Origin of the sequence: Bacillus cereus group sp. BfR-BA-01309, assembly GCF_022664315.1 — a bacterium.
Classification (GTDB): domain Bacteria; phylum Bacillota; class Bacilli; order Bacillales; family Bacillaceae_G; genus Bacillus_A; species Bacillus_A mobilis.
This window is the reverse complement of sequence record NZ_JAKUHE010000019.1, coordinates 1-57671: the sequence shown is the minus strand read 5'-3', so window position 1 is coordinate 57671 and position 57671 is coordinate 1. Positions and strand designations below refer to the sequence as shown.

Below are 57671 nucleotides of genomic sequence, written 5' to 3'. Positions count from 1 at the left end.
CACATAAAGTCTTTCAGTTTTGTTTGGAAAGATAAATCTCCTTTTGAACTTAATATAGCTTTCATAAAATCACTATTTTCATTTAAAAATTCAAGAATAGAAGTGATAAGTATAAACGGCATTGTTGGGGAAGGATTGGAACCAAGATCAGCAATAACTTCAGGCAATCTCTGTTTGGCGATGCTAGAAACCTCATACATAATTTCTTCTTGGCATTTCGTCATTAAATCAAATTTATCTTGATAATGCGCATAGAAAGTACCGCGATTTATGTTTGCTGTCGTTGTAATATCTTTCACCGTAATGGCGTCAAAACCTTTTTCTTCAATTAGTTCCACCAATGCATTTCGTATGGCAGTTTTCGTGCGAACAACACGTAAATCTAAATTACTATCACGCAAAGCACGTCCCTCCTTCATTTTAGCCAACACATTTCAAAGATGTGTCTTATAACCGACACATTCACGATTTTTGATTATTGTATAAGGTTCAACTCGAACATATAATTCAAATATAAATAAACAACACGTTGTTGGTTATTATAAATCAAATGATAGGAGGAGAAAAGAAAATGTTTAAAAATAAACTGTTATATGTATCACCAGTTATTGCACTACTTGTTGTTTTTATTTTTTCATTAACGTTATTTCCAACTGTTCAACCTCAGCCGAAAAACTTGCCAATCGCAATTGTAAATGAGGATCAAGGAGTAGAAATTCCGAATCAACCGAAAATGAATATGGGACAAACGATTATTGATAATATGAAAAAGACATCAAAATCAGAGGAAGAACCTGCGGTGAAGTGGGTAGAAGTGAAAAATAAAGAAGCAGTTCAAAAAGGCTTAAATAATCAAGAGTATTACGCAGCATTAGTTATTCCGAAAGACTTTAGTACAAAGCAGGCATCATTACGAACACCACAGCCATCTTCGCCAGAGGTAGAAATATTCATCAATCAAGGAATGAATACAGCGGCTTCAACTATGGCAGGACAAATGTTAAATGGTGTAGTTGATAATATGAACAATACTGTTCGCGCGCAACTATTAGAAGGATTGAAAGCAAAAGGAGCTACAGTAACAGCAGATCAAGTTTCAAATGTAGTAACACCGATTGCAAAGAAAGTGACAAATGTGAATGAAACCGGCAAAAATAGTGCGAACGGTAACTCGCCGATGTCTTTATTCCAGCCGTTATGGATTGCAAGTTTAGCGAGCGCAGCAATTATATTTATTGCGATAAGTAAAATGCCAGTAGGTACAAGAAAAGAAAACTTCGTATTAAAACTAAAACAAATCGTAACAGGAGCAGTTGCGACACTTGTAATTGGATTTGGCCTTACATGGATCGCGGATGGTATGGTAGGGTTAAATATTTCGAACTTCACAGATACGGCACTGTTTTTATCTATTACATCCTTTAGTTTCTTCTTAATGATATCGGCGGTACTTTCATTAGTTGGACTAAAAGGAATTGGTGTATTCGCTCTTTTACTATTCTTCGGGGCACCATTATTATCACTAGCACCGGAAATGTTGTCGCCATTTTACCAAGACTGGGTGTACGCATGGTTGCCAATGCGATTTATGATTGAAGGGCTTAGAGAAATATTCTTCTTCGGAAAAGGGTTAAGCTGGAGTACACCTCTTACTGTACTCGTTTGGATTGGTGGAGTAAGTATGGTTATTATTTTAGCGACTGCTCTTAAACGTAGTGTAATAAAGGAACAAAAAACGGGATTAAACGCATAAAAGATAAAAACGTTTCACTAGGAGTGAAGCGTTTTTTGATTTGTATTAACTTATCGGGAAAGCAAGCAGGATAGATTTTTCTATATTTTAAAGGGAATAGAAAATGCGGTATCATTTTATATACATGCTCCTGCTATTTCAAATTGCATAAAATGTTATGCGAAATAATGGAGGGGATACGATGGATAATTCGAATTATTATGATTGGTATAGGCAAAATGATAAGTTGATTCGTGATATTGAGAAAGCAATTAATGGAGAGTTTAGTGCAATAAGTTGCTATGCGAAATTAGCTAACATGGCTCCGAATGAAGCGGAACGAAATCAAATTCTTGAAATTCGTAATGATGAAATAAAGCATTTTCATCAGTTTGTACAAATCTATACAAATTTAACAGGTCAGCAGCCAAAACCACAAATTACGGAAGAATGTCCAAATACGTACTTACAAGGATTAGAATTTGCGATACAAGATGAACAGAAGACAGTAGATTTTTACTTGGAAATTTCAGATGAAACATCGGATGCACATCTGAAAGAGTTGTTGCGCAGAATAGCTGCAGATGAACAAAATCATGCGGTGTGGTTTTTATATTATTTTGTGAAGACGAAGTGAATGTTGAAGGAATTAAAACCGTTTCACGAGTAGTGAGCGGTTTTTTTGATGAAATACAGGTTAGATATCTTTGAAGGTGTAGTGGTTAATTTTGGTGTATAATGTATAAAACGAAAATGAATAAAGGGAGAAGTAAGCATAAGAAAGGGGAACGGCAATATGGAGAGAAGCACAGTTAAAGAATATATAATTCGAATTGCTACTGAAGAGGAAAGCGATAGCATTATTACTCTATTAAAAGAAGTAGCAGAGTGGCTACAATATAAAGAAGTGGATCAGTGGCAGTATTTGTTAGGCGGAGAAGCTACGGCTGAAATACTAAAATGTATAAGAGAGAAGTATACATATGTGGTTATGAAAGAAAATGAAATTGTCGGTACAGTTGCAGTATCTCCTAAACAAAATGAATGGGATGAGCGTATTTTTGGTAAGGCGGAAGTTGCTGATTCTTTATATATTCATAGATTTGCGGTGAAACGGAAATATAAGGGGAATGGAATCGGAGAGTGGATTTTACAATGGATAGACGAGAATGTACAATGTGATAAAGAATACTTGAAGTTAGATTGCGTGGGGCATAATCGTACGTTGAATGACTTTTATAAGAGTAGTGGTTTTGATTATATTGGAAGTACGGATGGACTTAGTAAGTTTCAAAAGAAAAGGAGAAAGTGAATGACTCAAATACATAAAGATTTAGCTAAAAGGTTGATAGGGGAACAGTTTCCTGAATGGGCACATTTAGAAGTGAAGCCTGTAAAGTTTAGTGGGCATGATAATAGAACGTTTCATCTAGGGGATGAGATGAGTGTAAGAATGCCAAGTGATGCGGCATATGCGCCACAAGTAGAGAAAGAAAATAAGTGGCTACCTATATTAAGTAAGGAGCTTTCTTTACCGATTTCTGCACCAGTTGCGAAAGGAAATCCATCTGAAGAGTATCCATTGCCTTGGTCTATTAATAAGTGGATAGAAGGAGATACTGTTACGAAACAAAATGTCCGTGACCTAAATGAATTTGCGGCGGACTTAGGATCATTTTTAGTGGAATTGCAAGCTATTGATGCGAGTAACGGCCCAATAGCTGGAGCACATAATTTTTACCGAGGCGGGTTTATATCTATATACGATGAAGAAGCGAGAGATGCGATCGAAAATAATAAGGACGTTTTTGATGAAACAGTATTAAAGCATCTTTGGAATTTAGCCCTTCAGTCAACGTGGGAGCGTAAACCAGTTTGGGTTCATGGAGATGTTGCACCAGGAAACTTACTCGTTAAGGACGGAAAGCTTTGTGCCGTAATTGATTTTGGTATTTTAGGAGTAGGCGATCCGGCTTGTGATGTAGCGATGGCATGGACATTTTTTGATAAGAATAGCAGAACCGTATTTAAAGAAGTATTGCGCATAGATGAAGAAACATGGAATAGAGCAAGAGGATGGGCGCTTTGGAAAGCGTTAATTACATATGATGCGAATAAGACTAGTAATAAAATAGTGGCAGACGAATCGTATCGTGTGATTCAAGTGATTGTGGATGATTATGAGAAGTAGTAGAAAAAGCCTATTTTAAAATAGGCTTTTTTATATGCTGAAATATTAGAAACTGAAAGAAGGAATCTAACATGATTATACAGAATATTTAGATAATAGGAGGTGTCGAATTTTGAGTGAAATTGAATTAAAAAGGAATGTAATTAAGACTGGGAGTGAGAAGGGGGTTATTCTCCGGTTTATACTCGCTAGTCTAGTTGGGGTGTTTATGTTTTTCGTACCAGTTACGATAAATGGTGCTTCGTCCATTATGATTGATCATATCGTATCATGGATTCGGACTTCGGTTCCGAGCGTAGTACCTTATTACGCTCTACTCGTTATGATAATGGGTGCAATCTATCCGTTTTATACGAAAAAGTGGAATGCATCTATCGTAGATATTTGTTTTTCTATTTTAAAAGTAGTTGGCGTCGTTTTTGGTGTATTATATTGTTTGAAAGTAGGGCCGGCTTGGTTCTTTGCACCAGATGTAGGGCCGTTTTTGTATGAGAAACTAGTCATATCGGTAAGTTTACTCGTGCCAATTGGCTCAGCCTTTTTAGCGTTATTAGTCGGGTACGGATTACTTGAGTTTATCGGTACGTTTTGCCGTCCCATTATGAGACCGTTATGGAAAACACCAGGACGATCAGCAATTGATGCAGTTGCCTCTTTTGTAGGGAGTTATTCTTTGGCTTTATTAATTACGAACCGCGTATATAAAGAAGGAAAGTATACGACAAAAGAAGCAGCTATTATCGCTACAGGTTTTTCTACAGTATCCGCAACATTTATGATCATCATCGCAAAAACATTAGACATTATGCATTTATGGAATGTTTATTTTTGGACTACTCTCGTTGTAACATTCATCGTAACTGCTATCACTGTAAGAATCCCACCACTTAGTAGAAAACCAGATACATATGTAACGAAAGAAGGGTTCCCAGAGCCTGTTTATAAAGAAAAAATGTTAGAACGCGCTTGGGAAGATGCGCTAGAAGTATCGAAATCTGCACCGAGTATTATGAAAAATATCGCAGTGAATTTAAAAGACGGTTTTATTATGACGATGGGAATTTTGCCATCTATTATGTCAGTAGGATTAATTGGTATCGTCTTAGCGAAATTCACGCCAATATTTGATTGGATCAGCTATATTTTCTATCCATTTACGTGGGCTTTACAATTACCAGAAGCAGAACTAGCTGCTAAAGCCGCATCTGTTGGTATTGCGGAAATGTTTTTACCTTCTCTTTTAGTTGTAAGTGCGCCACTTGTGACAAAGTTTGTCATTGCGGTTGTTTCGGTATCATCCATATTATTTTTCTCAGCTTCCATTCCTTGTATTTTATCAACAGACATTCCGTTAAAAGTATCGGAACTTATTATTCTCTATGTACAAAGAACGATATTAACGTTACTTATCATTACACCGATTGCTTATTTGTTGCTGTAAATTTTTAAAAGATAAAGTTATAACAAAAGAAGCCTTCTGTAAAAGGAAGGCTTCTTTTGTTTAAAAGCGGGGTATTCCCACATCACTATCAAGCTAAGAAAATCAAATATCCTAAAACGTGAAAATGTACTATTTTCTGTTTTTGTGATGTTTTTATTTATTTTTTGAATATGACGTCATGCTTCTTAAGAAGATTCCTAGTCCTGCAAAAAAGAAACCTAAGCATAATAAGCTGCCTGGCGTGCCCCAAGTAATTTGATCTAGCATTTTTATCCCCTCCCGTTTATCATTATATAGTATTTATTGGAAATTATCCAAATTTTCTTTTTCAGAGGTGCAATATTAACGATTATTGATGAGCCTTCCTACCATATAACGGAAGAGTATATTCGAAAAGTGATTCTATCAATTATATTCTTTTATTCTGATAATCTGTTTTTGTTTCGTATGATATAGTAACAACAAAGGGGGCTTACAAATGGAAATGATTCATGAAAGAGTAAAGTTACGGTTAATAGATAGTGATGATGTCGAAACTTTGTTTTCGATTGTAGAAGGAAATCGGGATATTTGGGCGTATTTAATCTCTAAAATGGATACTGCGCAAGATATGCAGCAATATGTGCAAAAAGCGATACAGGGTTATGGAAAGGGTACTCAAATACCTTTCGTTGTAGTGGATCAACAGACGAATACGATTGTAGGAAGTACACGTCTATATAATATTTCAGTAGAAGATAAAACAGTCGAATTAGGACAAACGTGGTATCATCCAAGTGTGCAACGTACGAGTATCAATACAGAGTGTAAGTATATGCTTCTCCAGTATGCTTTTGAAAAACTGCATATGCTGAGAGTACAAATTAAGACGGATGCAAGAAACGAAAAGGCACAACGAGCAATTGAAAGGTTAGGTGCAGTAAAAGAGGGTGTGCTTAGAAATGAAAGAAAATTGCCAAACGGTCATGTGAGAGATGCGGTTGTGTATAGTATTATCGCAAGTGAATGGCCAGTTGTGAAAGCTCGTTTATTGGAAAAATTAGAATTGTATAAAGAAAAGTTATAATTCGTGTTTTGAAAGGTATATTGTTCGTGATGTAAGAAAAATATACCTTTTTTCTTACAAAATGCTACTTTATTTTAATTCCTTTTGTTTCATCGTTCCCTTCTGAGAAAAAATTCGTTACAATGTAGTTGTATGGTAATAAACTTATGAATTTAAAACATGTAATGAAAACCGCAAATAAAAATGAATTGATAATCCTCAATTTTAAATGAAAACCCTTTTATACATAAATAACAAGTAAAGTTCCTTCTTTTAAATAAACTCAAATAAAACGATTTGATATAAATGTTTTTTATAGAAGTATGGATGATGTACGGAGGCAATTACAAATGGAAGAAAATAAGAAGAGTAAGAAAAGACGAATCTTTCAAGTATTTTTACTAATGATTTGTTCTGCTATTTTATATGTAAGTTATGCAGCTTACGATATTTGGAGTTATCGTTTTAAAACAAATGATGGCGTGAAAACGGATGCTGGTATCGTACTAGGAGCGGCTTCTTGGAACGGAAAACCATCTCCTGTATTTAAAGAAAGAATTAATCATGCGATTTCTTTATATAAAAACGGAAATATTAAAAAGATTATTTTTACAGGTGGTACAAAGTTCGAGGCAGAACTTGAGGAAGCGCGTACTGCAAGAGTATATGCAATGAAACAAGGTGTAAAAGACGAAGATATTTTAATTGAAACAAAATCCCTTTTCACTGAAGAAAACTTAAAGAATGCGAAGGAAGTTGGAATAGAGAACGGAATACGCACATACACGATTGTAAGTGATCCACTTCATATGAAACGCGCAATGAGAATCGCAAAACATATTAATATTGAAGCGTATGCTTCACCAACGCCGACATCAGCATATAAAACGTTAGACACAGAAATACCATTCTTCTTTAAAGAATTATTCTCGTACATTGGATATGTAACCTCTTTGCCATTAAAGGCATTGAAGGGTGACTAACATAAGAAAAGAACCTATCTTAAAATAGGAACTTTTCTTATTGGTCAAAAACATTGTATTTTTATCGGAATAGTGAAACAATAGAGAGGTAGCTTCATATAATCATAATGAAAAAATGAGCGGTTGATGAATCGAACATAAAGGAGATTATAGTATGGCACTCTCATTTGTTGAAACAGAAGAACAATCTTTCATTATTGCACAAATAAATAAATTGATTCCGAAGTTCATGGAAAGGGAGCATCAACTAAGTGAATTAGGATCATTTCCGTATGAAAATATAAGTGATTTGAAAGATATCGGATATACGAAATTAACGTTACCGAAAGACTTTGGTGGTAGTGCGATTTCTTTATATGACTTCGTTTTATTTCAAGAAAAAATTGCAGAAGGCTGCGGAGCTACTGCATTATCGATTGGCTGGCATCTTGGTATTGTGAAAGAGTTAGCGGAAAATCGTTCTTGGAATGATGAGATGTTCAAATGGTTTTGCGAAGAAGTGCGTAACGGTGCGCTCTTTAACCGGGCAGCAACAGAGCCGAAAACAGGGAGTCCGACGCGTGGCGGTAAGCCAGAAACAATAGCGGTTCAACAAGGCGAGAAGTGGGTTATAAATGGAAGAAAAACTTTTACAACGATGGCGCCAATACTTGATTATTTTATTATTTCAGCAAGTATCGAAGGCCGAGAAGAAGTTGGTGAGTTTGTCATTCCAAGAAATACGCTCGGTGTATCCATTGAAGAAACGTGGGATAGCGTTGCGATGCGAGGGACTGCTAGTCATGACCTCGTCTTACAAAATGTAGAGATAGAAAGTCGCTTTTTTACGAATGTATTGGGCGGGAAAGTAAAACAAAAGGGTATTGGCTGGTTGCTACATATACCAGCATGTTATTTAGGAATTGCACAAGCAGCAAGAAATTATGCAGTTCAGTTTGCGGGATCATACAAGCCAAATAGTTTAAATCATTCTATTAGTTTATTGCCGAATGTTAGAAGATTAGTTGGAGAATTAGAACTTGAGCTTATGCAAGCTCGCGTCTTTTTATATCAAATTGCGAAAAAGTACGATGAGGCAGAGGATAAACTATCATTACAAGCCGAACTAGCAGCAGTGAAATATGCTGTAACGAATGCGGCAATATCTATTGTAGATAAAGCAATGCGCATCGTAGGAGCAAAAAGTTTATCAGAAAAAAATCCGCTTCATCGCTACTATTTAAACGTCAGAGCAGGATTGCACAATCCGCCGATGGATGATGCCACACTGTCTATATTAGCGGATGCGGCGTTTCGGTCGTAGTTTTTTTAACTTACATTTTATTATTTATGGACAATATAGTTGTTTTGAAAGCACGTGTTTGATTATTAATCAAACACGTGCTTTTTATGTGTACGACGTACCAAATTGAGATGTAGATTTTTGATATAAATGATTATCATGATTCTGTAATTGTTCCTTGATGGAAAAACATTTGCCACCTTCCATCTATCAGTTTCCAAATGGAGCTTCGCAAAGTATTCTGCATTCTAGTTTCATCTCTTACAAGATATGTCGCCAACACAGTATCCGTCGATAAAGGATATATTTCAAAATTAGAAAGAGTCATTTCTCTCACACTAAGTCCGTCTCCACCAACGGAATCCTTTTTATACCAAATGTCTCCCGAACTTCCAAACTCAAAAAAGTTGTCTGCAAGTAGCTTGTCCAGTTCTACGGGATTTGTACGAGTTTTAGGTTCTAATAATTTTTTCTCTAGTTCACATAAATGCTTTTTTAATTCAGAGTGCTTTTTCACGTGATCATCCCCATATATTAATTATCGTACAACAACGAAACTGCTCTTTTTAACTAACGAAAATATTTTTGACTAGTTAGATAATTTGTTGCGTATTATTATAATCCCAGTATAGAAGCGTTGTAAACATTTGTCGTATTTAATCCCAAATTAAAGGTCTTTCCAAGTTTATCATACGTAAATATTGTAAAAATTGACCTGCATGAACTGCATCATGATAGGCAATTCGTAATAGCATGTCGCCTAAATATCTTTGATAGCCAACATCACTTCGATCAATAAGGGTTGAATCTAGCTCAGCGATGCTTATGGATTCAACGTATTCTATGAAGTCAGTAAAGTATAGTTGTGCCAATTCAATTTCTTTTTTTACACAAGTAATTGGCTCGTTATCATACGGGATATGCATGTCATTTATTGAGCCGTTGTTTTTTAAAATCATATGATAGTAAAAAGTTGAGGTCCAAACATGACGAATCATCTCACCAAAGGACATAGCCTCATGATCAGGCTTCCAATTAAGAAAATTATCGGGAAGAGAATTCCATAATTTTTCTGAGCGCCTTCTCGTTTCTTTCAAATTTAATATACTAAGATCAATTGCATTCATAATACATTCTCCTTTACTATTAAACTTAAAATAATTGTATCAATTTAACAGTTAGGGTATCATCGAAATATGAATGTATATCCGAATATCTCATATATAGCTAAACTAATTGCTGAACCTACAAGAGCAATTATCTTAGATTGTTTAATGAACAATCAGGCACTACCTGCTAGCGAATTGGCTTATAAGGCAAAAGTGTCACATCCAACGATTAGTTCTCACCTTTCTAAATTAGTAGAGGGGAATCTACTTACAGTTGAACAACATGGTAGACATCGGTATTATCGACTTGCTAATCAAGAGGTAGCAGAAGTTCTTGAAAAGTTAGGAACAATTGCACCAATAGTCCAAGTTCGGTCTTTAAAACAATCGGATCAACTAAAACGAATTCGTTATGCTCGAACTTGCTATGATCATCTTGCAGGCAGACTCGGTGTAGAGATAACTGAAAAATTACTACATAGGGAATTTATAATTTTAAAGGAAGGAGAATACATTGTAACGGAACAAGGTAAACGATGGTTTCTAAATTTTGGGATAAATATTGAAACGGCAAATATAAAGAGAAGGATATTTGCAAAACCTTGTCTTGATTGGAGTGAACGACGCTACCATATTTCTGGTTGGTTAGGATCTGCAATAGCAAAACTATTTTTTGAACAGGAATGGATTACAAAAACGGATAAAAATCGGGCTGTTCATCTTACCCAAAAAGGTATGAAGTTATTGAAAGACCAATTAGGCATTGACATGGAAGATAAAAAAGGCCATCAAAATACAGTGCCTCCTATCGAGTAAACAGTATTAAATAACCTGAGTTCTATATTTATATAGACTCAGGTTATTTAATTTTTTAAAAAATCCTTGATAATATTTGCGCACGGCAACTTTAACCTCATTTGCCTTACGGAAAGAGGTTAAATGAAAACATAGTAGTTGAGGCAATTCTATTAAATTAGTAATCATATTACTTAAAAATTATGCGTAAGAATATAGTAAATGAAGGGAGATATAAAATGAATAAAATTAAACTGAAAGTATTAAATGTAAGATATGTAGTGATATGTATTTTATTCACTATTATATGTATCCTCACTTCATTCTTCATTTCTAGTAATTCCAGCGTATTTAAATCATTTTATATGAATCAATTATTGGGAACGAATTCTACTAAAGGTCTTATGTATATGATAGGAAGTGAAAATCGTTATTTTGCTGAAGAATTTCATAAAGAAAAAGGACGAGCGTCTTTGGAATCTTTTTTACTGTCACTTTCTACAAACATTAATGTAAATGATCTTCGAAGTTTATTAACTCGAGAACTTCCTAATATGAATCAATTTTATTCGGAAATATTAATTGCTGGGGAAGGAACAGATTATACGAACATTCCGGAAGAATCCAGTGTTCCTTTAGATAACATTAAAGATAAAGGTACTGCTATTGAACACCCAAAGAGTGGGAAAGAAAACAATTCTACTGGTGAAAATTCAAATACACAAAATAACGGTGAAAATAAAGTTTTTATTTATCATACACATAGTTGGGAAGCGTTTATTCCTCTCATTCCAGGTGCTTCGATACCTGATGATGCTTCCAGTACAAATAATGAAGTGAATATTACGTTTGTTGGAAACTATTTAAAACAAAAATTAGAAGAAAAAGGAATAGGTGTTTCACATGATACGACAAATATGAGGGATTTTCTGCGAAATAAAAATTTAAATTGGGCCCAATCCTACAAAGGTTCCCGTCAAATATTACAAGATAAATTGGCACAGGATAAAAATATTATGTTTCCAATGGACCTTCATAGAGATGATGCACGAAAAAATATTACAACAAAAAATATTAACGGAAAGAATTATGCTCGGCTTTATTTTATTTTAGGACGAGAAAATCCTAACTATGAAAAAAATAAAAAAATAGTAACGGCAATAAATTCATATTTAGACGAGAAGTATTACGGTTTAAGCCGAGGGATTTTTATTAAAGATCGTAAAAGCGGGAACGGAGTATATAATCAAGATCTTTCTCCAAATGCATTACTTATTGAAATGGGAGGGGTAGATAATACACCAGAAGAATTGTATGCGTCAGTTGATGCATTAGTAGAAGCATTTAGCCACTATTATAATGGAGTAACGAAGAATAATAATTAAAAAAAAAGGAGTGATACCTAGTCAGAAGTGCTAGGTGTTACTCTTTTTTTGTAGAATATAAAATCACCAATAAACGTCATCGAATGAAAAAAATCTTTCTTTTCATTCTTATTTTTACAGATTTATAGGAGAATGCTAGGTTTCTTATTTTTACTAATGTTATAATAAGAAAAAAGCACGAAAAGAGGTCATCTCATGCTAGAGGTTATTGCAACATGTTTAGAAGATGTGAAACGAATTGAACGAGCTGGCGGGAAGCGAATTGAATTAATTTCATCTTATACAGAAGGCGGTTTAACGCCGAGTTATGCATTTATTAAAAAAGCGGTAGAAGCAGTACATATACCGATTCACGTTATGATTCGTCCGCATGCGAAGTCTTTTACATATACGGAAGAAGAAATTGAAATGATGAAGGAAGATATCATTATCGCGCAGAAATTAGGTGCAGCTGGTGTTGTATTAGGTGTACTAAACGAACGAAATGAAGTGGATGAAGAGAAATTAGCGGATTTACTATCTGTTGTAGATGGAATAAATGTAACGTACCACCGTGCGATAGATGATATAGAAAATCCAGTAGAAGCGATCAGAATTTTAAAGAAGTTTCATAAAGTGACTCACGTGTTAACTTCAGGTGGACAAGGAAATATAGTAGAGAATATTCCGGTGCTTGCAGATATGCAAAAGGTAAGCGAAGGTCAAATTCAACTTGTTGCTGGAGCTGGTGTGACGAAAGAAAATATAAAGCGATTGCTAGATGAAACTGGAATTACGCAAGCGCATGTCGGTACAGCGGTAAGAGAAGGGAAATCATGTTTTTCTGAAATTGATCTTAATTTAGTACAAGAATTAGTTCAAATCATACAATAAACACGTAAGAAAGAGGAGAAACGATGAAGGAAAATACGAAGAAAGAATTATTCTCATGGGCTAAAACGATAGGATTTACACTAGTATTAATCGCTATTATTCGCGGTGTTTTATTTACACCTTCATTAGTACAAGGCGAATCGATGATGCCTACTTTAGAAAATAACGAACGAGTGCTCGTGAATAAGATTGGTTATAGTATAAGTGGATTAGAGCGCTTTGATATTATCGTCTTCCACGGTAAAGAAGGGTACGATTTAGTAAAACGAGTAATTGGTTTACCAGGCGATACAGTTGAGTATAAAAACGATGTGTTATATGTAAACGGAGAAGCGATGGAAGAACCATATTTAAAAGAGTTTAAAGAAAAAGCGGCAGGCCGTGTATTAACTCCAGACTTTACGTTAGAACAAATTACAGGAAAAACGAAAGTGCCAGAAGGCCAAGTGTTTGTTTTAGGAGATAATCGTGAAGTTTCGAAAGACGGTCGTATGTTCGGATTTATTTCAGAAGATGAGATTGTCGGAAAAGGACAAGCTGTTTTCTGGCCGTTGAAACAAGTAAGAGCGTTATAAAGCATGTATGGGAGAAATATTCTTCCGGTGGATTTAAATCACATTTTTTGTAAAACTGAATGTTCATTTAAGAAAGACAGAGGTCATTTTGATTATTATTTTTCAAAATGGCCTCTGTTTATTTGAAGATAGTATTGCAAGGAGGGAATTTAAATGATAATGAAAGAAACAGAAGTTATCTTAAACAGGAAAGGAGCCAGGAAAGTAAACGAAATTCCTAAAGAGGTCTTACAATTACTACAGCAAGGGAAAGTAGAAAGTGTAAATCTAACAGAATGGCTAGCTATAAATCATATTGAACTACTTAAAAATGTCTTACCTTCAATAGGACTCAAGGATAGTTTGGAATGTATAGAAGCTGAATTAGAAAAACAGAACGTTGAAACAGGAATGAAAGTCATACGAATAGCAGGAACTTTATTGGATGAAATTATACTCAAAGAGTATGAAGGAAACAAGGAAGACATACTGTTAAAATTATCTAATCATATTTCAGATAGTGTACGATGTTGGGCAGCATTTATGAATAAAAAATCAAATAACACATTAAAAGATACATTAACGTACATTCGACCTTTTGCGGCGGATCATCATTTTGGTGTTCGAGAAATTGCTTGGATGTCTATTAGAGAAGATCTTTCACAAAATATAGAAGAAAGTGTGGAATTGTTAGTAGAATGGGCAAAAAGTGAGGATGAGAATATTCGTAGGTTCTCTGTAGAATCTATTCGTCCTCGAGGTGTATGGAGTAAACATATTGAAGTATTAAAACAAGAACCTGAAAAAGCACTTCCTATTCTTAATTTACTTAAATCAGATCCATCAAAATATGTACAAGATTCGGTTGGAAACTGGTTAAATGATGCAAGTAAAACGAAACCAGATTGGGTATTGAAGCTGTGTGAAGAATGGGCAAAGGATACTGACATAAAATCAACGAGTAGAATTATTAAAAAGGCTAAAAGAACGATTTTGAAAAATAAGTAATATGTAACTAATAGACTTGTTAGTTGTAAGAAGGAACAATCAATCATGTTAAAAAAGAATATTTCGAATAAGTAGGAGAAGAGCATGTATTAATCAATACATGCTCTTTATATTTTCTTTTATATTAGTGTTATGAATGAAAGTTGATCAAATTTCATTTCAAATCTAAACTTCCGTACTTTTTATTGAAACTTTTATTCTAATAGTTTTGTGGAAACATGCACTTTGGAAAGTGAACCGTCTCTATTTCTAAAAAAAATTTTATATTCACCGTCAGGAAGCCAATCGGTCCAGTGAATATCGAATTCACTTATTGCTTGTTCCCCAGGTTTTAAAGTTCCGTCAATCATCCAAGCACCTTTAGCATTATATAAAGTATAGCTAAAAGGAGAATCACCTGTATTTCGGACAAGAACGCTTAAGTTATCTCCATTAAAATAGTTGAAATTATAAGTGGTTAATCCGAAAAATACAACATCTTCGTTAGTTATGGCACGTTGTTCAATTTGAGAGTTTAGCTTCGTATCCTCATTTGTCGCAAATGTTACATTATAACCTATACAAAAAGATAACATAATAGCAGGAATCACTAGTAGCTTTTTCAAAAGAAACACTCCTTACATTTCGTTTTACATATATTATGATAAATGAAATGCATTGGGAATGTAATAATTTGATGTAAAAATTTAAAAATGCATATAATTATTTACGTTTTTTAAATTACTGACAAATATATCGGATCATGAGCTTGAAAAAAATATTGATAGAATTGAAAGAATATTTTATAATTTTAAATTATATATTTGTTTCGAAATACGGAATTAATGTTCCGGAATTCGGAACAAGAGGGAGATAGAATGAGTATAAATAAAACGGCAGTTAAGACAATGGATATTTTAGAGTTGTTTTATGAGCATGAAGAGCTAAGTTTAACAGAGATGGTCCAGCTTACGAGTATGCCGAAAACATCTGTTTATCGTTTAATTGGCTCGTTGGAAGAAATGGAGTTTTTACAAAAAAACGAGAAGGGGAAATATCGTCTCGGAGTCGTTTTTTTACGATTCGGACAACTTGTTTCACAAAGATTATCCGTAAGAAATATCGCAATTCCTTATATGAAAGAGCTTAGAGATAGTTTAGGGCAGGCAGTTAATTTAATTATTCAAGATGGTAATGATGCGATTTATGTGGAAAAGATGGAAGGTGCTCAGCCTGTACGCGTGTATACAGCGGTTGGAAGAAGAGCGCCACTTTATGCGGGTGCATGTCCGAGAATTTTACTATCGTATTTCTCTGAGGAAGAGAAGCAGAAATACATAGAGGAAACGGATTTAAAACAGTTTGCGGATGGAACCATTGTGGATAAGGAACAATTGATAGAAGTGTTACAAATGGCGAAAAAGGAAGGACACACAATTAGCTACTCTGAGTTAGAAAATCATACAGCCGCTATAGCAGCGCCCGTTTTTTCAAGTGATGGAACGGTTGTAGCGGGGATTAGTATTTCCGGATTAGCAATTGAGTACAGCGAAAGTAACATTTCATATTTTATTGCGAAGGTGAAAGAAACAGCACATCGCATTTCGAAAGAACTCGGCTTTTTGGCATAGAAAGAGGGAGTGGGATGAAATTTTCTGCGTTAGGGGATCAAGCAATTCTTGTTACATTTGGTGAAGAAATTGAGATGGAGACATACGAAAAAGTGCAGCGATTATTTCAAGCGCTGAGACGGCACCCGTTTACAGGAATGGTTGAGTGTGTGCCGTCTTTCACTTCATTAGCGGTCTACTACAATGTATACGAAGTATGGAAGCGAAATGGGAGAAGTGAAGGGCCGTATCATTACGTTTGTCAATATATACAAGAGTTGTGTGATTCATATAAAGAAGAAGTGAATCAAGATGTGAAACATATTTCCATACCTGTTTGCTACGGGGGAGAATATGGACCTGATTTAGAAGAGGTCGCGCATTATAGAGGATTACAGGTAGAAGATGTCATTCGTATACATAGTGAAACAACATATTTTGTGTATATGTTAGGTTTTACACCAGGATTTCCGTATTTAGGAGGGCTATCAAAAGAACTAGAAACACCTAGAAAAGAAACGCCACGGTTGCAAATATCTCCTGGTTCGGTAGGTATTGGCGGAAATCAAACAGGTATCTATCCGCTTGAAACACCAGGAGGATGGAATATTATTGGCCGAACTCCAATATCCTTATTTAATCCAGAAGAAGAAACACCAACATATATTCAAAGCGGAATGTATTTACGATTTATCCCAATAACGAAGGAAGAGTACATATCACTTGAGGGGGCTAAAGAATGGATGTAGAGGTTTTACATGCAGGGATGTTTACAACAGTCCAAGATTTAGGGCGATCTCATTATCAACAATACGGTGTACCAGTTGGCGGGGCCATGGATCAAAATGCACTTCGGATGATCAATATGTTGGTCGGTAATGAAGAGAATGAAGCAGGACTCGAAATGACAATTATGGGACCTAAATTGTTAATTAAAAAAACGACTTTACTTGCGATTGGCGGAGCGGATATGGAACCTTTACTGAATGGGAAGCGTATTCCATTATGGCGTCCCATTTTAGCAGAAGAAGGTAGCATGCTTTGCTTCGGAAAAGTGAAAAGTGGTTGCAGAGCGTATGTGACTTTTGCAGGTGGTATACAAATTGATCGTACGATGGGCAGCAAAAGTACTTACATACGTGCTGCGATTGGTGGTATAGAAGGAAGGATGCTGAAAAAAGGAGATTATTTTCAAATGGGTACGCACTCAGAATTAGCGAGTCGTTTCATTCAAGACTTACAAAAAGATGAGCGAATCAAAACAAAATGGGTAATTAGCAACAGTGTACTGCCAAAGTATATGAAATATCCTAAGCTGCGTGTCATAACTGGTTTTGAATATGATCAATTTACAGAAGAAAGTATAAGGGCATTTTTTACGAAAGAGTATAAAGTATCTAATTACGCTGACCGAATGGGTTATAGAGTTGAGGGAGAAGTTTTAAATAGAGTGGAAGAAAAAGAGATTTTATCGAGTCCCGTTACATTTGGGACCATTCAAGTTCCAAATGGTGGACAGCCAATTATATTAATGGCAGATAGGCAAACGACAGGTGGCTATCCGAGAATGGGCAATATTAGTTCAGTAGATTTACCACTTCTTGCTCAGTTAAAACCGGGGGACTATGTTTCTTTTGAGAAAATTACGCTTGAAGAAGCGGAACAATTGTACATAGAACAAGAAGTAAATATGAATCTATTAAAGAAATTCATCGCTTTACGAGGCTGACATTAGGAGGGAAATATCGTGACGACAATCGATTTAAACTGTGATTTAGGAGAGAGTTTTGGAGCTTATAAAATGGGGAATGATGATGAAATTCTTCCGTTCGTTTCCTCTATAAACGTTGCTTGTGGTTTTCATGCGGGTGATCCGACTGTAATGAGGAAAACGGTCGAAAAGGCACTGCAGCATAACGTAGCAATTGGCGCGCATCCTGGTTTTCCTGATTTAATTGGATTTGGAAGAAGAAATATGAACGTTTCACCAAATGAAGTATACGACTATGTATTGTATCAAATCGGTGCATTAGCCGCTTTTGTGAAAGCAGAAGGCGGGAAAATGCATCATGTAAAACCGCACGGTGCTTTATATAATATGGCAGCGAATAATCCGGAAATTGCAGATGCAATCGTAAAGGCAATTAATCATAGTAATCCAAATCTATTGCTTTACGGATTAGCAAATAGTGAGGCGTTTATACAGGCGGCAGAAAAATACAATGTAACCCTCGTACAAGAAGCTTTTGCTGATCGGACGTATAAGCAAGATGGGACTTTAACGAGCCGGACAGAAGAAAATGCACTTATAAAAAATGAAGACGAAGCGATAAAGCAAGTGCTTCAAATGGTGAAAGAAGGCTTTGTAAGAGCGGTGAACGGAGAGAAAGTGACAGTTCAAGCGCAAACGATTTGTTTACACGGCGATGGAGAGAAAGCGGTTCAATTTGCGGGAAAAATATACAGAACATTCGAACTTAATGGTATTTCAATTTGTGCACCGAAATAAAGTGAAACTTTAATCAGTGGGGAGGTTCATCCCCCGCTGATTATTAGTTGAACCAATCGGGCATTTACGGGCAGTTGACTTCCCATCTAAATTTTTTTGACTTAGTCGAATTTTGAGGTGGGAGTTTTACTGCCCGTTAAAGCGGGATAAAGAATAGGGGGAAGTGCTGGAATGATTAAATTAATCGGGATATTACTTGTTGCAGTGGGCTTTTTATTTAGATTAAATACATTATTAGTAGTTATGGTCGCAGGTATTGTTACTGGTATGGTTTCAGGATTAAGCTTTTATGATGTGATTAGCATGTTCGGTAAATTTTTCATAGAAAATAGATATATGTCTATGCCGATTATATTAACTTTACCGGTAATCGGCATTTTAGAGCGTTACGGTTTAAAAGAAAGAGCAGAAGCACTTATAACGAAATCAAAAGGAGCAACAACTGGAAGAGTATTAATGTCATATTTTACGATAAGAGAATCATCAGCAGCACTTGGACTGAACATTGGTGGTCATGCACAAACAGTAAGACCGCTCGTAGCACCGATGGCAGAAGGGGCTGCGCAAGGTAAATATGGTAAGCTCCCTGAAAAGTTAAGAGAAAAGATTAAAGCAAACGCAGCAGCTGCGGAAAATACAGCTTGGTTTTTCGGAGAGGATATATTTATCGCGACTGGTGCGATTTTATTAATGAAAGGATTCTTCGATTCAGTAGGTATGCATGTCGGTGTGTGGGATATGGCGCTTTGGGGCATTCCAACTGCAATATCAGCGCTTATTGTGAGCTGGATCAGATTTAGAAGGTTTGATAAATATATAGAGAAAACGATGAAATCAAAAGAAAAAGAAGAGAAGGAGGCAATATAAAATGAACATTATCACAATGGATACAATTTATTATGTATTAGGTATAATCGTTGCCTTTATCGCTGTTCGTATTGCATTTGATCGTGAACATCCAAATCGATTTGGTTCTAGCTTATTTTGGGCGTTATTTGCAGTTACATTTTTATTCGGAAATGTAATCCCTTCGTTTTACGTTGGTTGTATTGTGCTCGCTATGGTCGTGTTAGCTTCACTAAACAAAGTAACAAAGTCAGAGGAGAAAGAAGTACCAGTACAAGAACGTGTGAAACATGCTGAGAAATTAAAAAATAAAGTTTTCATGCCTGCACTATTAATTCCTATTTTTACAATTATCGGTACGTTAACATTAGGGAAAATCAAATGGGGAAATGTTTCCCTTGTTGATCCAGATAAAGTAACGCTAGTAGCATTAGCACTAGGGGCATTACTTGCATTCGTTGCAGCGATGCGTATTACAAAATCGAAAATAACAACGCCTGTACAAGAAGGAAGCAGATTATTACAAGCTGTCGGCTGGGCTGTCATTTTACCACAAATGTTAGCAGCACTTGGCGGTATTTTCGCGAAATCTGGCGTTGGACAAGTCGTTTCTGATTTAGTCGGTCAAGTATTACCGACAGAGTATCCATTCGTTGCTGTTATGGCATATTGTTTAGGAATGATGCTCTTTACAGTCGTAATGGGAAATGCATTCGCAGCGTTTGCCGTAATTACTGGCGGAATTGGTTTACCTTTAATTGTACAAATGCACGGAGGAAATCCGGCAATTATGGCAGCACTCGGTATGTTTGCTGGATATTGCGGAACGCTACTTACTCCAATGGCAGCAAACTTTAATATCGTTCCGGCAATGCTTTTAGAGCTAAAAGATAAAAATGCAGTTATTAAAGCGCAAGTACCAATTGCTCTTTCAATCTTTATTATCAACATGTTTATTATGTACGGACTTGTATATCGTTTCTAATTAGGAGGGAAAATTATGAAAACAGTATTATTAACAGGATTCGACCCGTTCGGCGGAGAAAGCATCAATCCAGCTTGGGAAGTCGCAAAAAGTTTGCATGAAAAAACAATCGGAGAATACAAGATTATTAGTAAACAAGTACCAACTGTATTTCATAAATCAATACAAGTTTTAAAAGAATATATAGAAGAACTAAACCCTGAAATGATTATATGTATCGGACAAGCTGGAGGCAGACCAGATATTACGATAGAGCGTGTCGCAATTAACGTTGATGATGCAAGAATTGCTGACAATGAAGGGAATCAACCGGTAGATGTACCGGTTGTAGAAGAAGGACCGGCTGCTTATTGGTCTACGCTTCCGATGAAAGCAATTGTAAAAAGACTGCAAGAAGAAGGTATACCAGCTTCCGTTTCACAATCAGCGGGAACGTTTGTTTGTAATCATATATTTTATGGGCTTATGCATGAACTAGAGAAGCGTGATAAGAAAATAAAAGGCGGATTTATTCATATTCCGTTCTTGCCAGAACAAGCGAGTAACTACCCAGGCCAACCGAGTATGTCACTTTCTACTATTCGTAAAGGGATAGAATTGGCAGTTGAGGTAACGACGACAGTTGAGGTGGATATTGTGGAAGTTGGGGGAACTACGCATTAAGTAAGATGTTGGGGTAGTACCGAAGTGCGTATGTAGTTGTTATTTTTGTTTGGAGGAAAGATGTATCGTTAGCTTGATAATGATAGGATAAATTGCACATTTTAAACTCTCTCATTTTCACGTATAATTATTATAAGAATCTGAATTTTAAAAATCGAGGTGGATATCTTGAAAAGTTTTGGTATGTTAGTAATCTCTACCGTGCTTTCGGCGGGCCTATTATATTATAATGCTCAATCCTTTTATAATAGGTTTGCCTCTGGAAATATATATTACTGGGTAAACGGTATCCTAGCAGTTATCTTCTTTGTATTCCTTTACAAAAATGCAAAAGATATCATCAAGAAAAACTATATAAAATAAGGAAGTTTAAAGAGTTCTTTATACAAAGACAACACCTCCTGTAAACAACTGGTATAATAATTATAGGAAAATACATAGAGGTGATTTTTGTGCAATTTGAAGAAGTACGTTCAATTTTAGAAAAAGCGAAGAAAATTACAGTGTTAACAGGTGCTGGTGCAAGTACGGAAAGTGGTATACCAGATTTTCGTTCAGCAAATGGATTGTATGCTGATGCAAATGTGGAGATGTATTTATCAAGGGGATATTATAATAGAAGCCCGAAAGAATTTTGGAAGCATTATAAAGAAATATTTCAAATTAATACGTTTCATCAATATAAACCAAATCGTGGCCATCGCTTTTTAGCTGAATTAGAAGAACAAGGGAAAGACATTACGATTTTAACGCAAAATATTGACGGTTTACATCAACTAGGCGGTAGTAAGCATGTCTTTGATTTACATGGAACACTTCAAACAGCACATTGTCCAAAGTGTAAAGCGGGATATGATTTGCAGTATATGATTGATCATGAAGTGCCTCGCTGCGAGAAGTGTAATTTCATTTTAAATCCAGACGTTGTTTTATATGGAGATACATTGCCGCAATATCAAAATGCGATAACACGTTTATATGAAACAGATGTGCTTATCGTTATGGGAACGTCATTAAAAGTACAACCCGTCGCTTCATTCCCGCAAATCGCAAAGAGGGAAATAGGAGCAACGACCATTTTAGTAAATGAAGAGTTAACAGGGCAAGAATATAACTTTGATTTTGTTTTTCAAAATAAGATTGGTGAATTTGTTGACGGGTTATCTTCAATGAAATAAGTTATCGGAAAAACTGAGGTATTCACCTCAGTTTTTTATTTGGGGAATCACAGTTTAAAGCATTTCGATAATGTAGTAACCACATCTCTATAATTTATAAAAAAGTGTTTCGTAGGTAAAACAGCAGAGTAAGAAGTAATATTATCTTTAGTAAATACACAATCGTCATAAAGTAAGCTGATATGTAGCTGTTGTAAAGGTTCTATTTCATTTTTCTTTAAGTATAAAACTAAGTCATTATAAAGTTGCGTGCTATACTCACTTACAGACCATTCTAATGAAAGCTGACCTGCTATGCTAGTCCACCATACTTTAAAACTACATACTAATTCTTGAAAGGAGTCTTCACTACATAATTGAGTGTCAAAAAGCTTTTCATAAAAGATATGGTTTTCCTCATAAAAAATTTGTAAATCATATCGGTCGTTAGCAATTTGTTTACGAAGTGTATACCATAATTCTTTGAAATTTGCTTCAAAATCAGTGGAGAAATTTACTTGTTTTGCTATGTAAGGAAACCTTAAATTTTCTTTATTCTCTTTTTGGTTGAGATAAATATTTTGAATATAAATCATAAAGTTTAAACAATATGACGTATTAGTAAGTATTGTAAATGAATCTGTCATTTCATTTTCTCCTTAGTAGTGTCTTTTATTATTAGTATACAAATAAATGTAAATGAATGGTGTGAAAAAACAATTGTATACACTCTTTCTTTTAGAATAACATTCATGTTATTCCTTAATAAGGGAATGGTAATAAATAGGTTATGAAATTAAAATACTGAAAATTAAATCTTTTATTTCTTTAGTAATTAATATAAAATTCTATATATATCATATAAATAAATTTGATACATAATGGTTCTGTGTAGAAATGTTAATAGAATGAAGCGAGGGAGCGAAATGAGACAGAAAAAGGAGCAGAAGAAACAATCGAAAAAGAAAAAGACTCATATTCCATTTCGATTAAATGTACTATTTTTTATCGTCTTTCTTTTATTTTCAGCTATTATAATTCAATTAGGTAAAGTACAAATCATTGATGGAGAAACGTATAGAAATGAAGTGAACAAAAAGGAAGATGTAACGGTAAGCACACCTGTTCCTAGAGGGAAAATGTTTGATCGGCAAGGTCAAGTGATTGTAAATAATAAACCACTACGAACCGTTACATATACGAAAATGAAAGGAGTAGATTCGAAAGAAGTTTTACAAGTAGCAAGAAATTTAGCCCAGCTAATAGAAATGTCGCCAGAAGATATAAATAAGCTAACAGAAATAGATAAAAAAGATTTTTGGATGCAGTTAAATGAAAAGCGAGCAGCAGAAAAAGTAACGAAAGAAGATGAGAGTGTATTTAGGAAGCAAGAGATAGAGGGGAAAGAATTAGATAAAAAAGTTGAAGAGTTGCGCCGTGAAAGAATTACGCAAGAAGAATTAAGCGAACTATCAAAAGAGGATCTAGAAGTACTAGCAATTAAAAATAGGATGAATGCGGGATATAAAATGACGCCGCAAATTGTTAAAAAAGATGTAAGTCAAAATGAATATGCAATCGTAAGTGAAAGATTGGCAATTTTGCCAGGAGTGGATACGACAGTGGATTGGGAACGTGAATACCCAAATGATAAAATACTTCGTTCCATACTTGGTAGCGTATCTACTGAAAATGAGGGCTTGCCAAGAGAGCAGTTAGATTATTATTTAGTACGTGATTATAACCGAAATGACCGTATTGGTAAGAGTTATATCGAGAAACAGTACGAAGATGCATTACATGGAACGAAAGAACAGTCTAAAAATATTACGGATAAAGCGGGAAATATTATTCGGACAGAAAAAGTAACTGAAGGAAAAAGTGGAAATAATTTAATGTTAACAGTGGATATGGAGTTACAGAAAAAAGTAGAGGAAAGTCTTGAAAAGAATTTACGAGCATTTCACTCTGCAGAGCCGATGATGGATCGTGCGTTCGTTGTAATGATGAATCCGAAAAACGGGCAAATTTTATCAATGGGTGGAAAGAAAATTGTAAGTAAAGATGGCGGCATGCAAATAGAAGACTTCGCTTTAGGAACGATGACAAGTTCTTATGAGTTAGGGTCAACTGTGAAAGGGGCTACGTTATTAGCCGGATATCAAACTGAAGCGATTAAACCGTATACGCACTTCTTTGATGCACCAATGTATTTTAAAGGAAGTTCTAAACCAAAGAAATCGTGGAAAGACTTTGGTGATATTGATGATTTAAGAGCTTTACAAGTTTCATCGAATGTTTACATGTTTAACACTGCTTTAAAAATGGCAGGTATAAATTATGTACCAAACAATCCGTTAGACATTAAACTAGAGACATTTAATAAAATGCGCTACTACTTTAGACAGTTCGGATTAGGTGTACCGACTGGAATTGACTTGCCGAATGAATCGATTGGTCAAATGGGTAGAACGGATAACATACCTGGTTTTTTACTTGATTATGCGATTGGACAGTACGATACATATACGCCGCTGCAACTTGCTCAATATATTTCAACAATTGCAAACGGCGGTTACCGAATGAAACCACAAATTGTACAAGAAGTGAGAGAGCAACCACATAAACCAGAGGATGTTGGAAAAGTTGTTCGCTCTATTGAACCGGTTATTTTAAATCGAGTGGATATGGACACTTCATATATTAATCATGTAAAAGAAGGATTTAGAAGAGTTTTTCAAGAAACTGACGGGACAGGTACGGGGACGTTTAAAGGATTACCGTATAAACCAGCTGGAAAAACAGGAACAGCTGAAACAGTATATGGTGGAGAAAGTGATATTGGAAGAGATGAAAACTATAACCGAAAAAAATGTTATAATTTAACTCTTGCCGGTTATGCACCATATGATGCTGATCCGGAAGTTGCTTTTTCAGTTGTTGTACCTTGGGTGAATGATGACAAATCCGGAATTAATTCTGCGATTGGTAAAGAGATTTTGGATGCGTATTTTGAATTGAAAGCGAAAAGAACGGGTGGAAATCCAGTCCCAGTAGAACAACAGAACAAGCCACAGTAAAAATAGTATCACTGCATGGAGACTTATTGTGCAGTGATCTATTTTTTGAGTTAAAAAGCGTTTAAATAAGGTGGGAATGGATATGAAACAGGAGATGAAAAGAGGCTGGGGGAAATACATACTCTTCGTGTTTGTTTTGGTAGTGGCCTATCATTCTTTTACTTTATGTAAAGTGGAAGGGAAATCGATGCAACCAACTTTATATGAAGAAGACTACGTATTTGTAAATAAAGCAGCAGTACATTTTTCTAATTTAGAGCACGGAGAAATTGTCATTATAAAGGAAGAGGATGAGTCGAAATATTATGTAAAACGAGTAATAGGACTTCCTGGTGACGTAATTAGCATAGCGAATGGATCAGTATATGTGAATGATAAAAAGCAAGAAGAACCGTATACAAATAAAGATTTATTCAATAATACGCAAGTGTTTTATAACTTTCAAAAGACAAAAATCCCGCCAAATAAGTTATTTGTAATGGGTGATAATCGTGAACTTAGTAGAGATAGTCGAAACGGCTTAGGGTATATTGAAGAAGATAACATAATAGGCAAAGTGGAATTTGTATATTATCCTTTTTCAAAAATGAAGATCATAGAATAAGTGGGGCTTTATATAACCCCACTTATTAAAGTTTCACTTTATCTTCTTTAAATAACCTTTTGGATTAAATGATATGAAAAATTTATGTTTAGATTCATCGATTATGAAGTTGTTATTTTTAGCTAAAAACTCTTCTACAGCTTCCATTGGACCAGGGCCCCAATCAGGAGAGAGTGGATTTCCGTTAATACTTGTATCTTCTACAATCAAGTAACTGCCTTTTGTTACAATAGATTTATAAAGTAACAGTTCTTTTGAGACATGCTCTTTACTATGATCAGAATCTAAAATAACTAAAATCACATCATCAGGTTTGCGCATATTTAAAATTGTTTGGACGGCCTGTACAGAAACAGAAGAAGCTGTTACATACGTAATTCGATCATGTGATGGTCGATTTGGTTGAGGGAATATATCGATAGTAAGTACATGACCTTTTCCAATTAAATCTAATAAAGAAGCTAAATACAGTGCGCTACCACCATAACACGTACCGCATTCAATAATTAAATCGGGTTTTAATTCGTAAACAATTTCTTGATACAAAAAAAGGTCAGAGGGAAGTTTGAAAATGGGGACACCGAGCCAGTGTGTGTCATGTAACCAAACGTTGCTGTCGTAATAAAGTTTTAGAAATTCATTGCTTATAGTATCGATGTTAATTCTCCTTTCTAAAAAGGATTCTTTCGCTTTACGTAAAGTGTTTACGTATGAAAGTTGTACTATATATTATGTAGTAAGGAATTGTAAGGCGAGTGTTTTTACTTAAAAATAAGCTAAATAACTCATTTGTAAATGAAAGAGAATGGACATATGTATAAGTACACAATTTGCTTCAAAAGAAATGGAAAAAATTAATAAAGCGAAGGTAACAGGAAAGATAACGCACGAGCAACTTATTACATTAGCTGATGCGATCGCAAGGCGTGAACTTACTTAACAATCTAAAAGGCACCACAAACTTTTGCTAAATAAACGGGAAAAAAGAGATGGTAGATCCAACTCTCAGACTGTAGACAAACTATTTTTTTGAGGGTTCAGATGCTACAAAATAGTTTGTTTCTTGCTTTATGGCTAATTTATCCAACAATATATATACGTAGTACGTTCTATGCTACAATTTACTATAAGTGAGGAAGGTGTCTTATGAAAATATCTGTTTATGTTGCAAGTGCATTTAGCAAGGGTCATAAAGGCGGAAATAAAGCAGGAGTGGTATTTATGGAGAATACATTGACCACTACTCAAAAAATGGCAATAGCCAAACAACTGGGCTATGCGGAAACCGCATTTATATCAGAATCTAAAGTTGCTGATTATAAAATTGAGTATTTTACACCAAAAGAGGAAGTTGATTTATGTGGTCATGCGACAATTGGCTCTTTTGCGATACTGATGCATGTAAATAAACTTTTCAAGAATCGCTATACGATTGAAACGAACAGCGGTGTTCTTACTATTACCATAAAAGATGACATCATATTCATGGAACAAAACGAACCGATATTTTATGATGTTATATCTCCAAATGAGTTTATCGACTGCTTTGACATTAAAGATATAGACAATACATACCCAATTCAAATTGTCTCTACGGGCTTAAAAGATATTTTAGTTCCTATAAAAAGCGAAACACAATTACATACACTGGAACCTAATTTTGAAAAAATTAAAGAAATCAGCAAGTATTATAATGTTGTCGGGATGCATCTATATACTTTTAATGACAATCGAATTATATGCAGAAACTTTGCTCCGCTATATGACATTAATGAAGAAGCAGCGACTGGAACTTCAAATGGTGCATTAGCTTGCTATCTTTATGAACAGCACTACTTACAAAAAGAAGACTATGTATTTGAACAAGGTTATTCTTTACACTCGCCTTCCGAAATATTAGTTAAATTAGCAACCGATAGCCAGAATAAAATAGAAAAAGTTTATGTTGGCGGCAAAGGCTATTACTGTGAAACGAAGTATTTAAATTTAGAAAATATTGAGTGAAAATAAAAAAAGAGATGGTAGATCCATCTCTTTTTCATATGCTCCATGATTAACTACGAATCGCCTTAATCATAAAACGATGTTGCTTCACATCAAAATAACCTTTTTGTAAGATGATTTCATGTATACGATATAATTCCTCATAATACCTTTCAACAGTGAAATCAGGAATTTGCCAAGGAATCGCTTTTAAATAATAGACGATAGCGCCAATGTCATAAAAGCGTTGAAAAGGGAACTCTTCTATTTCTTCTAAAATAGTAAATCCATTTTCATTTAACTCACAACATGCAGTTTCAAGCGACCAACTTACAAATTCGCTATTTAGCGGCGTGTTAAACTGCTCATTAAGTTCCGCGCAATCGAGACCGCCAACTTGTTGGGTAAGAAATATTCCATTAGGAGCAAGGAGTCTGTTTACCTCAGAGGCAGCATATGATTCATGTTGATTTATGATTAAATCAAACTGACTATCTTGAAATGGTAAAGTAGTATCATCCGTTACCTCTACAACTGTAACCCCTAAAGGTTCTAATTTCTTCCGAGCGATTGGCACGTTTGGAGTGTATCCCTCAGTCGCATAAATAGTTGACGGGAACGGTTGTAACTTAGATAAAAACTCTCCACCGCCAGTCCCCATATCGAGCATTGATTCTACATGCTGCATAAGCTGGAAAGCAGTGCTGCCGTACGACCACGATAAAGGCTCGCTCTTCATTCGAACCGTTTCTGAAATGAATGAGAAATCCCAACCGCTAAAATTTGTATTAGCATTTTCTAATAAGGTAAAAAATAATGGATCACGTTTCATAATTGTATCCTCCTATTTTGTAAGTAAATGATATGATGAGAAAAGAAAAAAAGGAGGACCTCTTATTAAAGGGGAACGGTTTTACGTTTCATGTTCGAATAGATTCATATAAATTTGCTCCTTGTGAGAATGGTAATTTATATATTCGGGATAATCGAGTGGAAATCCTTTGGAATTATTAGGGAAGGTAGTTGCGTAATGAAAAACTGGATAGAGTTTACGGACAAAGAGGATGATCAGATTTGGGACAAGGTATATAGTGAACTTAAGTTTTCACCAAGTGTTTCTATATTCCCATCATTTAAGGTGCCAAGTCCTTTTGTTACATATGATATTTCTCATTGCTTTGGAGAATCGATAGATATAAATATATATAGCGATCTGGAAGATAAAGCGTTACAAGCTTTTCAAGAAATTACAGCATCAAATGAATATATTATGGCACTGGATTGGCAACATGAGTGTTATTGGGTGAATCCACATTTTGAGTTTGAAAGAAATGAATTTGATGAGTGGATGATACCGGTATTTCCGAATGGAGATTACTCCTTCTTTATTCAGAAAGACTTTAAGTGGGGCTATTTAGGCCACCCTTGGGAGGAGAGTATAGCGTTATTTGGAAAAGAACTTATAGAAAGCTTTGAACGAAATAAGCCGGAAATGTTTCAAAATATTTTAAGACAAGGATAACATTTGAAAGCGAAAAACGCTTATACTTCATTTTTGAAACATAAGCGTTTTTGTTTAAAATACTCAAAAAGAAAAATCCTTTGGTAAAGTATCATTTTTTATCACCGTTCTTAACCCATGTTTTATAATCCAAGGGTTAACAGGATGCTGTTTATCACGTAACTGCTGCAACCATTGAAAAACGAGTTCTTTATCTTCTTTCGTAATATCGTTAATATGATTGGCTACAGATTTTTGGACATATTTAGAAGGATCATTCATTAATGGCTCAAGAAGTTGTAAATTGTTCTTAAAGTCATCTTTCAGAGCTCCTATTTTTTTAGCCCAAGGAAGCCTTGGTCTTGTACCTTCGGAAACTAATCGCCTAATGTGGTTGTTTTCGTCATGAATCCACTGTTGTAATACGCCCAATGTGTCTTCATGGTATGTTTCAAGAAAAGGACGTATGGCATATTCAGCAGTATTCCTTTTTGTTATTTCATACATGGCGTTACATGAGGATTCAAAATCGTTAAGCCCATATTTTTCAACGTATTTTGCAATAGGCATGTACATATATCCGTTTGTAAATGTACCTACTTCTGTTGTATTTTCTGGTCCCAATGTTTTCAGTAAAATATGTATTGCTTCATTAAAATCTTTTTGTAATGCAGTATGTAATTCATCTGCTATTACTTCAATACGCTGCTTTAACTCTAAATTTTCAACTTTACATGTTACAGAATCTACAAAGATTCTTTTAGAGAAAGTAGGATCGTGCTTACAAATAGAATCAGCCATTTTTTCTGCTAATTCTTCATTAAATAAAAATTTTAACGGAACATATTTACCCATTTCTCCACCTCATTGATCAGTTAAAAACAATTTTTATTTTTTAATCGACAATCCATAAACTAAAGTCTCACTCGGAGTCGTAATACTAAAACCAGTCGTCTTATAATCAAGTTTCACCGTATCACCAGTGTAGTCTTTCGTAAATGAATCCATTTGTACGATAAAATCAGCATCTTCATATACAACGTCATCTGCATTATATGTATCCCAAATTAAATCCACATCAACGAAAATACTACAAGAGTTTGTCATTGTCCCTCTAATGCGAATGATCTTTTTCTCTTCGCGCTCTAATCTATGTATAGCTACTTTTGCTTCATCAGTAATGCGAATGTTCATGATATCCCAACCTTTATGTATATTTCCTTTATTATTGCAAAAACAGGAGAAATAGGGAAGGGAGAACATGCTCATCGAGCTAAGATTAAGTAAAATTCCGTTTAACTAGATTTTTTCGGTTTTCTAAAGAATTGATATTAATTATCTAAAAATCTGCATACCAAATAAACCTGGATAAGGTGAATTTTGTACAAGTTGTTGAAGAATATGTGGAGATAGATATCGCTGTAGTTATTCAGCGAACAAATGAAACTCATCTTGAATCGATAGATTCATACAAAACGCCATCCTTTCTGTATTTTTCTACAAAAGAATAACGCTTTCTATAAATTATAGGTATAAATTCATCTTAGGTTGATAGTAATGTAACATGCCCCTTATAGGGGGGGGTTACAATTGAATAAATTAAGAGAAGTTGATATTTTAAGGTGTGACTGCATTTTATAATGAAAAAGTGTGGCTTTTTGACTTTTGGTGTACGGATAATTATTATAATTTCCCACCAATAAAAGTTTATGTCAGAGCTACCAAGGAGAGATCATACGATGTCCGAGAAGATGCATGCTGACGAATTGGAAATTGAAGAGCGACTTGTGCGTCGTTTGCTTGTGGATCAGTTCCCCCGCTGGGCAGAGTTGCCCCTTCGCAAGGTAGAGCCAGTTGGAACGGTAAATGCGGTTTTCCGACTTGGCGACGAATATTCCATTCGGCTAGCGAGAAGGGAAGGACCGACGACACCAGGAGGACACGAGTTCCAATGGCTACCAAAACTCGCGCCATTAGTTCCGCTTGAAATCCCTGTACCTATCGCTCAGGGGCGCCCAAATAATGACTACCCATGGTTTTGGGAGATACATTCGTGGCTGAGGGGTGAAACGGCGCCGATAGAGGCGATTGACGAGATTCAGGCAGCACGCGATCTCGCAGGGTTTGTCCTAGCACTGCAACATGTTGATCCAACGGGTGGGCCGTTAGGACGTGGCATTCCTTTGGCACAACGGGACAAAGACTTCCGATATTGGCTAGCACGATTTAATGGCGATCCCGCGGTGTCTGCTGTATGGGAGTCGGCTCTTTCTGTGACTCCGTGGAACGGTCCACCTGTTTGGCATCACGGCGATCTAGATGCACGTAACTGGCTCGTACGCGATAAGCGTATTAGCGGTGTAATTGATTGGGGGATGATGGGTATAGGTGACCCTGCGTGTGATGTAATGGTCGCGTGGAAGTTGCACTCGCCAGAGGCGCGCGATGTGTTCCTTGATGCTATCCGTACGGACGATGCTACATTGGCAAGGGCCCGTGGATGGGTCGTATCACAGGCAGTTGCGATCCTTGCCTACTACACGCCGCAAAACAATCCAATTTTGTACAATGAGGCGAAATCCTGGCTAGACCTAGTACTAGATCAAAAGTAATTCAGTGATTTTAATGAAAGAATAACGTTTTTTTCATTTTTGAGGAAATTCGTCTCCTTAACTTGATGGGCATGGGGAGGGAGAAGCACCGGAATAAAAAAACGAGCAAACAAATTTGTTTGCTCGTTTCACTTTATTTCAATTCACATTTATCAAGAGGAATTACTTTCGTTTTCTTCGTAAATTTATATCCTAACCATAATACTAAGAAGAGTGGTAAACCAATGTAAGAAACGAGTACACCGTTCCAATCGATTGCTTCGCCCATAAATGCGCCGTAGTTTTGACCTAAAATGACGATGATACAAAGTACAAATGCGAAAATTGGACCGAATGGGAACCATTTTGCTCTATATGGTAAGTCTTTTAAATCTTTACCTTGTGCGATATATGCTTTACGGAAACGGTAATGACTAATTGCGATTCCGACCCATGCGATAAAGCCTGACATTCCAGATGCGTTTAATAACCAAATGTATACAACACCGTCGCCGAATAAGGAAGCAATGAAAGCGATACTACCGACAATTGACGTTACGATTAATGCGTTAACAGGTACACCGCGGCTGTCTAATTTGCCTAAGAATTTTGGTGCTTTACCTTGGCGAGCTAAGTCCCAAAGCATACGAGTTGATGCATACATACCAGAGTTACCAGCAGACAGTACTGCCGTTAAAATAACAGCGTTCATAACAGAAGCAGCAAAAGCAACACCAGCTTTTTCAAAAATAAGTGTAAATGGACTTACTGTTACATCACTTGCAGCAAGGCTTTCTGTTGTATAAGGAATTAATAAACCGATAACGAGAATCGCAAGAATATAGAATAAAAGAATACGCCAAAAGATAGAACGAATCGCTTTCGGAATACTACGCTCTGGATCAGATGTTTCCCCAGCAGCAACTCCTAACAATTCAGTACCTTGGAATGAGAAACCAGCTGCCATAAATACACCGATGATTGCCATGATGCCGCCGTTAAATGGTGCATCTGCAACAGTGAAGTTTTTGAAGCCAACAGTTTCGCCGCCCATAATTCCAAAAATCATCATAAAGCCGACAATTAAAAAGATAATAATAGTAACGACTTTAATAAGTGCAAACCAATATTCAGATTCACCAAACCCTTTAACAGATAAATAGTTTAAAAGGAAAATAATAGCTAAACATAATCCGCTCCAAATGAGGGAAGGGGTATCTGGGAACCAAAATTTCATAATTAATGTTACAGCAGCGAGTTCAGCAGCAATTGTAATGGCCCAGTTATACCAATAGTTCCATCCAAGTGCAAAGCCAAGGGACGGATCAACAAATTTTGTTGCGTATGTGCTAAAAGAACCGGTAACAGGCATGTAAGCAGCGAGTTCAGCTAAGCTTGTCATTAAAAAGTAAACCATAATCCCAATTGCGGCGTATGCAACTAATGCACCGCCAGGACCAGCTGAATGGATGACACCACCGCTGGCAAGAAATAATCCGGTACCAATTGTACCACCGAGAGAAATCATCGTAAGGTGCCTTGATTTTAAACTACGTTTTAACTCACCTTTTCCTTTTGTAGTTTGCGTTTCAGAGGTAGTTTGATTCGTTGCGCTATTCATGTTCAACACTCCTTTTCTTGTAAGATAGGAAGGAGCGGGGGAGAAAAATACAAAAAACCGCCAAAGGAATTTGGCGGAACGTTTCACAAATAACCACCCCATCATACCCTTCCGTTAAGATAGCACCCCACGTTTACACGGTAATTTTGTAAACGTGACAGTTCTGTTCCTTTCGGAGACAGCCCCAGCTCATATTTCCAGAGAAGAAATAGAAACTTCGGCAACTTTTCCTTTCAAACGGAGTCGGTGACATTCTCTGCGTCTCGTCCGTCTTATTATTAAAAGTCGCAACCTCTACCTCATCGGATTGATGAGGATTTGATATATTGCTAAGATTTTTAATATATGGCAATTGTAATGACTTTCTGAATATATTGCAAGATATTTTGTTAGGAAAAGTCAAAAAATATCGGTTATTGTTTAGGAAACGCTTGCAAAACTCCACCCGAACCTACTGTTATGTAACAAAAAATAAAGAAAGAAATTGTTATACAAATGTTTCGCAAAAAATATTGAAAAACCCTTTAAAAATAAAAGAAAATTCTGAAAATATAATTCGACATAACTATTAAAATAGGATTATTCCTTAAATTCGTTTCAAAGAATAAGTATAAATCTGATAAATAGAATGAATATTCTTTTTATTTCTGATAAAATTGAGGTATTGTTTAATTGAAAAGGAGAAATTAACATGAAATTAGAAACAGAAAGGCTCTATATAGTGCCGAGTACAGAAGAGAGTATGCAAGTTGCTAACGAGCAAGGATTTAATAGTGGTCCACATATTGTAGGGCATGTAGAAACTGTAAAACAAGATGCGGCTTTATTACCTTGGGGAGCGTGGTATGTCATTCGAAAAGAAGATGACATCGTTCTAGGTGATATAGGGTTTAAAGGGAAACCAAATGAGGAGCATACAGTAGAAATTGGTTACGGATTTGTTGAGAAATATTGGAATAAAGGGTATGCGACAGAAGCTGTAAGTGAACTAATAAATTGGGCTTTTCAAACAGGAGAGGTAGAAACGATTATTGCAGAGACACTTCTTGAAAATAACAGCTCGATTCGTGTATTAGAGAAATTACATATGAAAAGAGTAGGCACTACAGAAACGATGATCAATTGGAAAATAGAAAAATAAAAAATACCGCTCGAAATATATCGGGCGGTATTTTTATCGTTATGGTAGCATTTGTTTTTGATCATTCGGATATTCGGCTGTCGATGCATTAGAACGATTAGAATGATTGCGAACAGCGATGAAAATAGAAATAATAACGACAAGACCAACTGCCACGTAAGAAAGTGAAATAATAGTTGGATCCACTTTAAATGTAGTAAGCAGTGTACGAATGTTTGTAAAGATTATAAGGCCCCCAACTAATACGCCAAGTAAATGAGAAGGAACGATGCGTACTAACCATGCGGCGATTGGTGCCGCAACGATACCACCAAGCATGAGAGAAAATACCCAAACCCAACTTACTTGTTCCCAGCCAAGTGAAATGAAAAATCCGATTGTTGCAGCGAGTGAAACAGGAAACTCGCTCGTATCTACAGATCCGATAACTTTTCTAGCTTCATTTCCTCTTGCCAGAAGTACAGGTGTTGTAATCGGTCCCCAACCACCACCACCAGTTGAATCAACGAATCCAGCAAATAAACCAAGTGGAACAAGTTGTTTTGCAGACATACGTTTTTTTGAAGTGACAATTTGTTTTTGAATGAGGAATCGTAATAAAATATAAACCCCTAAAGTAAATAAAAATACGGAAATGTACGGTTTAATTACATCACCAGGTAAATTGCTTAAAAAACATGCCCCAATAAATGCGCCAATTGCTCCTGGTAATGTAAGTCTGGAAACGGTATATTTATCCACGTTTCCAAATTTGATGTGTGATGCACCAGAAGCGGCAGTTGTAACAACTTCAGCTAAATGAACTGATGCAGATGCAACGGCTGGTGCAATACCAAACATTAATAAAAGTGAGGTAGATGTTACCCCGTACGCCATTCCAAGCGCTCCATCGATTAATTGAGCGAAAAATCCGATAATAGCAAAGACAATTAATTTCTGCATAAATAATCCCCCTGTAATAATAAATGAAAAAGACACTTTTCCCGTATGAGAAAAGTGCCTTTGGTTTTTCCAATCAGCAATAATTAAATTTGTTTCATTATAATACATATTAATCGTATAAATCAACTAGGTATTAAAGTTTTTGAATTGAATGAAAGAAAAATAAAATATACAATAAAAGGATGGAGAGAAAGGGGAGAAAGACATGTTACGATTTGATCATCTCGTACACGCAGTACATGGTACACCAGAGGAAGCGGCAAAACAAATGCAGGAGCATGGATTTCATACTGCAGTAGGCGGAGAGCATACGACTTGGGGTACTTGGAATAGTTTATGTTATTTTGATTTATCATATATAGAATTTTTAGCAGTTCAGCATGAAGAAAAAGCGAAGAAAGCAGAAAACCCATTAGTACAAGAAACGGTAGTGAAATTACAAGATGGAGAAGGAATGTTACAAATCGCAATTCGAACAGATGCAATTGAAGAACTAGCAGTTAAGTTTAATAAACATGGATTACATACGATAGGACCATTTGAAGGGAAACGAATGAGAAAAGATGGTCGCCTTTTAGAGTGGAAAATGTTATTTGTAAAGCAAGAAGAGAATGGGCCGAAATTGCCTTTCTTTATACAGTGGAATGAAACGGATGAAGAAAGAAGAAACGATTTACGCAACATAGGAACTATCACTAAACATAAAAATAACGTACAACAAATTGAAACGATCCATTATGCAGTGAAAAATGTTCGAGAAACAGTACAGAAATGGAAAGAAGTAATGGAGCTAAATACAAGTCCGGTCGTGAAAAATGAAGAATGGAATGCGGAATGTCAAAGTGTAGTGTTTGGTGACATTCATGTGCAGTTTTGTGAAGCAATTGGAGAAGGGCTAGTACTAGAACGATTGAAGCATCGTGGCGAATATCCATTTGCAGTGGAGTTTACAGGAGAAAATAAACGAAAGCATGAAGTGTTAGGTAGTTTGTACATATTTTGATAGAGGTGAGTTTTGTGGAAGAAATGCTTAGAGCGATAGAGAGAAAACTAGAATGGCCTCGTATTGTAAAGTGTACAGCTATTTCAAAAGGTTTTTCACATGAAAAGAAATATAAAATAGAATTAGAAAACAGAGTAACATATTTTGTAAAAGTATGTGATGCTGTAAACTTTGAACGTAAACAAGAAGAATATACATATATGAAACAATTAGAGTTATTACATATTCCAACACCGAAGTTAATTCATTTCATAAAGCTTGAACAAATAAATAAATGTGTTCAAGTATTTGAATGGATACAAGGTGTAAATGGTGAAGAAGGTTTAGGGAAGCTATCAGTGGAAGAACAGTATCATGCGGGAAGAAAAGCAGGGGAAGTATTAAAGAGGATTCACTCAATTGAAAAAGAAAGTGCAAGTAATAAATGGGAAACGGTTCGATGGAATAAATACGAAAGATATGTAGAAGCGTTAGCAAACTATGAAATAGATTTCCTTGATTTGAAGCCAATATTAAGATTTGTAGGGGAGCATAAACAATTATTGAAAAATCGTCCAATCACATTTTTACACGATGACTTCCATCCAGCAAATAGTATGATTCATAATAAGGAGTTTATCATAATCGATTTTGGTGGATATGATTTTGGCGATCCAATACACGATTTTTATAATGTAGCGATTTTTACGACAAGAATAAGCAAACCCTTTGCGGTTGGACAAGTTCACGGATATTGCGGAGGTGAACCATCGCTTCATTTTTGGAAACTGTACTCCTTATATGCAGCAATGACATTCCCAGCGGATATCGTATGGACAAACCGAAGCACGCCTCATTTAGTAGATGATATGAAGGAAAGATTGAACGGAATTTTAGAAGGTCATAATCATTTTTCATCCTATATTCCAAAATGGTATCAATCACAACATGCGGATATAATAAACAATAAGTAATGGAGGGATTCATTTGGATAAAATAGCGGTAATTTCAGATATACATGGTAATATTCCAGCATTAGAATCTGTGCTGCAAGATATTAAAGTAAGAGGAATTGAGCGCATCATCTGTCTTGGAGATTTAGTCGGAAAAGGTCCTCATTCTAGCGAAGTGATTGAAATCATTCGTAAAGAATGTGATGGAGTTGTAATGGGGAACTGGGATGATTTTATTACAAAACCGACTGAATTTGAAGCGTTAAAATGGCATCAAAAACAACTATCGGAAGAACAAAATGACTATTTAAGAAGCTTACCATTTTCAATCGAATTTTATATGAGCGGCAAACTCATTCGTATGTTTCACGCTTCACCGAGAAGTTTATATGAAAGAATTCAACCACACGCTTCAAGAGAAGAGCGTATTAGTATGTTCGAAAACAGTGAGCTTACCGAGAATATAGAAGGGGAAAGAAAACCAGATGTCGTTTGCTACGGTGACGTTCACCAAGCATTCGTTCAAAATTTCAGAGGGAAAACGTTATGTAATGCAGGTAGTGTAGGCAATCCACTTGAAATTACACAAGCTTCCTATTTAATATTCGAAGGAACATACAATGAAAAAGAAGCCGCAAGCTTTTCCATTCAACTCGTACGTGTACCGTATGATATTGAATTAGCTATCAGACTAGCAGAAGAACTCGATATGCCAGAAATTGAAGAATACAAACAAGAATTACGGACTGCATTGTATCGAGGCTTTAAGGGAAAGTAAGCCAATCATAACATATCAACGATTTTTCAAATATATCTATCATAACTTAAAATATATCGGAGATTTTTTCGATATATCGACGATTCGACAAAGAATATCGACTTACCGACAAATAATGACATAAACTATTACTCATAATAATATTATGTAAACAGATTGTGGGAGGAAATACCATGAACCGAAAACAACGAATCAAAGAAATTGCAGATCATATTTTAAAATTAAATGTAACCCACCCAATAAGAGTTGGAGTAAGTGGTATTACAGCTTCAGGAAAAACAACATTTGCAAACGAACTAGCAGAAGAAATAAAAGAACGAGGGGTACGAGTAACACGCGCCAGCATCGACGATTTTCATAATCCGAGATCAATTCGATACGTGCAAGGAAAAGAATCGGCAAGAGGGTATTACGAAGATGCACACGATTATACAGCTTTCAAAGAAAGGTTATTAAAGCCTTTAGGACCAGACGGGAATTTACAATATGAAACGATTTCTCATAATTTAAAAACGGATATCCCTGTACATAATGAGCCGTTAATGGCCCAATCCAATATGGTATTAATAGTAGATGGAACGTTTCTATTGAAAAAAGACGTTGCGCATTTATTTGACTATAAAATTTTCGTAGATACAGATTTTGAGATTGCGAGAAAACGTGGTGCAAAGCGCGAGACTGAGGCTTTTGGAAGTTATGAAGAAGCAGAGAAAATGTTTTTAAACAGATATCATGCGGCCTGTAAAATGTATATAGATGAGCATAATCCGAAAGAGTGTGCGGATGTTGTATTTCGGAATAGTGATTTAGCAAATCCAGAAGTTATATTTCAAGAGCGAAAGTAATACATAATCAAAAGTATATGTATAGCCTTTTATTTATAGTTATAATTCTCGTATAATTAAATTAACTTTAGAAAGTAAAAACGGGGGATAAGGCAATAAAAAAACGTAAAAAGGGGACAGGAATAGAATGAATGAAGTACTAGAATTAAAAGAAGAGCTACTACAAATTAAAAATAATAATTATGCTGTACCAGAAGACGTAGATGCATATCCATATGCGCAGTGGATGCTAGATTATATCGGTTCATCTGATGCTGAATTACGTGATGATTTAATTTATAGTACGCTTCACACATGGATTACAAATGATGTATTTAGACAAAAGGAATTACGAGGATTAATGCTACAAGCAATTAGCCCTGATTATTTATTTTATAAAATTGGTGAAAAGGGAACAGACTCTGTATTTAAACGTGCATTCTCCGTATTAATTCCGCCACTTATTTTATCTGTTCATGAAAGAGAACCATTGTTATCTGAAGAACAACTGTACAGTGTGGCAGAACAAGTGCTGGAATATGTATATTTAGAAGAAGATGTAAGAGGCTATGTAGAAGGAAAAGGCTGGGCACATTCTACTGCACATGCAGCGGATGCACTCGCTGCTTTAGCTCGTACAATACAAAATCGTGAGTTTTCATATGCGATACTAGCTGCTGCTCGCCAGAAAGTTCGATTAAGTGATTACGTATATGTCCACTTTGAAGATGAGAGATTAGTAGCGCCAATTATGTCGTTACGTAACCAAAATCTTTTAACTGAAGAAGAGTGGAGCAATTGGCTACACAGTATAGCAACTGTTGAAGACATCCGACATCCGCAGCATGCTATTTTAGTACAAAATATTAGAACTTTCTTAAGAAGTTTTTATTTCAGAGTTTTAGAGACAGAAGGTAGTACAGCCTTTACAGATGATATATTGGAGACTTTGAAGGGTCTGCGTAGGTATTAAAAATATATTTTTTAATAGCAAAGTACATAAAACCACCATCTCCCAACCATACTAAAAAAAGTGTTGGAGGTGAATGTTATGGACGAAAAAGACTTTGAAAAAGTTTATAATGAATACTTACATCAAGGAGAAGAGCAAGCTCAATTTGAAGTAAACCATGAAGTCAATTCAGGAGCAGAACAAATTGTTGCTGTTCGTAAAAATGATGATGGTGATTTAATAGCCTTTAAAACAAGTAGCGGGAGAGAGTTAGATTATATGACTGCTCTTAGTGAAGCGAAATCAGGGAAGTTAACTCATGTGGACGTATTTCATAAGTATGGTAGAGATATTATACGTAGTGAAGCGGATGGAATAAAAGAAAATAACTTAGATAATTTACCTTCATTTTAAACGGGTAAACCTCAAGAAGAGAATATTCATCCCGATATTCTCTTCTTTTTTTATACAGTTTTCCCTACAAATAGAAGGTTCATTTTTATAGTGCAATTATACTTTTAAAGAGCTCTCTAAATTTCTCTTTATCTTCTGCTGTAAATGGTTTCGGTCCCTTTGTACGCTTACCGCTTTTTCGAACCATTGCACTTAAATATCGTGTTTGTAATAGTTGGTCAATGTTTTCATTCGTATACTTATAGCCTTTATGGTGTAGCACGATACAGCCTTTTGCTAAAGCAAGCGAAGCAAGACCGTAATCTTGCGTTACGATTAAATCTTCTTTTTTTGCTAATTGCATAATTCGGTAATCTGCAGCATCTGCTCCGGAATCAACATAAATTGTTTCCACGCCTGCTGGCTGTTCCGCATTAGAATAATGAGAAAAGCTAGTAACGAGGGTAACGGGGATTTCTGCATTCGTAGCTTCAAAAATAATTACATCTTTTACAGGGCAAGCATCTGCATCAACGTAGATTTTCATTTGTATCACTCCTATGACTAGGTTCGAGTTGATAATAATGGTAGATTTAGGTTTTGTCAAACGAAAAAGCTTTATCTCATGTTATTTTCCACAAACTAAAATAGCCTCACGCAAACGAGAAATACCTTCCTCAATTTGATCAATATTCACTTTTCCATAAGATAAACGAATATAACCATCTTTTGCGCCGAAAATACTACCGGGCATAAAGGCGATTTCTTGTTTTAAACTTTGCATAATAAGTTGTTTTTCGTTTATCGGTTCGTTTAATTTTCCCCATATGTATATACCACCAGTCGGGTTTGAAAAAGAGATTTTATCGTGAAGTTGCTCGTTTAGGGCGCGAACGATAACGTCTCTTTTTTCTGCTAGCTGTTTTCGTAACGGTACGATATGAGACTGAAACGGTACAGTTTCGAAAAATTGTTGCATAAGCCACTGCGGGAAAATGCTCATACCTAATTCCATTTGGTGCCTTGCGTCGGATAACCTTTCTACTACAGACTGCGGAGCGACAAGCCAGCCGACTCGTAAACCTGGCGCAATCATTTTTGATAAGGAATGTACATAAATGACAGTTCCATTTTCATCAATTGATTTCAAAGTAGGACAAGGTTGTTTCTTTTCTAGCGTAAGTAAACTAGAAGGGTCATCTTCAACAATCGCAATTCGTAAGTCTGCGCAAAGTGATAATAGTTTTTTTCTACGGTTTGGATGAAGCATTGTTCCCGTAGGATTTTGGAAGTTTGGATTTAAAAAGATCATTTTAATACGATGTTTTCTATATAATTCTTGCACATCGTCTGGATTAATACCGTGTTCATCGACAGGTAACGGGAAAATACGAATACCTGCTGATTGGAATAACGGTAAGGAGTAACAGTGTGAAGGACTTTCGAAAGCGACCGCATCACCTGGATTTAATAAACATTGCACGATAAGGTGAAGTGCTTGCTGTGCGCCGGATGTAATCATAATGGATTGCTCAGTCGCTTCAACTTTTAAATGTTCTTTCATATATTTTACGACCGCTTGTCTTAGCGGGAGATACCCTTGCGGATGATCATAACTTAATGAATGCGTTAACGGTTGTTCTCGTAAAATCGTTTGTAGTTGATCGTGAGGATAGAGGTTACAACCGAGCTCCCCGTTTGCGAAATCAATGATGTTCTCATTTTGTTGTACTTCCGCACGAATATGGCGAAGTAACGGTAAGTTTGGTAAAAACGTACCACCTTCTACGAAATTTCTCCAGTTTGGCGTTAATGTTGGAGAGACGCCCCACATATGTGTACTTACACGTGTACCTTTACCAGTCGTACTTTCTACAATTCCCATAGCGCGTAGTTCATTATAAGCAGTCGTTACTGTACTACGGTTTACATTTAACTGTGTAGCTAATTTCCGTTCAGAAGGGAGGAAGCTACCAGGTGGAAGTTCTCCGTATGTAATACGTTTTTCAATAAAGTCAACAACTTGCTGATAAATTGGGATTTTACTGTCGTTATCTAGCTTCCATTCCATACAAACACCTCCGCATCTCTTATATACATTTAGTATAACAAATTGGCTGGGTAAAAAAACAGCCAATTGGACGGTGTTATATCCAGCCAATTTTACTATGCTAAATATGGAAGGGGAGATTCGGATGAAAAGATGGCAAATGGAATGGCTCCTAGTATCAGTTGCATTAGTATGGGGAGCAAATTATACAATAGGAAAGTATGGCGTGGCATATATGTCATCCATTCAATTTAATAGTTTACGATTTTTAGTAGCATCACCGGTATTATTACTTATTACATTTATGATGGAACGCTCATTACGTATTGAAAGAAAAGATTGGTTACGATTAGTAGCAGTCGGTATCGTTGGTACGGCGATGTATCAAACAATGTTTATGCTATCTGTGAAATATACTTCAGCAACGAACGCCTCATTATTAATTGCGATGTCACCTATATTTACAGGGATATTAGCAGTATTACACAAACAAGAACGTTTTTCGATGAAAGTACAAATCGGTTCAATAGTAGCGTTTATTGGTGCAGCATTCGTTCTATTAACAGGACATACAGGAGGAGCTACTTATGAATATGCGTGGCTTGGAAATGTAATTGGATTAGTCGCAGCGATTGCGTGGGGGTGGTATCCAATTTTAGCGCAACCTCTTATTACAAAATACTCTGCAATGAGAGTCACATCATGGTCTACTTTAATTGGAATTGTACCGCTAGTTATATACTGTTTATTCAACGTAAATACTTTAACGTGGCCAGTAGATACGCCAAGCTGGGGATCGCTTGCATATTCAATCATCTTTGCGACCATCTTCGGACTAGCAATGTGGTATGTCGGTATTAGTCAAATAGGCTCAACGAAAGTAATGGTTTATATGTATCTCGTACCATTGTTCGCAGTTATCTTTGCAGCTGTAACAATTGGAGAGCAAATTAATATGATGCAACTCGTTGGCGGGCTGATTATATTTATCGGTTTATATGTTGTAAAAAAAGGCGGAATCAAAAAGCCTGCTCTCAATTTGAAAAAAGTAAGTTAGTAGTAAAAAGGATCTCTTTCATATAGAAGGAGATCCTTTTTGTTTTCGTAATAAAAGTGTTTGTTCAACAGCCCATTTTTGATGATCGTGAAGGAGAAGCTCGACAGCAAGTAAATGAGACATCCATCGTAAAACATGATCCTCCTCACAATTTTCAGCTTGTTTTTGCACCATGTTCGCGATATAAAAGAACCCATCGTTTAAATAATATGTATCTTCCTTTTCTGCATAAAAATATCGAGCCGCATTACCGATATACTGATCAATTTTAATTGCCCATCCTAATTCCTCTAGTAGTTCACGGTGCAAACATTCTTCTTTTGTTTCATCACCTTCCATTCCGCCACCAGGTAAAAAGTAACGGTCTTCTTTTTGGATAACAGCAATCTTTGAAGAAGATGAATGGAAAAGAACCGCATAACAACTAGGCCTTAATACATAATGAACAGTAGATTTTTTCGAGCCAAATGTGAGTTTCGAAATCATAAAACACAAACTTTCTCTATAAAATACATAAAAGGGATATTAAGGTAAATGAAGAATGATATAAGTATAATCTTAATAGATTGGAGTGGTAACAACATGATAAATCGAAAATGTTCAAGATGTAAAGAAATAACGGGTACAATACATGGTGGTAAAAAAATTAAGGAAGAATTTCTATGTGAAGACTGTTTACAAAAAGGAATTGCGAGCGGAGAAATCGAATTATCACAAGTGGAAGAAAAAGAAACTTCGTATCTTTCTATAAAAATATTAAAAATAATGAGTGTGATTTATTTAATAGCATCTATTTTTATGGCTTTTTCAACCGGTCCATTTATACATAATATAGGATTTGATGAAATCTCCATTTCAGGCCCAGAATTAGGTCTAATAAGTATTGTTATGTTAGGTTCTATATTTCAGTCTGTTCTTGTATTTTGTGGGATTTGGGTATTCATCCTTTTAGTAGAAACAGTCATTAAAATTTACGAAAAAATGAAGTGAGTGAGAGGGAGAAATATATGCGAGTAAGAAACATCCAAGGGGAAGATTATGTAAAGATTCATTCTGTTTTAAATGATTGGTGGGGCGGAAGAGATATGGCTGATATGTTGCCAAAACTGTTCTTCGTTCATTTTCAAGAAACGAGTTTTATCATTGAAGAAGATGGCGAAACGTTAGGTTTCTTATGTGGATTTTTTTCACAAACATATAAAGATGAAGCATACGTTCATTTTATCGGTGTAAATCCGAAGTATAGAAGAAGAGGAATCGCATCGACATTGTATTCTTATTTCTTTGATGTTGCTCGTGCAAATAACCGTAAAGTTGTAAAAGCAATTACGTCACCAACTAATAAAAAGTCGATACAGTTTCATCAAGAAATCGGTTTTCGAATTGATGCCGGGGATGATGAGATAGAGGGTGTATCGGTACATACAAATTATGATGGGAACGGCGGTAGTAGAGTTTTGTTTTTGAAAAATGTGTAAAAGTAGGCTAGCTTAACGTTAGCCTTTTTGTTGTGAGGAGATAAAAGTATGGAGAGTAAACAAAGTAGAAATGAGTACTTACGACGCATTTATAAAGTGCAAGATTATATAGAATCAAACATAGATAATCCACTTTCAATTGAAGAGTTAGCAGATGTAGCAGGATTTTCAAAGTTTCATTTTCATCGGATTTTTAAGGGGATAGTAGACGAGCCATTATCACGGTATGTAAACCGATTGAAATTAGAAAGGGCAACACATTTACTTACATATCGCACAGATATGACGATTACACATATTGCGTATCACTTCGGATTCACAGATTCAGCAGTTTTCTCCCGAACATTTAAAAATTATTACGGAATAAGTCCATCTCAATATCGAAACGACAATAGCAAGAATTGCAAAGACGTAAGCGGAACTTCTCAATACAATGAGTGTAAGAAGGTTCGAGGAAATGTTGAAATTGTATCAGCGGACGATATACACGTCGCATACATAAGGCATATCGGTACATATGAAGAGTTAACGATAGCTTTTTCAAAAATGATAGAGAAATTATTTCATTACGCAGTGGAGGAAAACTATCATGTATTTGAGGATACGAAAGTATTAACCATTTACCACGATCATCATGAATTTACTGAGGACAATCATTTAAGAACTAGTTTATGTATAACAATTCCGGATGGGTCCGCAGTTGAAACGAGCGACATTGGAATCATGGTAATACCTTCTGGAAAGTATGCGGTAGGTCATTTTGAAATATTCCAAGATGAATATAAAGGAGCATGGGATTTCTTATACGGTGAGTGGCTTCCCAATAGCGGATATAAGCCGAGAGATTCGTATCCTTTCGAAATGTATAAAAATGACCCAAGGCAGCACCCGGAAAATAAACATATAGTTGATATATATGTACCTATCGAACCTTTTTAATCATGGGTTAAAGGGGAATGAATAATGAAAACTGCTGAAAAGTTAGATCTGATTATAAAAGAAGAATACAAAAATATTAATGGTATGTTAGTAGTGCAGAGAGGTAATGTTGTTTTTGAAAATTATTATAATGATCACGGTCCAGATGATGCATTTCATATAGTGTCAGTCACAAAAACGATAATTTCTGCGTTGATTGGACTATGTGTAGATAAAGGGTATATAAAAAGTGTTGATCAAAAAGTAATAGAATTTTTCCCGGAATATAACGTTCATTCACCTGAAATAACAGTACGACATCTGTTGACAATGACAGCTCCACATCCTTTCGTAGACTGGCAGGAACCGTTAGAAGAGCTATGTACGCAACGAGATTGGGTACAGTATACGTTAAATAGGATAGGAGCAGGCGGAGAAGTTGGAATTTTTAAATATTCATCTGCAGGAGCTCATTTATTATCAGCAATCATAATGAGCGTAGCAGAAAAAAATGCACGTGAATTTGCGAATGAATACTTATTTCAACCACTCGGTATGAGAGAAATTCCAAACTATAATATGAAGGCATTTGGATTCGATGACCTATTCGGAAAAAGTGTGAAAGGATGGGTTCACGATCCAAATGGTATTTCAACAGGCGGCTGGGGACTTACGTTAACAGCTAGAGATATGGCTAAGTTTGGACAGTTATATTTGAATGAAGGTATTCATAATGGAAAGCAAATACTATCAAAATCATGGATAAAAGAATCGACAGAAATGAACCAAAATCAATATGGTTACTTATGGTGGTTACGAGAAGAGGATGGAATCTTTTCATACTGTGCAATGGGCGATGGTGGGAATGTAATTTGCTGCGTACCAGAGAAGGAACTGGTGGTGGCGATTGCTTCTGAAGTCATACCGAATGCAGAGGATAGATGGAAGTTAATTAAAGAGTGCATACTTCCTTATTCAAAAGATTAAGATGTGAATTTTTATGAAAATAAAAGGATTAGTTATACTTGTTATATTCACCATGATTGAAATTAGCGTTGTGAGAACAAAGTCGTTCAACTAAGATTAGAAAACTTCAACACCTATACGATTATTGAATAGGTGTTGAAGTACTTTATAATTTGTTTAGGTACTTTTAACTTTTCGATGTATTAGATACATCATGCCAAACACAATTACGAGCAAGATAAATTTAATTAATTCCATTAGGCTAATATCCCATTTTGTTTCTACTCCATCTGTTAAATAAAATACATTAAACATACCATGTAAAATTGCAGGTGTTATCACAGAGCGGCTATACTCTCTCGTATATGTCAAAATTATAGATAATATAAATAATAATGAGAGATAGCTTAATATTCCTACAAGCTGAAACTGATAATTTTTATAAAAGATTGATACTGGTAAATGCCATAAAGACCAAAGCAATGCAGTAATGATTGCTGTTTGTTTTAATGAATATTTTTTTCGTAAATGGTAATGAAAATTTCCCCGCCATATGATTTCTTCTAAAAATGCAGACAAAGCAGCAATTGTAAGACCAATGAGTAGGAGAAATCCTAATTCATTATAATGATGAAATAAGAATTTTATATTATAAATATAAAAATAGAAATAGAAATGCAGACATAGACCTAGAAGTATTGGGAATAAAATGGAGAAAATTAATGTTCTTATTTTTGGACGTGAAATTCCAAATGTATGAACTATTTTTTGTTTCTTATATAATTTCTGATATAAAATAGCAGCTAAAAGCGGAATAACCATCGTAAACCCTAAATAATTACGACCATTTTCTATGTTTAGTAAGATGATATATACAAGCGATGAGAGAAAATAAATACATAATGTTGAATGATAAACTATGTTTCTATTCATATTTTTCACCTACTTACATGTATAAGTGCTTAATCAAATATCCGATATTTTAATTATATATGAAATGGAAATTACATATGTTGAACTTGCAGAAAAAATCAGACCAACCCCGTAACTTTCCACAACAAAAAATCGTTTAACAAAAGAAACGATTTTCAATCACGAATGGGGGCGAAACATGAAAATTCTAATTCTAGGTGGTACACGATTTTTAGGAAAAGCTTTCGTAGAAGAGGCTTTGAACAGAGGGCATGAAGTTACATTATTTAACCGCGGAACAAACAAAGAAATCTTTCCTGAAGTAGAGCATCTTATCGGTGACAGAAATGATGATGTTTCAAGTTTAGTAAATCGCAAATGGGACGCGGTAGTCGACACGTGTGGATTTTCTCCGCATCACATTAGAAATATCGGAGAAGTCTTACAGAATAATATAAAGCATTATATATTCATCTCAAGTCTTTCCGTATATAAAGATTGGATTCCGCATCATATAAAAGAAGATTATATATTACAACCCGAACTAACGGGTGATCAAATAAAGGCTGTGGAGAATGGTGAAGTTTCTCCTTATGATTATTACGGTGCGCTGAAAGTATTGTGTGAAAAAGAAGCAGAGAAGTATTGGCCGGGACGTGTTTTACACGTAAGAGCAGGGCTTCTTTCAGGGATGTTTGATTACACAGACCGGCTTCCATACTGGATTGGGCGTGTAGCGAAGGGAGGAGAAGTATTAGTTCCAGGAAGAAAAGACCGCCCAGTGCAGGTAGTTGATATAAAAGACGTCGCAAGCTGGGGACTAAACATGGCAGAAAACAATAAAGCAGGTACATTCAATGTTACAGGTCCAAATTATGAATTGACGATGGAAGAGCTATTAAATACGTGCAAAAAGGTCACGAATAGTGACGTTGCATTCGTTTGGGTAGATGAATCATTTATGAATGAACATAAAGTGCAGCCTTGGACAGAGATGCCTTTATGGCTTCCAGAAACTTTTTCATTAGAAGGTGAGAGAAAGCCGTGGAAAGGTGGTTTTTCTATTAGTATTGAAAGAGCTATTAAAGAAGGACTTACCTTTAGAAGGTTAGAACATACGGTTACAGATGTGTATGAGTGGATGAAGAGTGTGGATGAATGGGAATTAAAAGCAGGTATTTCAGGTGAGAGGGAGAAAGATTTGATAGAAAAGTGGTATGAATCAATTTAGGGAATCCTCTTTGTCTATACTTGATTGAACGTAAGCGATGGAAGGAAGGATAAAAAGCTATGTGGAAAATCACCATTCGTAGTATTTCACAAAACTTAAGTTTCAAAAATCCAGCTACAAAGAATGAACTCGCTGAAGTTCACAAAAATTTGCAGGTGGAATTACCGAATGACTTATATCAATTATTACAGGAAACAAACGGTGTACAAGGTGAATATGGGGACTTTATATGGTCTGCTTCAAAAATTACAACTGAAAATATGAATATGAGAAATATAGTTGATTTCAAGGATTTATATATGCCTTTTGACTGTTTATTATTTTTTGCTGATGGCGGAAATGGTGATTTGTTTGGTTATTCCATTTTGAACGGAATCGTGCAAAGAGATGATATATATGTATGGAATCATGAAAATGATAGTAGAACTTGGGTTGCTCCTTCGTTAGAAACGTTTATGAAGTGGTGGGAAAGTGGGAAGATAACAATTTAAACATAGTATCATGAAAAACGCCTTGTTACGAAAGAAACAAGGCGTTTTTGGCAATTAACAAATCTATCAAACTATCGATTCTTCCCCATACATGTCCCATAACTTAGGAAACATCTTTTTTATCCTTCTTCGTCATCTTCATTCCAGTCTAACTTGATATCAACTTTCTCAGATTGTTCTTCTGTTTCAAACTCTTTTTCTTTCACATTACCAGCTGTGCCAATTTCTCCGTAAAACACAACGTAGTCTTTATACCGTATTAGATAGCAGTAAGACCTCCACCTCAAAATCGAGTAAATACGAGGAAGCCCCGTATAAATAAGTTGTATGAATTACATTTATTATTAGATTATGTTTGTGGCTATATTTTGGGAATTTTCTGTTGATTTACAATGTGCGATAGTATATATTGTATATAAAGTATATATACAATATTTTTAAAAAGAGGTATTTGCATGCAAATCGTTATTACGAACACTTCAAAGGAACCTATTTATGAACAAATTGGTGTACAAATAAAAAAACTTATTTTACTAGGTGATTTAAAGCAAGGAGATCCTCTTCCTTCAATGCGTCAGTTAGCAAAAGATTTAAGAGTAAGTATTATTACAACGAAAAGAGCATATGAAGAACTGGAAAAAGACGGTTTTATTTATTCAATTGTCGGAAGGGGGTCCTTTGTAGCAGAACAAAACATTGAAACTATGAAAGAAAAAAAATTAAAGACAGTTGAAGAAAAGTTGTGTGAAGCGATTCAAAATGCTAAACAAATGGATGTTTCTTTAAATGATCTAAAAGAAATGCTTACAATTTTATACGAGGAGGAGAACTCTTGGAAAATGTAATAGAACTTCAAAATGTCAGTAAATCTTTTAAAGGATTTCAAATTAAAAATTTTTCGATGGAAGTAAAAAAAGGATTTGTTACGGGTTTTATTGGGGGAAATGGATCAGGTAAATCTACAACGATTAAAATGATTATGAATCTAATGAACCCGGATAGTGGAAATGTCTTCTTATTTGGCATGAACTATTCGACTGATGCGAAGCGAATTAAAGAAAGAATTTGTTTCGTTTATGATGATAATGTGTTTTATGATGAACTCACATTAAAGGAAATTACTAAAATTATTGCGCCTGCTTATAAAAAATGGGATTTTAACCAATTTACATATTATAAAGATCTGTTCGAATTACCATTAAATAAAAAAATGAAAACATTCTCCAAAGGAATGAAAATGAAAGCCTCTCTTGCAATTGCCCTTTCACATCATGCTGAACTAATTATTATGGATGAGCCTACTTCCGGACTCGATCCGGTATTTAGAAGAGAATTATTGGATGTTTTACAAAATATTATGCAGGATGGTGAGAAAACTATTTTTTTCTCATCTCATATTACAACGGATTTAGACCGCATTGCCGATTATATTACATTTATTCAAAATGGGAAGCATATTTTTACAAAAGATATTTATGCCATTGCAGAAGATTATATTTTGGTCAAAGGACCACTAGATATGTTAGATTTTGAAACTGAGCGTGAATTTATATCTGTATGTAAGGCAAATACAGGTTTCGAGGGATTGATTGAAAATGTAAATTCTATCGAAACTTTATTTAATAAAGAAGTGGTGATTGAAAAACCAAGTTTAGAGGATATTATGTATTTCATGAAAAAGGGGGAGTCAAGATGCTTAATTTAATTAAAAAGGATTTGATTTTACAAAAAAACTTTTTACCTGCGTATCTCTTATTTTTAGTTACCTATTTGTGGGCCGGCATGGATGTAGCATATGTCATAATCATTTGTAGTGCCGTTTTTGTAATTAACACATATCAATCTGATGATAAAGATAATGCTAATATTTTAGTAAACTCATTACCATATACTAGGAAGGAAATTATAAGTTCAAAATACGTTGGAACCTTATTTTTTACAATAGTAATCATCCCATTTTGTTTGGTTGGAAAATATTTCATTTTAGACAGCATGGAATTTCAACTTTCCTTAGAAAGTTACATCCTAGGCTTCTTGGCAGTCATGCTGATTACTGCATTTTACATCCCATTTTTTGTTGCATTTAAAGTGAAAACACTTGTACCAGTTTTTATATTTTTATCTATTGGAGTTATATATTTAATGCGAAATACTCCATATTTATTAAATAAATATGCTAATGGCGTACTGACCTTTTTAAAAGAGATTTCAGATTTGAAATTATTTCTTATATTTGCTGTCATTGCAGTAGGGTGCTATGGGATTTCATGGATATTATCTATTCGTATCTATCAGAACAAGGCTCTTTAATAGCAAGTTCTAAAAGGAGGAACATTTAAATGACATCAAAAAAAGGGCGTCCTATTCGAATACGAAATTGGCTGAAAACTCTTGGAGCATTTTTCGTTATGCAACTAATTTTTATCATCCTTGATATGACTTCGTGGATACCGAATTTCAAGGAAGGAGGAGTTGGGGAGCGTCTCGTTAATTCAGAGTTCTTTACGGAATGGTTCGCTCCTTATAAAACAAAGCAATTTAACGTATTAACGCTAGTTATGGCTATTTTATTATTCCTAAATGTATTAACAAGTGCAATAAAAGACGCTTTTTCTAGAAAAAGAATTAATTAGCACATGAGTTGACCTTGCGTTTTTTTATAATGTCTTAAAAATATTTAAAAACAACAGGGTAAAGATAAAAACTCCATTTATTGAAGTTTTACTTTATCTTTTATAATGATTTCTTATAAAATATTTGATTTTTCAGTTTTGTGCATTGGCAATGTTTCCTTTCGTCCCCCATAATGCTGCTCTAGTGTGTGCAATGATTGTGACATATGTATTTATACTTGTGATGACAAATGATGCGTATTGTTTTTGGAAAGTTAAAAAATTATTGAATGGAATAGAAAAATTGAGTAATCTTATTTGTACATCACATACATAATAGTTTTATAGTGATTTTTAAATAAAGTATAGGGGGAATGAGGGATGGATCTTACATTTAAAGTAGAGGAAACATGTTTTAATTACCGAGTCGGAGCAATTTGTAAACATGATAATAAAATTCTTATTCTACAAGGTGACGGTGAAGATTTTTGGTACGTACCAGGCGGAAGAGTGAAAATGCTAGAAAATAGTGAAGATGCGTTAAAACGAGAGCTTGCTGAAGAGTTAGCGGTTCCTATCGGGATAAATAGATTAATATGGTCAGTAGAAAATTTCTTTACACTTTCTGAGAGGAAATTTCATGAAATTAGTTTTTATTATGAAGTAGAGCTTCATGAGTTACCTGCAAATGGGGCAGAGGAATATATTTTGGAAGAAGAAGGTAGAACATATTTCTTTAAGTGGGTGCCGGTAGAAGAGTTAGATACATATAACTTACAGCCAGCGTTTATAAAAGAGAAAGTAAAGGATGTATCAGTTCATACAGCACATATCGTTTTACAAAAGTAAATGTATTAGGAGGGGATAAGGGTGAAGGGGACAAAAAAAGAGATTCATATAGAAGGAAAAGTAATTCCATATACACATATTGAAAAAGGTTCAAATAAGATATGCTTTATGTTCTCGGGTTCAGGATATAATTACGATAAACCGTTATTTTATTATGCGACGATGTTAATGCTTGAACATAAAATAGATGTAGTACATATTCATTATTCTTATGACGAACAAGTAATGAATAAATCAATGGAAGAAATAACGAAAGTAATGATGGATGATATTAATCCTATAATGAAGGAAGTATTAAAGGGTAAGCAATATAACGATACTATGTTTTTAGGGAAGTCACTTGGAACAATTCCGATTGCAAATGATTTAATGAAGAAAGAAGAGTTTTTACAGTCAAAAATGATACTACTTACACCTTTACTAACTTTTGATTCTATTTTTGAGGCGATTTTACATAGTCATCATGAAGGGATATTAGTAATTGGAGATAAAGATCACCAATATAATGCAGATCAAATTGATCAGTTGAATAAAACGAATCTAACGATCGATGTTGTTAAAAATGCAAATCATTCTGTAAATGTTGGGGAATATGAAACAGAGAATTCAATTGAGGCGATAGCAAATATAATAGAAAAACTTAAAGAAGTTATTAGGACAAACTAACCTATCAATACATGCAAAAAGAGGTGCAATTTGCACCTCTTTTTTACTTAATAAGCCCTCAAAACATGAAGTAAATAATCCTTACGATTCAGCGGATTATAATCAACACGTTTTCGAGTAGGGAAGGGGGCATTCAGTTTTTTGTAACCAGTTGGATTCGCTGTAAATATACCTTCTCCTTCTGTAAAGGAATGAAGCATTCGCTTAAAATTCTCTGTTTTCGCAACAGGTAATGAGCCTGTTAACTGGTAAGAATCATTGTATAGTTTAGGCTCGCTAAAAGTTGCTGAAATAGCGGCTAATTTATACATTGCGGTACTAATCGCATGTTCCGGTACAGTCAATTCAAACTCGTTTACGGGTTCATATACACATGTTCCGGCTTGCTTTAAAGCATCCATTAAAACGAGTGGTGTTAAGTTTCTAAAGTCACTCGCTGTTGTAACAGGACTAGCATAACCTGTATGTGTTAACGTGACGATAATGTCCGTAACTTCCCATCCATATACTCCTTGTTTTAACGTTTGAAATACAGTATCTTCAATTGCTTTATGAAATGCTAATGGAAGTGATCCCAGTTCAACACCTAACTTATATGTTACGCCAGAATTAAGTTCACCACGTTCGATTTTAAAACCAATAGTTGCGTAAAACGGATTCGCTTTTTCGCCCATTACTTCAACGCTATTACCTACGCCAATTGGTTTCTCAATACATACGACACGCGTATTTGAGAAAGTAACTTGCAGATTATATTTCTCATAAAGAGTTGTTTCAATTACTTCTTTTTGAACTTCACCGAAAAGGCGAATATATAGTTCATTATGAATATCATCTTTCCACACTTTAATGAGCGGATCTTCTTCACATAGCTCCATAAGTGCAGCGTATAGATCATGAATACGTTCTTTTGGTAATGCTTCAATAGCAGCTTCCATTTGTGGTTCGGCAAAGTGAATATCTTTTATATAATCCGTTCGTTCACCGATAATATCACCAATTTTAATATCACTCAGTCCCCACACTTTGCAAAATTCTCCGCTAGGAACGATTGAAGCTTGAACTGCATTTCCGTTATGAAACATACATATTTTCTTAATCTTTTCTTTATGTGCTTGAGCTTCATCACGCTGTATATGAACATATTTTCTAACGTGTAAACGACCAGAAAAAATTCTTACATATGCAATCTTTTCCCCAGAAGGTTCACGTTCAATTTTAAACACAACACCGGATAATGTTTCATTTTCAGCAGGCTTATTAGCTGGAAATAAGGCTGGAATATTTTCGAGCAGTTCAGTTACACCTGTACCTGTCATAGCTGAACCGAAAAAGATAGGGAACACATTTGCTTGTGCTATTTGTGTAATGAGTTTTTCTTTTAATAATCCGTCCGGTACGATTTCGTCATTTACATATGACTCAAGTAATGATTCATTATATGGTACTAACAGTTCCATACAATCGTCATATGATTTGTATTCAATAATTCTTGCTTCCTTTGTTCCTGCGTTTTTTACAGAGTAGAAAGGGAATGCTTCATTTGAAAGAACCTCTTTTATTTGTTTCATAACTTTTTCAGTATTTGCGCCACTACGATCAATTTTATTAACGAATAAAATAGTCGGTATGTTTAGTTTCTGTAATGTTCGCATTAAAATTTTTGTTTGCGCTTGCACACCTTCAACAGCAGAAATAACTAAAATTGCACCGTCTAAAACGCGGAATGATCGCTCCACTTCAGCGATAAAATCAGCGTGTCCAGGTGTATCAATGACATTTACTTTTAAGTCATTGATACAGAAAGAGACGACAGATGCTTTAATCGTAATTCCGCGTTGTCTTTCTAATTCCATTGAGTCAGTTTGCGTATTACCACTATCTACTCGGCCAATTTCTTTAATCACATTCGTTTCATAAAGAATACGCTCAGTCAAACTCGTCTTGCCAGCGTCTACGTGCGCGACAATCCCTATATTTATTGTTGTCATATGTGAATATCCTCATTTCATTTTCCATTTTTAATTCCTCATTTCTATTTGTGTATTGCCGCATTACAATCACTCTCCAGTCATTTAAATTAGTACTATTATAGTGCAATTAACATTATTTGTAACGCGACAAAGCGCCTTAATTTGGAAAAAATATAAATAAAACAAAATGCTTGCATTCTAAATTGATATAGATTATATTAATTGACATATCAATCATTGATGTATCAAACGTTTTTGTTTTGATTGTAAAGGAGGGGTAATTTGACAAGTTCATGCTCAAAAGAAGCGATTATTTTATATAAATTACACTTTCTAAATAAAGAAGTAAGTTCGAAGTTTGAAGGTTGTACGGGTATGAGCCAATCTCGTTTAGAGCTTATACTTCAGTTATATGAAGTAGGTGAAATTAGTCAAAAAGCACTTCAACAAGAAGTGAATATTGATAATGCTGCGATAACGAGGCATTTAAAGCAGCTTGAGGCAAATGAAATGATTACAAGACGTAAAAATCCAGAAGATAATAGAATTACGTTAGTTTCTCTTACTGAAGAGGGACGAAATAAAATTCAGGCGTTTCAAGAGGAAAAAGAACGTTTTGCAGCTTCTGCATTTAAAGGATTAAGTGAGGAAGAACGCGATAATCTTTTAACTATGTTAAATCACATTCAAGAAAATATAAAAGAATTGTAAAAAAGGGTAACTAACTGTTACGATTTATTTAACCAATTATAACGAAAGTTAATTAAATATATCAGTAAGCCCTGCTAGTCAAGTGATTGGCTAGTAGTGAGGGTTAACTGCGGGCAATCCCTAAAGCTGATTGAACTACAACGTGGCTAGAAATAGCGAGCGTGAATGTTGCAAAAGCAGAAAAAATCAATCAGATGGTGCAAGGGTAAATCCTAAACACTAGAACAATGGGTCTTCCGCCTCGAATCATCTAAGTCAAAATGGATAAGATGAACGTTCAACGACTATCTCGTATAACTGACGAGAGTACATCACAAGCCTATGGTGGTGGAAAAATCCTCTATCTTTAAGTAGATAAACATATAGTCTGCGCTCATGTGAAAACATGAGAAGTTCATAAGAGAACTGGCTAAGGAATTGCGCCCTTAGTTGAACAAGATAAATTTTATTGAATCTATCAAACTTTATTGAATTTATCGAACGTACGTGCTATGTTTGGTTCAATGAGGTGAGAATAATAATGAAATTTTCACGAGTTAGTCAAGTATCGGAATTAACAGGTTTGTATCCTGGTAGTCTTAGGAGAATGCTGGTGGAATACGCTACGATTCAGAAGAACAAATCTTTCATTAAAGGAGTTACATTCTGATGATATTGGCGAAGAAAGTCAGACTGATTCCAACGCCTGAACAAGAAAAAGTGCTTAGAAACCATGCTGGTGCTGCAAGATTCGCTTATAACTATTGTAAAAGAATGAGCGATAGATACTATAAGCTATTTGGAAAATCTGTTTCACAGTTAGCTTTACAGAAACGATTTACAAAGATCAAGAAGCGAAAGAGATATGGGTGGTTAAAAGACATCAATGCACAAGTCCCTAAACAGGCTTCACAAGATTTTGATACGGCGAGAAGAAATTCGTTCAAAAAGTACAAAAATGGTTCTCACACTTCTTATAAATCCAAAAAAGATTTAATTCAAGGATTTTATGCCAATTATGAAAGACTGATTATAGGAAAGAAAGTAGTTCATATTCAGTCTATTGGAGAAGTGAAAACAAGCCAACAACTACCAAGAAACAAAAAACCATCCAATCCAAGAGTTACATTTGATGGTCGTCACTGGTGGATGAGTGTAGGATTCCAAGAAGACTTTGAATTACAAGAACTAACGAATGAGTCGATTGGTGTGGATGTTGGTTTAAAAGAGCTGTTTGTAGCTTCTAATGGTATGAAAGAACGAAATATAAACAAAGATGCCAAGGT

The 57671-nt window shown here is 35.2% G+C and carries 67 protein-coding genes and 1 riboswitch (1 of these 68 running past the window's edge); of the genes, 51 read left to right on the top strand and 16 right to left on the bottom strand.

Annotated features, from left to right (window positions below):
• A protein-coding gene (locus MR115_RS25400) for a TetR/AcrR family transcriptional regulator (protein WP_242243165.1) crosses the window boundary here: on the bottom strand, positions 1–401 show its 5' portion. Its footprint begins 217 nt before the window's first position; the window shows 401 of its 618 coding nt (coding positions 1–401); its start codon is at positions 399–401; its stop codon lies off the left edge, out of view.
• A 170-nt stretch (positions 402–571) separates the two neighbouring features.
• Between MR115_RS25400 and MR115_RS25395 the strand changes: the two genes are divergently transcribed.
• From MR115_RS25395 to MR115_RS25360, 8 genes are all read left to right on the top strand, one after another.
• Positions 572–1753: a YhgE/Pip domain-containing protein gene (locus MR115_RS25395; RefSeq protein ID WP_242243164.1), complete on the top strand. Its 1182-nt coding sequence runs from the start codon at positions 572–574 to the stop codon at positions 1751–1753.
• Positions 1754–1934: 181 nt separating this feature from the next.
• A complete protein-coding gene (locus MR115_RS25390) occupies positions 1935–2369 on the top strand; it encodes a ferritin-like domain-containing protein (RefSeq protein WP_097818926.1) in 435 nt (144 codons plus the stop codon).
• A 159-nt stretch (positions 2370–2528) separates the two neighbouring features.
• Positions 2529–3044, top strand: coding sequence for a GNAT family N-acetyltransferase (locus tag MR115_RS25385; protein ID WP_097818925.1), 516 nt, complete (start codon positions 2529–2531; stop codon positions 3042–3044).
• The gene (locus MR115_RS25380) at positions 3045–3923 is read left to right on the top strand and encodes an aminoglycoside phosphotransferase family protein (RefSeq protein ID WP_097818924.1); all 879 of its coding nucleotides are present in this window, start codon (positions 3045–3047) and stop codon (positions 3921–3923) included. It begins immediately after the preceding gene.
• 112 nt (positions 3924–4035) lie between these two features.
• Entirely contained in the window at positions 4036–5364 is a 1329-nt protein-coding gene (locus MR115_RS25375; RefSeq protein ID WP_242243163.1) for a YjiH family protein, read from the top strand.
• A gap of 478 nt (positions 5365–5842) precedes the next feature.
• Entirely contained in the window at positions 5843–6430 is a 588-nt protein-coding gene (locus MR115_RS25370) for a GNAT family N-acetyltransferase (RefSeq protein WP_242243162.1), read from the top strand.
• Between the two features lie 329 nt (positions 6431–6759).
• Positions 6760–7392: a YdcF family protein gene (locus tag MR115_RS25365; RefSeq protein WP_242243161.1), complete on the top strand. Its 633-nt coding sequence runs from the start codon at positions 6760–6762 to the stop codon at positions 7390–7392.
• Positions 7393–7546: 154 nt separating this feature from the next.
• Positions 7547–8695 carry an acyl-CoA dehydrogenase family protein gene (locus tag MR115_RS25360; RefSeq protein WP_242243160.1) on the top strand — a complete coding sequence of 383 codons (1149 nt, stop codon included), beginning with the start codon at positions 7547–7549 and terminating at the stop codon, positions 8693–8695.
• 136 nt (positions 8696–8831) lie between these two features.
• On the opposite strand, the gene MR115_RS25355 is transcribed toward MR115_RS25360, so the two are convergent.
• Together MR115_RS25355 and MR115_RS25350 are read right to left on the bottom strand one after the other, a co-directional pair.
• A complete protein-coding gene (locus tag MR115_RS25355; protein ID WP_242243159.1) occupies positions 8832–9191 on the bottom strand; it encodes a nuclear transport factor 2 family protein in 360 nt (119 codons plus the stop codon).
• Between the two features lie 139 nt (positions 9192–9330).
• Complete coding sequence (locus tag MR115_RS25350; protein WP_242243158.1) at positions 9331–9801, bottom strand: DinB family protein; 471 nt, start codon at positions 9799–9801, stop codon at positions 9331–9333.
• A 69-nt stretch (positions 9802–9870) separates the two neighbouring features.
• On the opposite strand from MR115_RS25350, the gene MR115_RS25345 reads away from it, so the two are divergent.
• The 5 genes from MR115_RS25345 to MR115_RS25325 all read left to right on the top strand — a co-directional run bounded on the left by MR115_RS25345 (position 9871) and on the right by MR115_RS25325 (position 14398).
• A complete protein-coding gene (locus MR115_RS25345; RefSeq protein WP_242243157.1) occupies positions 9871–10599 on the top strand; it encodes an ArsR/SmtB family transcription factor in 729 nt (242 codons plus the stop codon).
• A gap of 218 nt (positions 10600–10817) precedes the next feature.
• Complete coding sequence (locus tag MR115_RS25340; RefSeq protein ID WP_242243156.1) at positions 10818–11963, top strand: stage II sporulation protein P; 1146 nt, start codon at positions 10818–10820, stop codon at positions 11961–11963.
• Between the two features lie 195 nt (positions 11964–12158).
• Entirely contained in the window at positions 12159–12836 is a 678-nt protein-coding gene (locus MR115_RS25335) for a copper homeostasis protein CutC (protein WP_242243155.1), read from the top strand.
• A 23-nt stretch (positions 12837–12859) separates the two neighbouring features.
• Positions 12860–13411: a signal peptidase I gene (gene lepB / locus MR115_RS25330; RefSeq protein ID WP_061676960.1), complete on the top strand. Its 552-nt coding sequence runs from the start codon at positions 12860–12862 to the stop codon at positions 13409–13411.
• Between the two features lie 153 nt (positions 13412–13564).
• Positions 13565–14398: a DNA alkylation repair protein gene (locus tag MR115_RS25325; protein ID WP_242243154.1), complete on the top strand. Its 834-nt coding sequence runs from the start codon at positions 13565–13567 to the stop codon at positions 14396–14398.
• Between the two features lie 194 nt (positions 14399–14592).
• Here MR115_RS25325 and MR115_RS25320 read toward each other — a convergent pair whose 3' ends face one another.
• The gene (locus MR115_RS25320; RefSeq protein WP_242243153.1) at positions 14593–15003 is read right to left on the bottom strand and encodes a hypothetical protein; all 411 of its coding nucleotides are present in this window, start codon (positions 15001–15003) and stop codon (positions 14593–14595) included.
• Positions 15004–15255: 252 nt separating this feature from the next.
• Here MR115_RS25320 and MR115_RS25315 point away from each other — a divergent pair, with 252 nt between their 5' ends.
• The 9 genes from MR115_RS25315 to MR115_RS25275 all read left to right on the top strand — a co-directional run bounded on the left by MR115_RS25315 (position 15256) and on the right by MR115_RS25275 (position 22168).
• Complete coding sequence (locus tag MR115_RS25315) at positions 15256–16008, top strand: IclR family transcriptional regulator (protein WP_242243152.1); 753 nt, start codon at positions 15256–15258, stop codon at positions 16006–16008.
• Between the two features lie 14 nt (positions 16009–16022).
• Positions 16023–16736, top strand: coding sequence for a 5-oxoprolinase subunit PxpB (gene pxpB, locus MR115_RS25310; protein ID WP_242243151.1), 714 nt, complete (start codon positions 16023–16025; stop codon positions 16734–16736).
• Positions 16727–17716, top strand: coding sequence for a 5-oxoprolinase subunit C family protein (locus MR115_RS25305; protein WP_242243150.1), 990 nt, complete (start codon positions 16727–16729; stop codon positions 17714–17716). Before pxpB ends, MR115_RS25305 begins: the two co-directional genes overlap by 10 nt.
• A gap of 18 nt (positions 17717–17734) precedes the next feature.
• Positions 17735–18496 carry a 5-oxoprolinase subunit PxpA gene (gene pxpA / locus MR115_RS25300; RefSeq protein ID WP_242243149.1) on the top strand — a complete coding sequence of 254 codons (762 nt, stop codon included), beginning with the start codon at positions 17735–17737 and terminating at the stop codon, positions 18494–18496.
• Positions 18497–18667: 171 nt separating this feature from the next.
• Complete coding sequence (locus tag MR115_RS25295) at positions 18668–19363, top strand: DUF969 domain-containing protein (RefSeq protein WP_097818907.1); 696 nt, start codon at positions 18668–18670, stop codon at positions 19361–19363.
• 1 nt (position 19364) lies between these two features.
• Positions 19365–20327: a DUF979 domain-containing protein gene (locus MR115_RS25290; protein ID WP_097864136.1), complete on the top strand. Its 963-nt coding sequence runs from the start codon at positions 19365–19367 to the stop codon at positions 20325–20327.
• Positions 20328–20342: 15 nt separating this feature from the next.
• A complete protein-coding gene (gene pcp / locus MR115_RS25285; protein ID WP_242243148.1) occupies positions 20343–20990 on the top strand; it encodes a pyroglutamyl-peptidase I in 648 nt (215 codons plus the stop codon).
• Positions 20991–21158: 168 nt separating this feature from the next.
• Positions 21159–21353: a hypothetical protein gene (locus tag MR115_RS25280; protein WP_061676952.1), complete on the top strand. Its 195-nt coding sequence runs from the start codon at positions 21159–21161 to the stop codon at positions 21351–21353.
• Positions 21354–21433: 80 nt separating this feature from the next.
• On the top strand, positions 21434–22168 hold the full coding sequence (locus MR115_RS25275; RefSeq protein WP_242243147.1) for an NAD-dependent protein deacylase: 735 nt from the start codon (positions 21434–21436) through the stop codon (positions 22166–22168).
• Positions 22169–22215: 47 nt separating this feature from the next.
• Here the strand turns inward: MR115_RS25275 and MR115_RS25270 are convergent, their stop codons facing one another.
• Complete coding sequence (locus tag MR115_RS25270; protein WP_242243146.1) at positions 22216–22794, bottom strand: hypothetical protein; 579 nt, start codon at positions 22792–22794, stop codon at positions 22216–22218.
• A gap of 279 nt (positions 22795–23073) precedes the next feature.
• Here MR115_RS25270 and MR115_RS25265 point away from each other — a divergent pair, with 279 nt between their 5' ends.
• Together MR115_RS25265 and lepB (MR115_RS25260) are read left to right on the top strand one after the other, a co-directional pair.
• Complete coding sequence (locus MR115_RS25265) at positions 23074–25227, top strand: peptidoglycan D,D-transpeptidase FtsI family protein (RefSeq protein ID WP_242243145.1); 2154 nt, start codon at positions 23074–23076, stop codon at positions 25225–25227.
• An 82-nt stretch (positions 25228–25309) separates the two neighbouring features.
• On the top strand, positions 25310–25831 hold the full coding sequence (gene lepB, locus MR115_RS25260) for a signal peptidase I (RefSeq protein ID WP_063260350.1): 522 nt from the start codon (positions 25310–25312) through the stop codon (positions 25829–25831).
• 33 nt (positions 25832–25864) lie between these two features.
• Here the strand turns inward: lepB (MR115_RS25260) and MR115_RS25255 are convergent, their stop codons facing one another.
• Positions 25865–26488, bottom strand: a complete 624-nt coding sequence (locus MR115_RS25255; protein ID WP_242243179.1) for a cephalosporin hydroxylase family protein — start codon at positions 26486–26488, stop codon at positions 25865–25867.
• A 148-nt stretch (positions 26489–26636) separates the two neighbouring features.
• Between MR115_RS25255 and MR115_RS29915 the strand changes: the two genes are divergently transcribed.
• Together MR115_RS29915 and MR115_RS25250 are read left to right on the top strand one after the other, a co-directional pair.
• Positions 26637–26771, top strand: coding sequence for a hypothetical protein (locus MR115_RS29915; protein WP_255864099.1), 135 nt, complete (start codon positions 26637–26639; stop codon positions 26769–26771).
• Positions 26772–26977: 206 nt separating this feature from the next.
• Positions 26978–27835 (top strand): PhzF family phenazine biosynthesis protein, encoded by an 858-nt coding sequence (locus tag MR115_RS25250; RefSeq protein WP_242243144.1) that lies wholly within the window; start codon positions 26978–26980, stop codon positions 27833–27835.
• Between the two features lie 49 nt (positions 27836–27884).
• Here the strand turns inward: MR115_RS25250 and MR115_RS25245 are convergent, their stop codons facing one another.
• Entirely contained in the window at positions 27885–28646 is a 762-nt protein-coding gene (locus MR115_RS25245) for a class I SAM-dependent methyltransferase (RefSeq protein WP_242243143.1), read from the bottom strand.
• Between the two features lie 198 nt (positions 28647–28844).
• On the opposite strand from MR115_RS25245, the gene MR115_RS25240 reads away from it, so the two are divergent.
• Positions 28845–29336, top strand: a complete 492-nt coding sequence (locus tag MR115_RS25240) for a DUF2716 domain-containing protein (protein ID WP_242243142.1) — start codon at positions 28845–28847, stop codon at positions 29334–29336.
• Between the two features lie 63 nt (positions 29337–29399).
• Here MR115_RS25240 and MR115_RS25235 read toward each other — a convergent pair whose 3' ends face one another.
• Entirely contained in the window at positions 29400–30170 is a 771-nt protein-coding gene (locus tag MR115_RS25235; RefSeq protein WP_242243141.1) for a DNA alkylation repair protein, read from the bottom strand.
• Between the two features lie 33 nt (positions 30171–30203).
• Positions 30204–30509: an iron-sulfur cluster biosynthesis family protein gene (locus MR115_RS25230; RefSeq protein ID WP_242243140.1), complete on the bottom strand. Its 306-nt coding sequence runs from the start codon at positions 30507–30509 to the stop codon at positions 30204–30206.
• A 515-nt stretch (positions 30510–31024) separates the two neighbouring features.
• On the opposite strand from MR115_RS25230, the gene MR115_RS25225 reads away from it, so the two are divergent.
• A complete protein-coding gene (locus tag MR115_RS25225; RefSeq protein WP_309243110.1) occupies positions 31025–31927 on the top strand; it encodes an aminoglycoside phosphotransferase family protein in 903 nt (300 codons plus the stop codon).
• 133 nt (positions 31928–32060) lie between these two features.
• Here the strand turns inward: MR115_RS25225 and MR115_RS25220 are convergent, their stop codons facing one another.
• A complete protein-coding gene (locus MR115_RS25220) occupies positions 32061–33527 on the bottom strand; it encodes an amino acid permease (protein WP_098884962.1) in 1467 nt (488 codons plus the stop codon).
• A gap of 112 nt (positions 33528–33639) precedes the next feature.
• Positions 33640–33832: riboswitch (Lysine riboswitch) on the bottom strand.
• A gap of 386 nt (positions 33833–34218) precedes the next feature.
• On the opposite strand from MR115_RS25220, the gene MR115_RS25215 reads away from it, so the two are divergent.
• Positions 34219–34668 carry a GNAT family N-acetyltransferase gene (locus MR115_RS25215; protein ID WP_242243139.1) on the top strand — a complete coding sequence of 150 codons (450 nt, stop codon included), beginning with the start codon at positions 34219–34221 and terminating at the stop codon, positions 34666–34668.
• Between the two features lie 39 nt (positions 34669–34707).
• Here the strand turns inward: MR115_RS25215 and MR115_RS25210 are convergent, their stop codons facing one another.
• Positions 34708–35718: a sulfite exporter TauE/SafE family protein gene (locus tag MR115_RS25210; protein ID WP_242243138.1), complete on the bottom strand. Its 1011-nt coding sequence runs from the start codon at positions 35716–35718 to the stop codon at positions 34708–34710.
• A gap of 97 nt (positions 35719–35815) precedes the next feature.
• Between MR115_RS25210 and MR115_RS25205 the strand changes: the two genes are divergently transcribed.
• The 6 genes from MR115_RS25205 (at position 35816) to MR115_RS25180 (ending at position 40513) form a co-directional block, all read left to right on the top strand.
• The gene (locus MR115_RS25205; RefSeq protein WP_097820258.1) at positions 35816–36613 is read left to right on the top strand and encodes a VOC family protein; all 798 of its coding nucleotides are present in this window, start codon (positions 35816–35818) and stop codon (positions 36611–36613) included.
• A 14-nt stretch (positions 36614–36627) separates the two neighbouring features.
• Positions 36628–37566, top strand: a complete 939-nt coding sequence (locus MR115_RS25200) for an aminoglycoside phosphotransferase family protein (protein WP_242243137.1) — start codon at positions 36628–36630, stop codon at positions 37564–37566.
• 13 nt (positions 37567–37579) lie between these two features.
• On the top strand, positions 37580–38323 hold the full coding sequence (locus MR115_RS25195; protein WP_242243136.1) for a metallophosphoesterase family protein: 744 nt from the start codon (positions 37580–37582) through the stop codon (positions 38321–38323).
• A 173-nt stretch (positions 38324–38496) separates the two neighbouring features.
• Positions 38497–39168 (top strand): nucleoside/nucleotide kinase family protein, encoded by a 672-nt coding sequence (locus tag MR115_RS25190; RefSeq protein WP_242243135.1) that lies wholly within the window; start codon positions 38497–38499, stop codon positions 39166–39168.
• Between the two features lie 127 nt (positions 39169–39295).
• Complete coding sequence (locus tag MR115_RS25185) at positions 39296–40120, top strand: DUF2785 domain-containing protein (RefSeq protein WP_242243134.1); 825 nt, start codon at positions 39296–39298, stop codon at positions 40118–40120.
• 78 nt (positions 40121–40198) lie between these two features.
• Positions 40199–40513, top strand: a complete 315-nt coding sequence (locus MR115_RS25180; protein ID WP_242243133.1) for a DUF3892 domain-containing protein — start codon at positions 40199–40201, stop codon at positions 40511–40513.
• An 85-nt stretch (positions 40514–40598) separates the two neighbouring features.
• Here MR115_RS25180 and MR115_RS25175 read toward each other — a convergent pair whose 3' ends face one another.
• Entirely contained in the window at positions 40599–41039 is a 441-nt protein-coding gene (locus MR115_RS25175; RefSeq protein WP_242243132.1) for a YaiI/YqxD family protein, read from the bottom strand.
• A gap of 81 nt (positions 41040–41120) precedes the next feature.
• The gene (pdxR, locus tag MR115_RS25170; RefSeq protein WP_088096843.1) at positions 41121–42563 is read right to left on the bottom strand and encodes a MocR-like pyridoxine biosynthesis transcription factor PdxR; all 1443 of its coding nucleotides are present in this window, start codon (positions 42561–42563) and stop codon (positions 41121–41123) included.
• Between the two features lie 124 nt (positions 42564–42687).
• Here pdxR and MR115_RS25165 point away from each other — a divergent pair, with 124 nt between their 5' ends.
• Complete coding sequence (locus MR115_RS25165; protein ID WP_097841245.1) at positions 42688–43599, top strand: DMT family transporter; 912 nt, start codon at positions 42688–42690, stop codon at positions 43597–43599.
• An 18-nt stretch (positions 43600–43617) separates the two neighbouring features.
• Here MR115_RS25165 and MR115_RS25160 read toward each other — a convergent pair whose 3' ends face one another.
• A complete protein-coding gene (locus MR115_RS25160; protein WP_242243131.1) occupies positions 43618–44085 on the bottom strand; it encodes an NUDIX hydrolase in 468 nt (155 codons plus the stop codon).
• A gap of 96 nt (positions 44086–44181) precedes the next feature.
• Here MR115_RS25160 and MR115_RS25155 point away from each other — a divergent pair, with 96 nt between their 5' ends.
• The 4 genes from MR115_RS25155 to MR115_RS25140 are packed head-to-tail and all read left to right on the top strand — an operon-like array spanning position 44182 to position 46982.
• Complete coding sequence (locus tag MR115_RS25155; protein WP_071723839.1) at positions 44182–44589, top strand: DUF3980 domain-containing protein; 408 nt, start codon at positions 44182–44184, stop codon at positions 44587–44589.
• A gap of 17 nt (positions 44590–44606) precedes the next feature.
• Positions 44607–45077, top strand: a complete 471-nt coding sequence (locus MR115_RS25150) for a GNAT family N-acetyltransferase (RefSeq protein ID WP_144535903.1) — start codon at positions 44607–44609, stop codon at positions 45075–45077.
• 48 nt (positions 45078–45125) lie between these two features.
• A complete protein-coding gene (locus MR115_RS25145) occupies positions 45126–46016 on the top strand; it encodes an AraC family transcriptional regulator (RefSeq protein ID WP_242243130.1) in 891 nt (296 codons plus the stop codon).
• Positions 46017–46040: 24 nt separating this feature from the next.
• On the top strand, positions 46041–46982 hold the full coding sequence (locus tag MR115_RS25140) for a serine hydrolase domain-containing protein (RefSeq protein WP_098597775.1): 942 nt from the start codon (positions 46041–46043) through the stop codon (positions 46980–46982).
• A gap of 156 nt (positions 46983–47138) precedes the next feature.
• Here the strand turns inward: MR115_RS25140 and MR115_RS25135 are convergent, their stop codons facing one another.
• On the bottom strand, positions 47139–47903 hold the full coding sequence (locus MR115_RS25135) for a CPBP family intramembrane glutamic endopeptidase (protein WP_242243129.1): 765 nt from the start codon (positions 47901–47903) through the stop codon (positions 47139–47141).
• Between the two features lie 169 nt (positions 47904–48072).
• On the opposite strand from MR115_RS25135, the gene MR115_RS25130 reads away from it, so the two are divergent.
• The 8 genes from MR115_RS25130 (at position 48073) to MR115_RS25095 (ending at position 53722) form a co-directional block, all read left to right on the top strand.
• Positions 48073–49104, top strand: coding sequence for an SDR family oxidoreductase (locus MR115_RS25130; protein WP_242243128.1), 1032 nt, complete (start codon positions 48073–48075; stop codon positions 49102–49104).
• Positions 49105–49163: 59 nt separating this feature from the next.
• Entirely contained in the window at positions 49164–49595 is a 432-nt protein-coding gene (locus MR115_RS25125) for an SMI1/KNR4 family protein (RefSeq protein ID WP_163095030.1), read from the top strand.
• A 455-nt stretch (positions 49596–50050) separates the two neighbouring features.
• Positions 50051–50440 carry a GntR family transcriptional regulator gene (locus MR115_RS25120; RefSeq protein ID WP_242243127.1) on the top strand — a complete coding sequence of 130 codons (390 nt, stop codon included), beginning with the start codon at positions 50051–50053 and terminating at the stop codon, positions 50438–50440.
• Positions 50428–51300 carry an ABC transporter ATP-binding protein gene (locus MR115_RS25115; protein WP_242243126.1) on the top strand — a complete coding sequence of 291 codons (873 nt, stop codon included), beginning with the start codon at positions 50428–50430 and terminating at the stop codon, positions 51298–51300. Before MR115_RS25120 ends, MR115_RS25115 begins: the two co-directional genes overlap by 13 nt.
• Positions 51288–51905, top strand: coding sequence for an ABC-2 transporter permease (locus tag MR115_RS25110; protein ID WP_242243125.1), 618 nt, complete (start codon positions 51288–51290; stop codon positions 51903–51905). Before MR115_RS25115 ends, MR115_RS25110 begins: the two co-directional genes overlap by 13 nt.
• 29 nt (positions 51906–51934) lie before the next feature.
• The gene (locus MR115_RS25105) at positions 51935–52228 is read left to right on the top strand and encodes a YfzA family protein (protein ID WP_000202090.1); all 294 of its coding nucleotides are present in this window, start codon (positions 51935–51937) and stop codon (positions 52226–52228) included.
• A 360-nt stretch (positions 52229–52588) separates the two neighbouring features.
• Entirely contained in the window at positions 52589–53056 is a 468-nt protein-coding gene (locus tag MR115_RS25100; protein WP_242243124.1) for an NUDIX hydrolase, read from the top strand.
• A 21-nt stretch (positions 53057–53077) separates the two neighbouring features.
• The gene (locus tag MR115_RS25095; protein ID WP_242243123.1) at positions 53078–53722 is read left to right on the top strand and encodes an alpha/beta hydrolase; all 645 of its coding nucleotides are present in this window, start codon (positions 53078–53080) and stop codon (positions 53720–53722) included.
• Between the two features lie 47 nt (positions 53723–53769).
• On the opposite strand, the gene MR115_RS25090 is transcribed toward MR115_RS25095, so the two are convergent.
• The gene (locus tag MR115_RS25090; RefSeq protein WP_242243122.1) at positions 53770–55713 is read right to left on the bottom strand and encodes an elongation factor G; all 1944 of its coding nucleotides are present in this window, start codon (positions 55711–55713) and stop codon (positions 53770–53772) included.
• A 264-nt stretch (positions 55714–55977) separates the two neighbouring features.
• On the opposite strand from MR115_RS25090, the gene MR115_RS25085 reads away from it, so the two are divergent.
• From MR115_RS25085 to MR115_RS25080, 3 genes are all read left to right on the top strand, one after another.
• Positions 55978–56406, top strand: coding sequence for a MarR family winged helix-turn-helix transcriptional regulator (locus tag MR115_RS25085; protein WP_098586770.1), 429 nt, complete (start codon positions 55978–55980; stop codon positions 56404–56406).
• Positions 56407–56926: 520 nt separating this feature from the next.
• Positions 56927–57055, top strand: a complete 129-nt coding sequence (locus MR115_RS29910) for a hypothetical protein (RefSeq protein ID WP_255864095.1) — start codon at positions 56927–56929, stop codon at positions 57053–57055.
• Positions 57055–57671 (top strand): RNA-guided endonuclease InsQ/TnpB family protein (locus MR115_RS25080; RefSeq protein WP_242243121.1); only part of this gene is annotated, 617 nt, incomplete at its 3' end. The genes MR115_RS29910 and MR115_RS25080, both read left to right, overlap by 1 nt.

Bases quoted from the DNA above. Each gene is read 5' to 3' on its own strand.
- MR115_RS25395 (WP_242243164.1), top strand. From the start codon at position 572: ATGTTTAAAAATAAACTGTTATATGTATCACCAGTTATTGCACTACTT.
- MR115_RS25390 (WP_097818926.1), top strand. From the start codon at position 1,935: ATGGATAATTCGAATTATTATGATTGGTATAGGCAAAATGATAAGTTG.
- MR115_RS25385 (WP_097818925.1), top strand. From the start codon at position 2,529: ATGGAGAGAAGCACAGTTAAAGAATATATAATTCGAATTGCTACTGAA.
- MR115_RS25380 (WP_097818924.1), top strand. From the start codon at position 3,045: ATGACTCAAATACATAAAGATTTAGCTAAAAGGTTGATAGGGGAACAG.
- MR115_RS25370 (WP_242243162.1), top strand. From the start codon at position 5,843: ATGGAAATGATTCATGAAAGAGTAAAGTTACGGTTAATAGATAGTGAT.
- MR115_RS25365 (WP_242243161.1), top strand. From the start codon at position 6,760: ATGGAAGAAAATAAGAAGAGTAAGAAAAGACGAATCTTTCAAGTATTT.
- MR115_RS25360 (WP_242243160.1), top strand. From the start codon at position 7,547: ATGGCACTCTCATTTGTTGAAACAGAAGAACAATCTTTCATTATTGCA.
- MR115_RS25350 (WP_242243158.1), bottom strand. From the start codon at position 9,801: ATGAATGCAATTGATCTTAGTATATTAAATTTGAAAGAAACGAGAAGG.
- MR115_RS25345 (WP_242243157.1), top strand. From the start codon at position 9,871: ATGAATGTATATCCGAATATCTCATATATAGCTAAACTAATTGCTGAA.
- MR115_RS25340 (WP_242243156.1), top strand. From the start codon at position 10,818: ATGAATAAAATTAAACTGAAAGTATTAAATGTAAGATATGTAGTGATA.
- MR115_RS25335 (WP_242243155.1), top strand. From the start codon at position 12,159: ATGCTAGAGGTTATTGCAACATGTTTAGAAGATGTGAAACGAATTGAA.
- lepB (WP_061676960.1), top strand. From the start codon at position 12,860: ATGAAGGAAAATACGAAGAAAGAATTATTCTCATGGGCTAAAACGATA.
- MR115_RS25325 (WP_242243154.1), top strand. From the start codon at position 13,565: ATGATAATGAAAGAAACAGAAGTTATCTTAAACAGGAAAGGAGCCAGG.
- MR115_RS25315 (WP_242243152.1), top strand. From the start codon at position 15,256: ATGAGTATAAATAAAACGGCAGTTAAGACAATGGATATTTTAGAGTTG.
- pxpB (WP_242243151.1), top strand. From the start codon at position 16,023: ATGAAATTTTCTGCGTTAGGGGATCAAGCAATTCTTGTTACATTTGGT.
- MR115_RS25305 (WP_242243150.1), top strand. From the start codon at position 16,727: ATGGATGTAGAGGTTTTACATGCAGGGATGTTTACAACAGTCCAAGAT.
- MR115_RS25295 (WP_097818907.1), top strand. From the start codon at position 18,668: ATGATTAAATTAATCGGGATATTACTTGTTGCAGTGGGCTTTTTATTT.
- MR115_RS25290 (WP_097864136.1), top strand. From the start codon at position 19,365: ATGAACATTATCACAATGGATACAATTTATTATGTATTAGGTATAATC.
- pcp (WP_242243148.1), top strand. From the start codon at position 20,343: ATGAAAACAGTATTATTAACAGGATTCGACCCGTTCGGCGGAGAAAGC.
- MR115_RS25270 (WP_242243146.1), bottom strand. From the start codon at position 22,794: ATGACAGATTCATTTACAATACTTACTAATACGTCATATTGTTTAAAC.
- MR115_RS25265 (WP_242243145.1), top strand. From the start codon at position 23,074: ATGAGACAGAAAAAGGAGCAGAAGAAACAATCGAAAAAGAAAAAGACT.
- lepB (WP_063260350.1), top strand. From the start codon at position 25,310: ATGAAACAGGAGATGAAAAGAGGCTGGGGGAAATACATACTCTTCGTG.
- MR115_RS29915 (WP_255864099.1), top strand. From the start codon at position 26,637: ATGGACATATGTATAAGTACACAATTTGCTTCAAAAGAAATGGAAAAA.
- MR115_RS25250 (WP_242243144.1), top strand. From the start codon at position 26,978: ATGAAAATATCTGTTTATGTTGCAAGTGCATTTAGCAAGGGTCATAAA.
- MR115_RS25245 (WP_242243143.1), bottom strand. From the start codon at position 28,646: ATGAAACGTGATCCATTATTTTTTACCTTATTAGAAAATGCTAATACA.
- MR115_RS25240 (WP_242243142.1), top strand. From the start codon at position 28,845: ATGAAAAACTGGATAGAGTTTACGGACAAAGAGGATGATCAGATTTGG.
- MR115_RS25235 (WP_242243141.1), bottom strand. From the start codon at position 30,170: ATGGGTAAATATGTTCCGTTAAAATTTTTATTTAATGAAGAATTAGCA.
- MR115_RS25230 (WP_242243140.1), bottom strand. From the start codon at position 30,509: ATGAACATTCGCATTACTGATGAAGCAAAAGTAGCTATACATAGATTA.
- MR115_RS25225 (WP_309243110.1), top strand. From the start codon at position 31,025: ATGTCAGAGCTACCAAGGAGAGATCATACGATGTCCGAGAAGATGCAT.
- MR115_RS25220 (WP_098884962.1), bottom strand. From the start codon at position 33,527: ATGAATAGCGCAACGAATCAAACTACCTCTGAAACGCAAACTACAAAA.
- MR115_RS25215 (WP_242243139.1), top strand. From the start codon at position 34,219: ATGAAATTAGAAACAGAAAGGCTCTATATAGTGCCGAGTACAGAAGAG.
- MR115_RS25210 (WP_242243138.1), bottom strand. From the start codon at position 35,718: ATGTATTATAATGAAACAAATTTAATTATTGCTGATTGGAAAAACCAA.
- MR115_RS25205 (WP_097820258.1), top strand. From the start codon at position 35,816: ATGTTACGATTTGATCATCTCGTACACGCAGTACATGGTACACCAGAG.
- MR115_RS25190 (WP_242243135.1), top strand. From the start codon at position 38,497: ATGAACCGAAAACAACGAATCAAAGAAATTGCAGATCATATTTTAAAA.
- MR115_RS25185 (WP_242243134.1), top strand. From the start codon at position 39,296: ATGAATGAAGTACTAGAATTAAAAGAAGAGCTACTACAAATTAAAAAT.
- MR115_RS25180 (WP_242243133.1), top strand. From the start codon at position 40,199: ATGGACGAAAAAGACTTTGAAAAAGTTTATAATGAATACTTACATCAA.
- MR115_RS25175 (WP_242243132.1), bottom strand. From the start codon at position 41,039: ATGAAAATCTACGTTGATGCAGATGCTTGCCCTGTAAAAGATGTAATT.
- pdxR (WP_088096843.1), bottom strand. From the start codon at position 42,563: ATGGAATGGAAGCTAGATAACGACAGTAAAATCCCAATTTATCAGCAA.
- MR115_RS25165 (WP_097841245.1), top strand. From the start codon at position 42,688: ATGAAAAGATGGCAAATGGAATGGCTCCTAGTATCAGTTGCATTAGTA.
- MR115_RS25160 (WP_242243131.1), bottom strand. From the start codon at position 44,085: ATGATTTCGAAACTCACATTTGGCTCGAAAAAATCTACTGTTCATTAT.
- MR115_RS25155 (WP_071723839.1), top strand. From the start codon at position 44,182: ATGATAAATCGAAAATGTTCAAGATGTAAAGAAATAACGGGTACAATA.
- MR115_RS25150 (WP_144535903.1), top strand. From the start codon at position 44,607: ATGCGAGTAAGAAACATCCAAGGGGAAGATTATGTAAAGATTCATTCT.
- MR115_RS25145 (WP_242243130.1), top strand. From the start codon at position 45,126: ATGGAGAGTAAACAAAGTAGAAATGAGTACTTACGACGCATTTATAAA.
- MR115_RS25140 (WP_098597775.1), top strand. From the start codon at position 46,041: ATGAAAACTGCTGAAAAGTTAGATCTGATTATAAAAGAAGAATACAAA.
- MR115_RS25130 (WP_242243128.1), top strand. From the start codon at position 48,073: ATGAAAATTCTAATTCTAGGTGGTACACGATTTTTAGGAAAAGCTTTC.
- MR115_RS25125 (WP_163095030.1), top strand. From the start codon at position 49,164: ATGTGGAAAATCACCATTCGTAGTATTTCACAAAACTTAAGTTTCAAA.
- MR115_RS25120 (WP_242243127.1), top strand. From the start codon at position 50,051: ATGCAAATCGTTATTACGAACACTTCAAAGGAACCTATTTATGAACAA.
- MR115_RS25110 (WP_242243125.1), top strand. From the start codon at position 51,288: ATGCTTAATTTAATTAAAAAGGATTTGATTTTACAAAAAAACTTTTTA.
- MR115_RS25105 (WP_000202090.1), top strand. From the start codon at position 51,935: ATGACATCAAAAAAAGGGCGTCCTATTCGAATACGAAATTGGCTGAAA.
- MR115_RS25100 (WP_242243124.1), top strand. From the start codon at position 52,589: ATGGATCTTACATTTAAAGTAGAGGAAACATGTTTTAATTACCGAGTC.
- MR115_RS25090 (WP_242243122.1), bottom strand. From the start codon at position 55,713: ATGACAACAATAAATATAGGGATTGTCGCGCACGTAGACGCTGGCAAG.
- MR115_RS29910 (WP_255864095.1), top strand. From the start codon at position 56,927: ATGAAATTTTCACGAGTTAGTCAAGTATCGGAATTAACAGGTTTGTAT.